The 57,671-nt window shown below is 55.0% G+C and carries 47 protein-coding genes and 3 tRNA genes (2 of these 50 running past the window's edge); 22 read left to right on the forward strand and 28 right to left on the reverse strand.

Annotated elements, in window-relative coordinates:
- The 5 genes from ONV78_RS17930 to ONV78_RS17950 all read right to left on the reverse strand — a co-directional run.
- Positions 1-1,155, reverse strand: the 5' end (the start) of a protein-coding gene (locus ONV78_RS17930; RefSeq protein WP_279505196.1) for an ATP-binding protein. 2,457 nt of this gene lie to the left of the window's left edge; only the first 1,155 of its 3,612 coding nucleotides appear in the window; it begins with the start codon at positions 1,153-1,155; the stop codon falls past the left edge of the window.
- An 829-nt stretch (positions 1,156-1,984) separates the two neighbouring features.
- Positions 1,985-2,392, reverse strand: coding sequence for a hypothetical protein (locus tag ONV78_RS17935; protein WP_279505199.1), 408 nt, complete (start codon positions 2,390-2,392; stop codon positions 1,985-1,987).
- Positions 2,393-2,678: 286 nt separating this feature from the next.
- Positions 2,679-2,753, reverse strand: a tRNA-Glu gene (locus tag ONV78_RS17940).
- Positions 2,754-2,778: 25 nt separating this feature from the next.
- Positions 2,779-2,853, reverse strand: a tRNA-Cys gene (locus ONV78_RS17945).
- 6 nt (positions 2,854-2,859) lie between these two features.
- A tRNA-Met gene (locus ONV78_RS17950) sits at positions 2,860-2,936 on the reverse strand.
- A gap of 248 nt (positions 2,937-3,184) precedes the next feature.
- On the opposite strand from ONV78_RS17950, the gene rtcR reads away from it, so the two are divergent.
- Positions 3,185-4,819 (forward strand): RNA repair transcriptional activator RtcR, encoded by a 1,635-nt coding sequence (gene rtcR / locus ONV78_RS17955; RefSeq protein ID WP_279505201.1) that lies wholly within the window; start codon positions 3,185-3,187, stop codon positions 4,817-4,819.
- 16 nt (positions 4,820-4,835) lie between these two features.
- On the opposite strand, the gene ONV78_RS17960 is transcribed toward rtcR, so the two are convergent.
- Entirely contained in the window at positions 4,836-6,341 is a 1,506-nt protein-coding gene (locus ONV78_RS17960) for a S8 family serine peptidase (protein ID WP_279505203.1), read from the reverse strand.
- Positions 6,342-6,903: 562 nt separating this feature from the next.
- Between ONV78_RS17960 and ONV78_RS17965 the strand changes: the two genes are divergently transcribed.
- On the forward strand, positions 6,904-8,223 hold the full coding sequence (locus tag ONV78_RS17965) for a Na+/H+ antiporter NhaC family protein (protein ID WP_216739618.1): 1,320 nt from the start codon (positions 6,904-6,906) through the stop codon (positions 8,221-8,223).
- Between the two features lie 52 nt (positions 8,224-8,275).
- Here ONV78_RS17965 and ONV78_RS17970 read toward each other — a convergent pair whose 3' ends face one another.
- Positions 8,276-8,545 carry a hypothetical protein gene (locus tag ONV78_RS17970; protein WP_279505205.1) on the reverse strand — a complete coding sequence of 90 codons (270 nt, stop codon included), beginning with the start codon at positions 8,543-8,545 and terminating at the stop codon, positions 8,276-8,278.
- A gap of 275 nt (positions 8,546-8,820) precedes the next feature.
- Between ONV78_RS17970 and ONV78_RS17975 the strand changes: the two genes are divergently transcribed.
- Complete coding sequence (locus ONV78_RS17975; RefSeq protein ID WP_279505207.1) at positions 8,821-10,620, forward strand: acyl-CoA dehydrogenase C-terminal domain-containing protein; 1,800 nt, start codon at positions 8,821-8,823, stop codon at positions 10,618-10,620.
- Positions 10,621-10,655: 35 nt separating this feature from the next.
- Here the strand turns inward: ONV78_RS17975 and ONV78_RS17980 are convergent, their stop codons facing one another.
- The gene (locus ONV78_RS17980; protein ID WP_279505208.1) at positions 10,656-11,741 is read right to left on the reverse strand and encodes an AI-2E family transporter; all 1,086 of its coding nucleotides are present in this window, start codon (positions 11,739-11,741) and stop codon (positions 10,656-10,658) included.
- Between the two features lie 196 nt (positions 11,742-11,937).
- Between ONV78_RS17980 and ONV78_RS17985 the strand changes: the two genes are divergently transcribed.
- The gene (locus ONV78_RS17985) at positions 11,938-12,129 is read left to right on the forward strand and encodes a hypothetical protein (RefSeq protein ID WP_216739727.1); all 192 of its coding nucleotides are present in this window, start codon (positions 11,938-11,940) and stop codon (positions 12,127-12,129) included.
- 44 nt (positions 12,130-12,173) lie between these two features.
- On the opposite strand, the gene ONV78_RS17990 is transcribed toward ONV78_RS17985, so the two are convergent.
- Complete coding sequence (locus ONV78_RS17990; RefSeq protein WP_279505210.1) at positions 12,174-12,731, reverse strand: MaoC/PaaZ C-terminal domain-containing protein; 558 nt, start codon at positions 12,729-12,731, stop codon at positions 12,174-12,176.
- 312 nt (positions 12,732-13,043) lie between these two features.
- Here ONV78_RS17990 and ONV78_RS17995 point away from each other — a divergent pair, with 312 nt between their 5' ends.
- The 7 genes from ONV78_RS17995 (at position 13,044) to ONV78_RS18025 (ending at position 20,814) form a co-directional block, all read left to right on the forward strand.
- Positions 13,044-14,162 carry an alpha-hydroxy acid oxidase gene (locus ONV78_RS17995; RefSeq protein WP_279505211.1) on the forward strand — a complete coding sequence of 373 codons (1,119 nt, stop codon included), beginning with the start codon at positions 13,044-13,046 and terminating at the stop codon, positions 14,160-14,162.
- The gene (locus tag ONV78_RS18000; protein WP_279505214.1) at positions 14,159-14,671 is read left to right on the forward strand and encodes a VOC family protein; all 513 of its coding nucleotides are present in this window, start codon (positions 14,159-14,161) and stop codon (positions 14,669-14,671) included. The genes ONV78_RS17995 and ONV78_RS18000 overlap by 4 nt, the downstream gene beginning before the upstream one ends.
- 59 nt (positions 14,672-14,730) lie before the next feature.
- Positions 14,731-15,651, forward strand: a complete 921-nt coding sequence (locus ONV78_RS18005; RefSeq protein WP_279505215.1) for a phytanoyl-CoA dioxygenase family protein — start codon at positions 14,731-14,733, stop codon at positions 15,649-15,651.
- Between the two features lie 3 nt (positions 15,652-15,654).
- On the forward strand, positions 15,655-16,971 hold the full coding sequence (locus ONV78_RS18010; RefSeq protein WP_279505217.1) for a PLP-dependent aminotransferase family protein: 1,317 nt from the start codon (positions 15,655-15,657) through the stop codon (positions 16,969-16,971).
- Positions 16,972-16,992: 21 nt separating this feature from the next.
- Entirely contained in the window at positions 16,993-17,895 is a 903-nt protein-coding gene (locus ONV78_RS18015) for a DMT family transporter (RefSeq protein WP_279505218.1), read from the forward strand.
- 40 nt (positions 17,896-17,935) lie between these two features.
- Positions 17,936-18,139 carry a 4-oxalocrotonate tautomerase family protein gene (locus tag ONV78_RS18020; RefSeq protein WP_216739733.1) on the forward strand — a complete coding sequence of 68 codons (204 nt, stop codon included), beginning with the start codon at positions 17,936-17,938 and terminating at the stop codon, positions 18,137-18,139.
- A gap of 290 nt (positions 18,140-18,429) precedes the next feature.
- Positions 18,430-20,814 carry a glycosyl hydrolase family 18 protein gene (locus ONV78_RS18025; RefSeq protein WP_279505220.1) on the forward strand — a complete coding sequence of 795 codons (2,385 nt, stop codon included), beginning with the start codon at positions 18,430-18,432 and terminating at the stop codon, positions 20,812-20,814.
- An 80-nt stretch (positions 20,815-20,894) separates the two neighbouring features.
- Here ONV78_RS18025 and ONV78_RS18030 read toward each other — a convergent pair whose 3' ends face one another.
- Both ONV78_RS18030 and ONV78_RS18035 read right to left on the reverse strand, forming a co-directional pair.
- A complete protein-coding gene (locus tag ONV78_RS18030; protein WP_279505221.1) occupies positions 20,895-21,557 on the reverse strand; it encodes a hypothetical protein in 663 nt (220 codons plus the stop codon).
- A 103-nt stretch (positions 21,558-21,660) separates the two neighbouring features.
- Positions 21,661-22,044: a hypothetical protein gene (locus tag ONV78_RS18035; RefSeq protein WP_279505222.1), complete on the reverse strand. Its 384-nt coding sequence runs from the start codon at positions 22,042-22,044 to the stop codon at positions 21,661-21,663.
- Between the two features lie 372 nt (positions 22,045-22,416).
- Here ONV78_RS18035 and ONV78_RS18040 point away from each other — a divergent pair, with 372 nt between their 5' ends.
- The 3 genes from ONV78_RS18040 (at position 22,417) to ONV78_RS18050 (ending at position 25,918) form a co-directional block, all read left to right on the forward strand.
- A complete protein-coding gene (locus tag ONV78_RS18040) occupies positions 22,417-23,301 on the forward strand; it encodes an immunoglobulin domain-containing protein (RefSeq protein ID WP_279505224.1) in 885 nt (294 codons plus the stop codon).
- Positions 23,302-23,563: 262 nt separating this feature from the next.
- Positions 23,564-24,226 (forward strand): hypothetical protein, encoded by a 663-nt coding sequence (locus ONV78_RS18045; RefSeq protein ID WP_279505225.1) that lies wholly within the window; start codon positions 23,564-23,566, stop codon positions 24,224-24,226.
- 363 nt (positions 24,227-24,589) lie between these two features.
- Positions 24,590-25,918 (forward strand): glycerophosphodiester phosphodiesterase family protein, encoded by a 1,329-nt coding sequence (locus ONV78_RS18050; protein WP_279505226.1) that lies wholly within the window; start codon positions 24,590-24,592, stop codon positions 25,916-25,918.
- 48 nt (positions 25,919-25,966) lie between these two features.
- Here the strand turns inward: ONV78_RS18050 and ONV78_RS18055 are convergent, their stop codons facing one another.
- From ONV78_RS18055 to ONV78_RS18090, 8 genes are all read right to left on the reverse strand, one after another.
- Positions 25,967-26,779: a crotonase/enoyl-CoA hydratase family protein gene (locus tag ONV78_RS18055; protein WP_127972841.1), complete on the reverse strand. Its 813-nt coding sequence runs from the start codon at positions 26,777-26,779 to the stop codon at positions 25,967-25,969.
- Positions 26,780-26,802: 23 nt separating this feature from the next.
- Positions 26,803-27,546 carry a 4'-phosphopantetheinyl transferase superfamily protein gene (locus ONV78_RS18060; RefSeq protein WP_279505228.1) on the reverse strand — a complete coding sequence of 248 codons (744 nt, stop codon included), beginning with the start codon at positions 27,544-27,546 and terminating at the stop codon, positions 26,803-26,805.
- A 296-nt stretch (positions 27,547-27,842) separates the two neighbouring features.
- A complete protein-coding gene (locus ONV78_RS18065) occupies positions 27,843-28,007 on the reverse strand; it encodes a hypothetical protein (RefSeq protein ID WP_279505234.1) in 165 nt (54 codons plus the stop codon).
- 168 nt (positions 28,008-28,175) lie between these two features.
- Positions 28,176-29,522, reverse strand: coding sequence for an AarF/ABC1/UbiB kinase family protein (locus tag ONV78_RS18070; RefSeq protein ID WP_216739743.1), 1,347 nt, complete (start codon positions 29,520-29,522; stop codon positions 28,176-28,178).
- 171 nt (positions 29,523-29,693) lie between these two features.
- Positions 29,694-30,092 carry a hypothetical protein gene (locus ONV78_RS18075; protein ID WP_253938668.1) on the reverse strand — a complete coding sequence of 133 codons (399 nt, stop codon included), beginning with the start codon at positions 30,090-30,092 and terminating at the stop codon, positions 29,694-29,696.
- Between the two features lie 185 nt (positions 30,093-30,277).
- The gene (locus ONV78_RS18080; protein WP_279505235.1) at positions 30,278-31,237 is read right to left on the reverse strand and encodes a diguanylate cyclase; all 960 of its coding nucleotides are present in this window, start codon (positions 31,235-31,237) and stop codon (positions 30,278-30,280) included.
- Positions 31,238-31,292: 55 nt separating this feature from the next.
- Complete coding sequence (locus ONV78_RS18085; RefSeq protein ID WP_279505237.1) at positions 31,293-32,309, reverse strand: response regulator; 1,017 nt, start codon at positions 32,307-32,309, stop codon at positions 31,293-31,295.
- A gap of 135 nt (positions 32,310-32,444) precedes the next feature.
- Positions 32,445-32,633: a hypothetical protein gene (locus ONV78_RS18090; RefSeq protein WP_279505239.1), complete on the reverse strand. Its 189-nt coding sequence runs from the start codon at positions 32,631-32,633 to the stop codon at positions 32,445-32,447.
- 27 nt (positions 32,634-32,660) lie between these two features.
- Between ONV78_RS18090 and tcdA the strand changes: the two genes are divergently transcribed.
- Complete coding sequence (gene tcdA / locus ONV78_RS18095; protein WP_279505241.1) at positions 32,661-33,452, forward strand: tRNA cyclic N6-threonylcarbamoyladenosine(37) synthase TcdA; 792 nt, start codon at positions 32,661-32,663, stop codon at positions 33,450-33,452.
- 187 nt (positions 33,453-33,639) lie between these two features.
- Positions 33,640-34,407 carry a transporter substrate-binding domain-containing protein gene (locus ONV78_RS18100; protein WP_279505244.1) on the forward strand — a complete coding sequence of 256 codons (768 nt, stop codon included), beginning with the start codon at positions 33,640-33,642 and terminating at the stop codon, positions 34,405-34,407.
- A 3-nt stretch (positions 34,408-34,410) separates the two neighbouring features.
- On the opposite strand, the gene ONV78_RS18105 is transcribed toward ONV78_RS18100, so the two are convergent.
- The 3 genes from ONV78_RS18105 to ONV78_RS18115 all read right to left on the reverse strand — a co-directional run bounded on the left by ONV78_RS18105 (position 34,411) and on the right by ONV78_RS18115 (position 39,257).
- A complete protein-coding gene (locus ONV78_RS18105; protein WP_279505246.1) occupies positions 34,411-35,628 on the reverse strand; it encodes an osmoprotectant NAGGN system M42 family peptidase in 1,218 nt (405 codons plus the stop codon).
- A gap of 10 nt (positions 35,629-35,638) precedes the next feature.
- Positions 35,639-37,399, reverse strand: a complete 1,761-nt coding sequence (ngg, locus tag ONV78_RS18110) for an N-acetylglutaminylglutamine synthetase (RefSeq protein WP_279505248.1) — start codon at positions 37,397-37,399, stop codon at positions 35,639-35,641.
- 85 nt (positions 37,400-37,484) lie between these two features.
- Positions 37,485-39,257, reverse strand: a complete 1,773-nt coding sequence (locus tag ONV78_RS18115) for an N-acetylglutaminylglutamine amidotransferase (protein WP_279505249.1) — start codon at positions 39,255-39,257, stop codon at positions 37,485-37,487.
- Positions 39,258-39,471: 214 nt separating this feature from the next.
- Here ONV78_RS18115 and ONV78_RS18120 point away from each other — a divergent pair, with 214 nt between their 5' ends.
- Positions 39,472-39,939, forward strand: coding sequence for a MarR family transcriptional regulator (locus ONV78_RS18120; RefSeq protein ID WP_279505250.1), 468 nt, complete (start codon positions 39,472-39,474; stop codon positions 39,937-39,939).
- 92 nt (positions 39,940-40,031) lie between these two features.
- Here ONV78_RS18120 and ONV78_RS18125 read toward each other — a convergent pair whose 3' ends face one another.
- Both ONV78_RS18125 and ONV78_RS18130 read right to left on the reverse strand, forming a co-directional pair.
- Positions 40,032-42,206 (reverse strand): malate synthase G, encoded by a 2,175-nt coding sequence (locus ONV78_RS18125; protein WP_279505251.1) that lies wholly within the window; start codon positions 42,204-42,206, stop codon positions 40,032-40,034.
- A 441-nt stretch (positions 42,207-42,647) separates the two neighbouring features.
- Positions 42,648-43,115 carry a carboxymuconolactone decarboxylase family protein gene (locus ONV78_RS18130; RefSeq protein ID WP_279505252.1) on the reverse strand — a complete coding sequence of 156 codons (468 nt, stop codon included), beginning with the start codon at positions 43,113-43,115 and terminating at the stop codon, positions 42,648-42,650.
- Between the two features lie 143 nt (positions 43,116-43,258).
- Between ONV78_RS18130 and ONV78_RS18135 the strand changes: the two genes are divergently transcribed.
- Positions 43,259-44,152, forward strand: coding sequence for a LysR family transcriptional regulator (locus ONV78_RS18135; protein ID WP_279505253.1), 894 nt, complete (start codon positions 43,259-43,261; stop codon positions 44,150-44,152).
- A gap of 288 nt (positions 44,153-44,440) precedes the next feature.
- Positions 44,441-45,283, forward strand: a complete 843-nt coding sequence (locus ONV78_RS18140; RefSeq protein WP_279505254.1) for an immunoglobulin domain-containing protein — start codon at positions 44,441-44,443, stop codon at positions 45,281-45,283.
- A gap of 90 nt (positions 45,284-45,373) precedes the next feature.
- On the opposite strand, the gene ONV78_RS18145 is transcribed toward ONV78_RS18140, so the two are convergent.
- The 3 genes from ONV78_RS18145 to ONV78_RS18155 form a co-directional block, all read right to left on the reverse strand.
- Positions 45,374-47,119 carry a methyl-accepting chemotaxis protein gene (locus ONV78_RS18145; protein ID WP_279505255.1) on the reverse strand — a complete coding sequence of 582 codons (1,746 nt, stop codon included), beginning with the start codon at positions 47,117-47,119 and terminating at the stop codon, positions 45,374-45,376.
- Between the two features lie 214 nt (positions 47,120-47,333).
- Positions 47,334-47,987 carry a fumarylacetoacetate hydrolase family protein gene (locus ONV78_RS18150; protein WP_279505257.1) on the reverse strand — a complete coding sequence of 218 codons (654 nt, stop codon included), beginning with the start codon at positions 47,985-47,987 and terminating at the stop codon, positions 47,334-47,336.
- 22 nt (positions 47,988-48,009) lie between these two features.
- Positions 48,010-49,413 (reverse strand): FAD-binding oxidoreductase, encoded by a 1,404-nt coding sequence (locus ONV78_RS18155; RefSeq protein WP_279505261.1) that lies wholly within the window; start codon positions 49,411-49,413, stop codon positions 48,010-48,012.
- 368 nt (positions 49,414-49,781) lie between these two features.
- Here ONV78_RS18155 and serA point away from each other — a divergent pair, with 368 nt between their 5' ends.
- Both serA and ONV78_RS18165 read left to right on the forward strand, forming a co-directional pair.
- Entirely contained in the window at positions 49,782-51,011 is a 1,230-nt protein-coding gene (serA, locus tag ONV78_RS18160) for a phosphoglycerate dehydrogenase (protein ID WP_127972858.1), read from the forward strand.
- A 315-nt stretch (positions 51,012-51,326) separates the two neighbouring features.
- Positions 51,327-51,998 carry a response regulator transcription factor gene (locus tag ONV78_RS18165; RefSeq protein ID WP_216739759.1) on the forward strand — a complete coding sequence of 224 codons (672 nt, stop codon included), beginning with the start codon at positions 51,327-51,329 and terminating at the stop codon, positions 51,996-51,998.
- Between the two features lie 27 nt (positions 51,999-52,025).
- On the opposite strand, the gene ONV78_RS18170 is transcribed toward ONV78_RS18165, so the two are convergent.
- Positions 52,026-53,825 carry a hybrid sensor histidine kinase/response regulator gene (locus tag ONV78_RS18170; RefSeq protein WP_279505265.1) on the reverse strand — a complete coding sequence of 600 codons (1,800 nt, stop codon included), beginning with the start codon at positions 53,823-53,825 and terminating at the stop codon, positions 52,026-52,028.
- Positions 53,826-54,298: 473 nt separating this feature from the next.
- Here ONV78_RS18170 and ONV78_RS18175 point away from each other — a divergent pair, with 473 nt between their 5' ends.
- Positions 54,299-57,671 carry the 5' portion of an alpha/beta fold hydrolase gene (locus tag ONV78_RS18175; RefSeq protein ID WP_279505266.1) on the forward strand. Its footprint extends 2,522 nt past the window's final position, so 3,373 of the gene's 5,895 nt are visible here — the first part of the coding sequence; the start codon lies at positions 54,299-54,301; its stop codon lies beyond the right edge, outside the window.

Genomic DNA, 57,671 nt, shown 5'->3' on the forward strand with positions numbered 1-57,671 from the left:
CTTGTTAGCATCAAGTAGATTCTCTCCATCAGTTTCCAAATTAGCCTCATAAATGGCGTATTCATTAAAGATATTTTGAATCAACCTCAAGTCGTTCAGGTATCGTGAGACCTCTCTCAGAAACTGCTGATCAAGGCGCTCGTCGAGCTCTAGTCTCCTTCCCTGTTCCAATACCATATCGATCGAATTCGATATGTTGATGATCGGAATGACGGGAATGATAAATTCAAAGAACTTGGTTCGGTCGGTGTTGACAAACATGTCGTCGCGCAGGGCGTAGAGAAATCGGATGGTCCGTTTCACTCCTGCGTTCTCGTTCACAAGTCTATTAATTTCGCGCAGCGTGACGAAAATATCTGCATTGTTAAATCGATCTAGGTCCTCAATGACCACAAGATCGTACTTGGTTGATTGGAAGAAGTAGACTATTTCGTCCAAGTGACGGTTAAGTATGGACGCCTCGTCATCCTGTGCAGGCTTGATCTCAACATCTTTCAACGAGATGCCTTTGAGTGAAAGGCCAAAGCTCGCGACATAAAAGTAATTCGCCACATCCCAGAGAAAAACTGCCGAAAGCATGATGGCGCCCAGATTGAGCCAACTGCTGAACACAAGAGGACCAAAAAAAGTACCGCTGATGATGTCTTCTCGCTGTTGAGACACGTACCAAAGCGCAAGTAGTCCAAGCAGGATGTAAAGAGATTTAAAGATCGACCCAAAACCGGGGGACTGAATTCTTTTAAATCGCGATAGCGGAAGCTTGTTCGCGTCAGCACCATACAACATCTGCTGCAGGATACTTCTCTCAATCTCTTGACGACCCACCTCCACATTCCCCGTATCAGCTTCGGGGACAAACGCAGCAAGGGAGATATGAAGCGCAGGCCGCCGATACTTCTTCAAGAAAGATTGGATGATACTGCTCTTTCCTGATCCATAGGGACCCGTTAGGGCAATGTTAGAGACCTTGTCATTGTTCGTTGCAAACAGAATCGCTTCGGAATATACGCCAGTCTTGTCTGCTTCGTCAGTTGGAGCGAGGTCCACGAACTTTGATTGCATTTCGGCGGAGCGGTCTTTGCTTTCCAGCCAATACACGAAGTTATTGAGGCTGTTGGAAAACCAGCGTATTAGAGAGATGATGGCCTTTATCATACGATGCTGAACTAACGTAGCCCTCAGGAAACGAAAATGCACGAAAGGCTGAGGTAACCTAGCCACTTTTAACTGGATACTCTGGCTTATTTAAATTCTATGTTTGGATTCGAACGCCCGATTGAATCTAAGGTTTCAGACTGAACCATCCAAATCGCTGACGCTAGCGACCGTCGAATCGCAGCTTCCATGACTAGCATTACAGGAAGCGCCCCATATCTGTCAGAAGCGGCCCTCATCACCTGAAATTGACCAAAAAAATATAGCACAACCCCAATGTCCGTTTCGGGTCGAAAGCAGTCTTTATGCGGGTAGTAGTCAACAAAGTGCAGTTTTATGGTTCAGAGAAAGTGCAGTTTTATGGTTCAAATAACACGAAGAGTTGAAGTTCAACTCTGACAAATAAGCGCCTAAGGCGCTTTTTTTGTTTCTGCTCCCAGCCCCCCCCCCTCTTTCGACCATAGATAGCAACCATCCAAAACACCTCAAGAAGCTGGTTAGCACTGACAAACTTCAATCATCATCCGCCACCCCACACCCGCCAACCTCGGACTCAAACCCTAACAGGCTTACCAACAGCAGAGTTATTTCGCAGGGAAGGGTTTGAGCTTTACAATAGGAACCGAAGAGCACTCGCGCTTTCTTAAAGTTTTTAGTAAAGCTTTTGAGAGATTTTTTGTTACGAGAATTCTTAAATCGAATTACCCCAACTTGTATATTGATCAGAAATAGAGTGTTTAGCCCCCATATCTATCAATCCTTCAGAATACGAAATTACTTGCTCAATACCTCCCTCCACTTTAATACCCTATTTTCCACGCCCTTGTAATTATCTAAACTCAGCCTTCCCTGCCAAAAACTTTGGATTGCCCAAAAAGCTAACGGCGCCATCTGTAACCGATGAGTAGCATTGAGCAAAAATATATAGTTTCCCACTTTCTCCAACCTCCACAATTATGGCGTCTTTTTTTTCTCCACTTATGGTTAGCTTTGCATCATATGCTATTGCGTAGGAATCAACATGCCCCTTTATCTTTTCAGCGGCTTCTTTTGCTTTGGCGACGGCTTCCTCCAACGTCTCACTTTCGAAAGCAATTATCTTTCCTCCTCCATTTTTATCTACGACCATGAATGGACTAAGCGGCCCACCATCAGTTATTAACTTTTTCGCCAAATCAATAACATCAATAGCAATTTTCTTTGCGCTATCAGTAATAATTATACTTTCTTGATTCATAACCATACCCTCCTAAAAAACAACAATTATATTTTAAAACTTTCAATTAACATGAAATACATAACACCAATGCAGCCATTCAGGAAAAATAGTGCACAGCAATGCCAAGCAGTCTGCACTAGACACGCATTTTTCTGTTTCAATATTCCAAAGATATACTCTCCAGCCCACTACCTCCAGCGCACAAAGCCCTCCTCCCGAAATCCAAGCGATATTGCTCACAAAAAACTAGGCACACATATATCCTAGAATACTAAGAGGCTTATTCAGCAATGAGTGGAAGTTTTGGTGCGCCAGGACGGAGTCGAACCGACATTACAAGGTTGAAAACCTTGCGTCCTCACCATTAGACGACTGGCGCAATGGGAAAGTGGATATTTATGCATTGGAGAGGTCGGCGGGATTTGAACCCGCGATCGTCAGTTTTGCAGACTGATGCATTACCGCTCTGCCACGACCTCTATTTTTGGCGCCGCCTGTCGGACTCGAACCGACAACCTATGGCTTATGAAGCCAGTGCTCTAACCGATTAAGCTAAGGCGGCGTAAAGTGGCTCTCTTTCGCAGACGAGCCGGATTCTGAAGGTATGGCTGCCAGCCAGAATCTGTAGCTGTTATAGCGAGCGGCGTGCCAACTTATTTTCACTCCGCCAAATCGAATCATAAACAATTGTTTTATAAAAACTTATAAAATTAACGAGTAGAAAATACAGTATTGGACGTAGCTTGTACGCGCCGCAATTAATATCATGCTGGATATCAAAATATTGCCTTGGATACGCTCCGAATTTCGATGAACAGCAAAAATATCGTCCTATCCATTCTCGGCACGACTTTGGATGTCGTGTCCAAGCGTCGCGGTAAGTTTGAGAAGCGCTGGGAGCGCTGGCGACCGAATGTCTCCATCACTCAACGCGCCGAGGTCTTCCCGGTGGATGAGTTGCATTTGCTCAGCGCTGCTAAAGACATGGCGCTTGCCGAAGAAGTCTCTGCGGATATCAATGTCGTCAGCCCGGAAACGCATGTCGCCATCCACGATGTCAGCTTTACCTCCCCATGGGAACTGGAGGTCACCTATCTACAGTTGCGAGACTTTCTTTCCGACTTCAGGCTTGACCCCAGCGCCAATTATTTTTTCCACATCACGACCGGCTCGCATATTCAGCAGATCGTTATCTTCCTATTGCACGAATCGCGACTTTTTCCCGGCAAGCTGTTGCAAACAGCGCCACCGAAAGAGGGTTCGACTGAACCGCGCCACCAGATCATCGACCTGGATCTTTCCAGATACGACGCAATTGCGGAGCGGTTTCGCAAAGACCATCTTGAAGGCGAAGATTTTCTGAAATCCGGCATTCAGACCCGCAACCCGGCGTTCAACCGGATGATTCAGCAAATCGAGCTGGTCGCACAGCGTTCTATCGCACCTATGTTGATCACCGGTCCGACCGGCGCCGGTAAGTCCCATATCGCACGCCGTATCTACGAGCTGAAGAAGAAACGCAATCTGGTGAGCGGCGATTTTGTGGAGACCAACTGCGCCACGCTGGTGGGCGACAACGCTATGTCCACCTTGTTCGGCCATAAAAAAGGCGCATTCACCGGGGCAGTGGATAAGCGGGACGGCTTACTGAAACGTGCGGATAAAGGCATGGTGTTTCTTGATGAAGTCGGCGAGCTGGGTTTGGATGAACAGGCCATGCTGTTACGCGCCATCGAAGACAAATGCTTTCTGCCCATGGGCGCGGACCTGGAGGAGAAAAGCGACTTTCAGCTGATCGCTGGCGCCAATAAAGATCTTCGCAAAGAAGTGAAAGAAGGTCGCTTCAGAGAGGACCTCTTTGCGCGTATCAATTTATGGACTTACCGCCTCCCCGGACTGGCAGAAAGGAAACAGGACGTCGAACCCAACATCGAGTACGAACTGGATCGATTTGAGCGTAACCATGGCGAGAGAGTGACGTTCAACAAAGAGGCTCGCGCCCGCTATCTTGAGTTCGCATTGTCTCCCGAGGCGCTTTGGCCCGCCAATTTCCGCGACCTTAACGCCAGCATCGTGCGCATGGCGACCCTGGCGGACAAAGGACGGATTAAAACGGATCATGTGGACGAGGAGCTACAGCGGTTACGTTATCTGTGGTCGCACGCGGAATCGCCAGCGATGGCGAGCAGCTTATCTCTGGATGACTTTCTGGCCCAATATCTCGACCTCGAACAGCTTGAGCACGTTGATTATATTGAGAAAGTGCAACTGAAAGCCGTCATCGAAGTGTGTAGAAACTGCCGGGATGGCGCAGAGGCGGGACGCACTATTTACAATGCATCCCGGCTTCGCAAAAAACAGACAAACGACTCCCATCGATTGCGTCAATATCTGGCCAAGTACGGCCTTCACTTTGACAGCATCAGGCAAGTCAATTCAGTCTGAAAGGGATAAGCGCCAGCTAGGGTTTGCGCCAGCTGGCGGTAACGCTGACGCCGCGATAACTGTGACGTCCGCGCAACCCGATAAACCACACGCCGGGTTCGGGATTGGGAAACACACATTGCTCTTCATTGCCGTCTATAAACGGGCGGCAATCATATTTATTCGGCGTGGGGCGCACATCGTCGGCGACATAGAGGTCCACATCCCCCGTCCCACCAAAGCTCCTGACCACCATTTCGATAGCGCCGCGCGGCACTTCAAAGCGATAGTAGTCCCATGCGTTTTCCTCCCCTCGCAGATTCTCCAACCTTAACACGCCCCGCGCCGGCAACGGCAGGTCGCCATTCAGCGCCGCCAGCGCCCGCGCTGCGTCAGCGATGCCTGCGCCGCATCCACCATCACAATCCCCCGGCAAGGGCCTCGCTCCCAGTTTTATAGCGCTTTCGATCCGTCCCGGCGTCGCTCCTGGGTCAGCTTCATACAGGAGAGCCGCTATCCCCGCCACATGGGGTGTCGCCATACTGGTGCCTTGATAGAACTGATAGGACTCCTCCCCCGGCACAGTCAGGCCTGTATTCCATATAGACAACACGCCATTACTGAGCACGTCAGTTTCGCCACCCGGCGCAGAGACGTCGACTTTGCGACCGAAATTGGAGTACCAGGCGCGTGCGCCCGCCTTGTTATTTGCAGCAACCGCTATAACGCCTTTGCAGTTGGCCGGCAGAAAGTGGCGAACATCCGCATTAGCGTTACCAGCGGCGACAACCACCGTGACATTGCGCTGACGCGCCATGTTGATGGCTGACTGCATGGTCCCGCCACAACGCCCTTCCCCTGTCAGGCTCATATTGATGACCTTGGCTGGGTGCAGGTTTTCAGGCGCGCCATCCACCGGCACGCCCGCCGCCCAGACCAGAGCGTCCGCAATATCTGACAGATAACCTCCGCATTTGCCCAGCACACGGACTGGCAAAATACGCGCGTTAAACGCCACGCCAGCAACTCCGATATGGTTATTGGTGACGGCGGCGATTGTCCCAGCCACATGCGACCCATGCCAACTGGAGTCTTCCGCCTCCGCTCCGTCGTAACATTCGTTTTGCGCCACCCAATCCCCGGGATCACTGGCGTCAGCGTCACGCCCATCGCCATCATTTGCGACAACTGGGTCGCTGATAAAGTCATATCCGGTGACGACATTGGCGTCCATATCCGAGTGGGCGACGATTCCCGTATCCAACACCGCCGCCACGACGCCTGAGCCGGTCGCCACGCTCCATGCAGCGGGCGCATTGATGCCCGCGACTTCGTCAAAATATCCCCATTGCTCAACATAACGCGGATCATTAGGCGCAAGCGTCTTATGCAGCAATATGTCTTCTTCCACATCAAGAACGCTGGCGTCACTGAGTAAATCTTGCTTCAACTGCGCCAGCTCAGTCTGCGTCAGCCACCGTTTAGCCTGATACAAACGGCGAGAGCCAACCGCGAGAGGGCGTAGATAATCGATGCTTTGCAAAGCGCTACGCGCAGCGGGAGAAATTAGAGAGAAGGAAAAGGAAGAAGAGGATGGGGATGTCGAAACGTCGCCTGCATAATGAATAATAAGTCGCTGAGGCCGAAGAGCAACATCTTGCGCTAAAGCGCGCGCCCCATGAAGTCCTGTCAATACTACTGCCGTCATCAACAACAAAGCTAATCTCATAACAATCATTCCTTGACTGAAGTTGCATAAAGTACTGCAGTGAGCAGCCAGCGCTTCCCTACTTCCAAGGATGTACAGAAAACCCGACGCCCGGAAAAGCTGACAGTTCGTTGACTCTACGAAAAACTTATGACGCGCTCAAGGCGACGTCTGAACGCTTGGCCAGGACAGAAAGTATAAGGATCTGTTTTTGCGTCAAATATTTCTTTATGACCTTAAAACGACGTGACTTATAACCGAAACAAAGCTCCCGATCACGATAAATTATTAGAGATTAATTTTCCGTTACCTATAATCTTTCGCCTTTTTATAGTCCGCGCCCTGTATCTGCACCGAACGGGGTGGCTCTTAATCATTCGTGGAATACAGAAGTAATATGTCCCAAGCATCTCCCTTAGCTTTGCTTCCGCTGGCGCTGTTTCTGGCGCTGTTTGTCGGCAGCGGCCTCTGGTATCAGTCAGAGGGCGTTGAGTACGCCTTTTATCAAATCTCCGCGCCAGTCGCGATCCTGCCCGCTATTCTATTAGCGGTAATGATGGCGCGCGGAACCTTGAATGAGCGCATAGAAACCTTTATCAAGGGCGTCGGCGACAACACAATCATCACCATGGTTCTGATTTATCTGCTGGCGGGCGGTTTCGCCAGCGTCGCCAAAGCCGTGGGCGGCGTGGATGCTACCGTTAATTTCGGACTCAGCGTGATACCGCCTTCTCTGGTATTGCCAGGACTGTTCATCATCACCGCTTTCGTCGCTACCGCCATGGGCACTTCCATGGGCACCATCGCCGCTATCGCCCCTATCGCGGTGGGCGTCGCTGACGCAACGGAACTCCCCATGCTGCTGACCATCGGCACCGTAGTGGGGGGCGCTATGTTCGGCGACAACCTGTCTATTATTTCCGACACCACCATCGCCGCCACTCGCACCCAAGGCTGCGAAATGCGCGACAAGTTCAAACTGAACTTCATGATCGCAGCGCCTGCAGCGGTGTTGACTTTAATCTGGTTGTACTTCCAGAGCAGTAACGCCGTGGTGGAGGCGCCTAAGGATTATGAATTGATCCGCATCCTGCCCTATGTCGCCGTGTTGGCGCTGGCGGTATTGGGCGTCAACGTCATGCTGGTGCTGTTCAGCGGGATCGTACTGGCGGGAGGAATTGGTTTGTTCATGCAGCCTGACTACAGCGTAGCGTCCTGGTCCAAGGACATCTATGCCGGCTACACAGGCATGCAGGAAATTCTGATCCTATCGCTGCTTATCGGCGGCCTGGGAGCCATGATGAAGTCTCAAGGCGGCCTGGACTGGCTGGCGAAAACCATCGACCGCATCAGCAGACTGGGCGGAGCCAAACAACACACCAGCCGCGCCGGCGAACTGAGCATCAGCGCCACCGTCGCCCTGACCAACGTCTGCACCGCCAATAACACCGTCGCGATTCTACTATCCGGCAGCCTGGCGAAAGATATCGCCGACCGCTATCAGGTCGACCCACGCCGCAGCGCCAGCCTGATGGACATTTTCTCCTGTGTCGTCCAAGGCGTTATCCCCTACGGCGCACAAGCTCTGTTGGCCTCGTCCCTGGCCAAAGTCTCTCCAGTAGAACTGATCGGCAACATCCAATATTGCTGGCTACTGGGACTCATGGCGCTGATATCAATTGTCATCGGACTGCCGAAAGGCAAAGTCCAAAGTTAATGACTTGAATTGGAAGCCCGCTGTTGCGGGCTTTTTTGATTAGGCCATCGCTTTACTCAACCCAGGACTCTGGAGGCAAACCTAGAATAACCACATCAGAATAGTAAGATACCACCTTGTTTAGAGGCATAATTCCTTTCAGCTTGAAACGTATAAACGATATAGTAATCACCCCTCCCACTTTTTTGTGCAACTCTCTAAACTCCTTCACATCTGCTTCAGTAAATTCAGAAAGTTTGATTACACTCCCTTTTTCTGATGCAGACGCCTCCCTACCAAGAGCTCTTCCTATCTGCTTTATGAGGCTGGAGTCGATATTCATTCCTATCCTTATCAAATAATGCATCTAGATGATGCCAATTTGCGCTTTAGGTCCTCTTCACTTACTCATGACCGTTACACCATGTCAGGCAGAGACTCAGGCTTCAGTCGCCCATCATTATTTCTAATCGAGCATTTATTTTGCCACCCCTTCCGTCCAATCCCGCATCATTTTTGTCAAAAACCACCAACGGCTTAACCTGCCTCTGCGGGTAAACTGGGTTTATTGGTTGAGTATATTTGGCTGTTGGTTATTGATTAAGACGAGGTAGGCATATGTTGAACTACAAAGCTCCGCAGCGTGATGTGGCGTTTGTGATGGATGAACTGCTGGGTTTCTTCGAGCATTACGAAAAGCTGGGGTTCGCGGATGCGACGCCAGATATGGTGCAGGCGATCCTGCAGGAGGGCGGTAAATTTGCGGAGAATATCCTGGCGCCGCTGAATGCGGTGGGCGATACAGAGGGCTGTTCCTGGAATGACGGCGTCGTGACAACGCCCACAGGGTTTAAAGAAGCTTATCAACAGTATGTCGAGGGCGGCTGGCCCGCCATGTCGCAGCCATTAGAGTATGATGGCCAAGGCTTACCCTATTCGCTGTCAAGCATTCTGTCCGAGTGGTTCTCTGGCGCCAATCACGCCTGGGCCATGTACCCCGGACTGAGTCAGGGCTGCATTGAAACCATCCTCGCCCACGGTTCGGATTCACAGAAGCAGCGCTTTTTACCTCACCTGATTGCAGGCCGCTGGACCGGCACCATGTGTCTGACTGAACCCCACTGTGGATCAGATTTAGGGCTGCTCAAAACCAAAGCTGAGCCGCAACCTGACGGCGCTTACGCCATATCCGGGACCAAGATTTTCATCTCCGCTGGCGACCATGACCTTTCCGACAACATCGTTCATGTCGTCCTGGCCCGCCTGCCGGACGCCCCCGCGGGCACCAAAGGGATATCCCTGTTTATCGTACCCAAGTTCAATGTGTCCGAAAGCGGCGATATCACGACGCCCAACACGTTATCCTGCGGCTCCCTTGAACATAAGATGGGCATCAAAGGCAGCGCTACCTGCGTCATGAATTTCGACGGCGCGCGCGGTTATCTGATCGGCGAACCCAATCGCGGTCTCAACTGCATGTTCACCTTTATGAATGCCGCTCGCGTCGGCGTGGGACTGGAAGGTCTGGCGGCTACGGAAGCGGCGTTTCAAGGCGCCATCAGCTACGCTCGCGATCGCCTGCAAATGCGCTCGCTCAAAGGCCCCGTCAACAAGGACAAACCCGCTGATCCAATCATCGTGCATCCTGACGTACGGCGCATGCTGCTGACGCAGAAGGCGATTCGGGAGGGCGGACGCGCCCTGGCGATGTACTGCACCCAGCAAATCGACCTGACCCTATACAGCGAAGACGCTGACATCAAAGCCGCCGCAGAGGCGAAACTGGCGCTGCTGACGCCAATCGTCAAAGCCTTTTTGACGGAAACAGCGCAGGAGTGCACAAGCTACGGCATGCAGGTTTACGGCGGCCACGGCTTTATCAAGGAATGGGGAATGGAGCAGCTGGCCAGAGATACCCGCATCTGCACCATGTATGAGGGCACCACCGGCATCCAGGCCATAGACTTGCTGGCTCGCAAAATCATCGGCAGCCAGGGAGAGCTGCTGCGCCAGTTCGTCAATGAGATACGCGCGTTTTGCGAAAGTCAGAACGCCGCCCGCCGCTTTAGTGTCTGGACGGACGCGCTGCTGCAGCACTTGGATGAGTGGCGGCAACTGGCTCAGGGCGTTGCAGAAAAAGCGCAGACCAACCCGGATGAAATCGGCGCGGCGTCAGTCGAATTTCTGATGTATTCCGGTTACGTTTGCCTGGCCTATTTCTGGTTGCGCATAGCGGTGACCGCCAAAGACAAACTGGAAGCGCAAAGCGGCGACAGTGACTTCTATCAGGCCAAATTACACACAGCGGAGTTCTACTTTGAGCGTCTATTGCCCCGCACTCGCTCACTCGCCGCCAGCGTCAAAGCCGGCGCGGACAGCTTGATGGCGTTGCCAGAAGAGCTGTTCCACCTCGACTGATAAGCTCATCCGGGCGCAATACGCGCCCGGTTTTATCAGCCCCCGGACGCCTCGTCTTCATCGACGAAGGTCTCTTCTTCGCCGTTATTGAACTCTTCCATAAAGATCTGCCAGAACGCCAGGAACAACGCGGTCAATACTGGCCCCAGCACGAACCCATTCAAGCCGAATAACGACAAACCGCCCAAGGTCGACAATAGCACGAGATAGTCAGGCATTTTGGTGTCGCGTCCCACCAGCACCGGGCGTAACACGTTGTCCACCAACCCGATGACAAAGAAGCCGAACAGCACCAGCACAACACCTTTGAAAACATCGCCGCTGAAAAACAGATATGCCGCCGCCGGGCCCCATACCAAGGCGGACCCCACTGCCGGCAACAAAGACAGCACCACCATCACTACGCCCCACAACAGCGCGCCTTTGATGCCAAGCGCCCAAAAGATCAAACCTCCTAGAGAGCCCTGCACCATAGCCACCACCAGGTTCCCCTTCACCGTCGCCCGGGACACTTCCGCAAACTTTTGAAAGAGATGAATTTCCCGGGTGTCGCCCAACGGCAGAGCGCGAATCAACAGCTGTATCAAACTGCGGCCGTCTCTTAAAAAGAAAAAAGTCAGATAAAGCATCAACACAAAGCTGACGGTGAACTGCAGGTATTCCTGTCCAAAATTGAACGCCTGGGTGGCAAAAAACTTACTGCCCGTCAACGCAGCCTGCGACAGCATTTGCTTGACGTTGCCCAAGTCAATCTCGAAACGTTCAGCCAGCTCCTGAATCACCGGCATGGCGGCTCTGGCTTTGTCCACCAGCACCTGCAACTGTATCTCGCCGGAGCTTACCTGCTGATAGACTCTGGCCCCCTCCTTCGCCAACATCGTCATCATCACCGCCAGCGGAATCACCACGATCAATACGCTGGCCAGCAATGTCAACAGCGCGCTGACGTTGTCCCTGCCGGGAAACCGGCGAATCAGCCAGCGGTGCAATGGCGCAAATAGAATGGCCAGCATCGCCGCCCAGAAAATAGCGTAAAAGAACGGCAGGATCAGCAATCCAAACCCAAAGGTTACAGCCAGCAACAGCAGCAAAAAGGATCGGTCTTCTAGATTTCGTTGCATCTAAGGGGATCTCTTACAGGGTATTTCGAAAGATGGGCGGAGATAATCTCATGTTTTTATTGGCTGCGCATCCAACGGAGCCATGAGGCGCACCGCCCTCCCGATAAAAATATGACATTTTTTTACTTTTTTGACGGGAACCGCCGGAGAAGGTCGCTACTGAATGTAAGCAACAATAATTACGGGATACGACATCATGTTCAGCAAACTTCTTAGAGCCCTTACCCAAAAAGACGATTCCGTGACCACGCTGCCTTTCGACAGCCTGCGCAAAGTCGCGGCAGCCCAGGTAAAAGTGATCAGCGACCAACAAAAGCAAGCTCCTCTAAGCTTTTGCACCGTCAGCGCAGGCGAAGTTAAAGATCTCGCCAGCCTGCAAGGTTTCTAAACCATCTCAAGATAGCGCTGAAGCCAATCACTCCGCAGTACGCTCTATGGCTTCAGCTCAGCACACAACACCAATAATGCGGCCACCAGGGCAGGCTTTTCACGATGATTGATGCGCGCCGCGCAATTTATTCGATATAACGTTCCACTCGTTTTTTGCTGAATACTCTCCAGCGTCGCCTCTAAGCGAATTTCATCGCCGCTCCGTACCGCCTCAAGAAAGCGCACTTGCTCCAGCCCATAATTAATCAGCGCATAACCGTCCTCGGGCGGAGGAATCAACTCATATAACAGCCCCGGCAGCAGCGACAACGCTAGAAATCCATGAGCGATGGGCTGGCCATAAGGGCTCTCCTTCCGGCAGCGCTCCTCATCCACATGAATCCACTGCCTGTCACGAGTGCAATCGGCAAACTGATCAATCAGCGCCTGATCAACTCTCACCCATCGACTTTCGCCCAAATTTTCACCTACCTGAAGATCCCGCATCGATTTAGCCATGGTCTGAACTCCTTTCATCCACTCATGAAAATGGTCATGTAAACATAGTCTAGCTGCGACGCCGGGATTGCATAGAAAAGTGAAAAACTTTCTTTTTCTCATTCTCACCACCTCACAGACGCCAACGGCAAGATGGATTTTTGATTCATAACGCCCGTTATGAGCAATGCATTCCCAATGTTCCCAACCTTCGTCATTATTCGAAATTTCATCAAATTTTCGTTGACAGAGAATTAATGAGGCCAATAGAGTAAAAAATACGTACAAATTAGAAAATTTACGAAAATATTCAATCAGAGACGAATCTGAATATTTTCCGTTATGTCCGACTGCAGGAGCCCTTCGGATATCGTCACAGGGCGTACTCCTTCGCATTGAACGGACAGGGAAACCATCACACCAAAGGGAGCCAGCATGGAGCCGGTTTGTATTGAGGATTGGGAAGAGCTTGCCAAACGCCGCTTAGCGCCGGAAATCTACGACTTTATCGCCGGCGGCGCGGGGCTTGAGCGGTCTTTGCAGGAAAACATCCGCGCCCTGGAGCGGGTAAAACTGATTTCCCGAGTGCTGCGCGGCGTTAGCGATGTCGATACGAGCGCGCCGCGTTTATCGCCACTCCAGAGCGCCCGCACGCCCGCCACCCCGATGATCATCGCTCCCAGCGCGCACCATCAACTCGCTCACCCTGACGGCGAGCGGGCGACCCTGGCGGCCGCCAACCAGTGTGGCGCGCCACTCATTGTCAGCACCATGTCAGACACGCCGCTGGAGACCCTCTGCAAAAACTCCGCAGAGCCGGTCATGTTTCAGCTTTACCTGTACAAAGATCGCGGACGCAATCGAGACATCATTCAGCAGGCGCAGGACGCCGGCTGCAGCGCCCTGGTGCTGACCGTTGACGTGCCACGTATGGGCGCGCGGCTGCGGGATCGTCGCAATAGCTTCGACGTTAAACGCTATCAAAAACGCACAGACCAGTTTGACGAGCCACTATCCAGTGACCCCCCTGTACCCGGTCAGTCCGGCGTCGCCGCCTTCGTCGCAGAACAGCTGGAGCCGGCGCTTTCCTGGGCCGATGTGGACTGGGTGAAAAATCAGACCCGCATGCCGCTGATATTGAAAGGCGTGCTGCATCCGCAGGATGCGGAAATCGCGCTGAAGCACGACGTCGACGCCTTGTATCTATCGAATCACGGCGGTCGCCAACTTGATCACCATGTTTCCGCCATCGACATGCTGCCCTGCATACGTCAACGCGTAGGCGAGTCCATGCCGCTCATTGTCGATGGCGGCGTACGCAGCGGCGCAGACATTCTCAAAGCTCTGGCCCTGGGCGCCGACGCGGTGGGCGTTGGCCGCCCGGTCTTATGGGGACTCGCCGCCGCAGGCGCCCAAGGCGTCGCCGCGGTGTTAAGACAACTCATCGATGATCTGACGCTCAGCATGCACCTTTGCGGTTGCGCGTCGCTTGCGGACATCAGCCAGGAAATTATTTGGACCGAACACCCCTCATATCAAGGAGAAACCCTATGACGACAGGTTGGGAAAGCATGTCTAAGTTAATGCTCAGGCATAAGGCGAAAAAAATCGATCACGTGGCGATCGCTGTACTGGATCTGGAGCAGGCCATCGGCTATTTCAGCATGATGGGATTCACCCTCTCCGACCGCATGACCACCAACGGCGCGCGCAGCGCCATGCATTCCGCCGTCATGGAAGCGGGTCCAATCAAGTTCGTTTTATTGGAAGGCGTCAACGAAGCCTCTCAGATCACCCGCTTTATCAATGAATACGGCCCAGGGCCACAGCACATCGCCATAGAGGTGGACGACGTGGAAAGTCTGTGCAAAGAGCTGGAAAAACAAGGGCTGGACTTCAGCACCAAAACCATCAAAGGCCCGGACCTCATCCAGCGCTTCACTGTGCGCTGCCCTAATTCAGGCGTCATGATCGAGTTCATAGAAAGAAACGAGGAAGAAGGCTTTTCGGAGCAGAACGTGGAAGACCTGTTCCGCCAACTGGAAGCCAGCGACGCCTACTGATAAACGCCGGCCTCCCCACGGCGACTCTCTCCGACATCAAACATAGAAAGGAATACTACGTGTATATAGCGGAATACCCACTGAGCGAGCAAGAACATGCTCTGTTGCCCAGCGATGAGGACGTGCGTTTTTACCAGGAGCACGGCTGGTTCATGACCGGCAAGGTGTTCACCGACGAGGAGCTGGACGCCTTCGCTAGGGAAAGTCGCGATTATTATGCAGGCAAACGCGACAGACGCTTGCCGATCATGCCTTCCACATTAGCCTACTGGACCCCGGAAGATGGCGACGTCGCCCGCAACAATGACTACGTGCATTATGAAAGCGACACGTTTCGGCGTCTGCTGACCAAGCCAATCATTGGCGCTATCGCCGCCCGGCTGACGCAGACAGACGAAATACGCGTATGGAACAGCGCGCTGATCACCAAGCCCGCCCGAGGCGACTTTGCGGCGGAAGGCATGTTTCGCCCCGTCGTCCCCTGGCATAAAGACGCCCATTACTGGTCAACCTGCACGTCCAGCAAACTGCTGACCGCCTTTATCAACTTTTATGACTGCTTCGAAGGCATGGGAGCCCTGGAAATGATCGACGGCAGCCATCGCTGGCGGGAAATCGACGCCAACGACAGCGTCACCCGCCACTTCGGACGGCGCAGCATCGATGAGCTGCAAACCATGCTGGAGGAAACCGCCCAGCTTAATGGCGACACCGTCAGAAAAATACCCATGACCAGCAAACGCGGTCATATCAGCTTTCATAACTGCCACACCTTTCATGGCAGCTCTCCCAACTACAGCCAAGTGGACCGCGTCTCGATTTCTCTTCACCTGCAGGACGGCGGCAACACCTACAAGCGCCACACGATGGCGGACGGCTCCGCGTTGAAATACAACAACGACTATTTCTGCCGCCAAAACGGCAACGGCGACCCGGACTACACCGATCCGGATTTCTGCCCGCAAATCTGGAAGGAGTAATTCATGAACGCAATGCAACTTCAGGATGAACGCGAGGAGCTGCCGCTGCATGCATCCCTGGCGGACCCATGCCTTAACTCTATGACGTTTCTCAACGACATCGCCGGGCAATATCCCGACGCGATATCGTTCGCGCCCGGACGCCCGATCGAAACGGACTTTCGAATCGATGATATCGGCCATTATCTGCATCGCTATGTCGAGCATCTCACCCAGCAGAAGCGCCGGCCTGAAAGCGCCGTTATCACTCAGCTGTTTCAATACGGCCCGTCGGAAGGGCATATTCGCGGGCTCATCGCCGAGATGCTGGAGAAAACCGACGGCGTCATCTGTCGCCCCGAAGATATTGTGGTCACCTCCGGCGCCCAGGAAGGAATGATTCTGACTCTGCGCGCCCTGTTCGCCGATCCTCGGGATGTCCTGCTGGTTCCACAGCCGGTGTACGTCGGCATTATCGGCGCCGCCAGACTGCTGGATATCCGGGTTGAAACCTTCGACGTCCACGATCAGGGCGTGGAGATCAGCGAAATCGAAAGCAAAATCCAGACGCTGGAGGCGGCAGGCGACAAGGTCAAAGCGCTGTATATCAACGCCGACTTCTGCAACCCCACGGGCGTTTCTCTGCCTCTCAGTCAGCGCATGGATCTGGTCTGGCTTTCCCACACTTACAACTTCACCGTACTGGAAGACAATCCTTACGGCATTTTCGGCGCGGCGAGCGCCATCAAACCGACGCTGGCTTCTCTGGACAGAAACGGCCGCTCCGTGGCGTACCTGGGCTCGTTCTCCAAAACGCTGTTTCCAGGCGTACGCATGGGGTTTGTTGTATCCCGGCGACTGGCGGAAGCGCTTACCAAAATCAAAAGCATGCTGACGCTCAATACATCGCCGATCTGTCAGGCCGTGGTCGGCGGCGTGTTGCTGGAATGCAAGGGTGACCTGCGATTGCATTGCGAGAGCAGAATCCATTTTTATCAGAACAACCTCAAGCATTTGCTGCATCAGCTTGAGGTCGCCTTTCCCAAAGGCTCGCCCCTGCGTTCGCAAATCACCTGGAACAGACCAGATGGCGGCTTTTTTCTCGTGCTCACGCTGCCGTTCACTGTTAACCTGAAACAGCTTAAAGCCTCAGCGGAACAATACAGCGTACTTTGGACGCCGATGGAAATGTTCTATTCGCCGCCGCGGGAGTCCAATGAAATCCGGCTCTCGTTCAGCTACCTGACGCCGGAGCAGATCAGCGAAGGGGTTTCCCGCCTGCGCAACTTTATCAAGGAATGTGTGGCCGTACATGCGCCTGAGACGGCGGCCGCCAGCTAGAGCAAAGGAGACAAGCTCGTTATGACCGCTTTTTTATATATCGCCTGTATTCTGGTGTGGGGCACGTCATGGTTCGCGATCCACATGCAGTTGGGCGAAGTTCCCATTCTAACGTCCATTTTCTATCGCTTCGCCATCGCCGCATTACTGCTGCTGCCCGCTCTGTTTCTGCTAAAAAAAATCCAGAAGACCCAGCCTGTCGACCACCTGTGGTTCGCCGGGCAGGGGCTGTGCTTTTTTTCCCTGAATTTTCTGTGCTTCTATCACGCCACCCAATACATCCCCAGCGGCATCGTCGCGATCATTTTCTCCACCGTGTTGCTGTTCAACAGCGTCAATCGCTGGCTTTTCCTGCGTCAAAGCACGTCGCAAAGCGAGTTCATCGGCATCGCCTTCGGCATTGCCGGCATTGTGCTTCTGTTCTGGCGGGAACTGACGCAACAACACTTTGGCGCGGACTTTTTTACCGGAATGCTGTTCGCACTACTGGGCACACTCGTATTTTCACTGGGTAATATGATCTCCGTGCGTAATGGAGCCAAGGGCATCACGCCACTCACCGGCAATGGCTATTCAATGGCTTACGGCGCCATGGTGCTGTTAATCGCCGTCTTCGCCACCAACACGCCGCTCAAGTTCAGCTTCACTTCCCAATATATTTTCAGCCTGCTGTATCTGGCGATTTTCGCGTCAGTGCTCGGATTTACGATCTATCTGACTCTGGTGAACAAGATCGGCATCAACAAAGCCGCGTACTGTATGGTGGCGTTCCCTATCGTCGCGATCCTGATCTCCACGCTGTTAGAAGACTATCGGTGGGACGCCACCACATTTTCAGGCGTTGGCGTCATCATCTTCGGTAATTTCTTGATGGTCTCCAAACTCTGGTGGCGACCCGCTTCGCTGGCCAGACAGCAAAGCTGATGCAGCTATCCTTCCATTCATATATTTGCAGGAGTCAATTATGCCCGTCGTCACCATCGCGCAATCCCCCGGCCGGACCTTGGAGCAGAAACGGGATTTGGTGAAAAAGATTACCGACGCCTTTGTGACCAGCTACGGGGTAAAGCCGGAGTCGGTCACGATATTTTTACAGGACTACGACGACAGCAATTGGGGAAAAGCCGGTTTGTTGCACGTTGACGCCAAAGCCGGCAAAGACGGGTAAAGGCTTCCCTGGCAAAGTCGCATAACCCTCTATTTTAGCGGCTGTTTTCTTCCCCCGACCGGCCTATTGCCAATAACGGACAAAAAGGTTAAAAACTCACCAACTATTATAAAGAACTTCTGCAGTACCGGGCCGGATTCATCGCTCCCCGCGGCGAATCCAGCCCACAAAAACTGACCGTGCGCCGGTCCAGCACGGGTGCGCTCGGCCACCGCTTGGCGAAGCCATTTTGGTGGTATGACAGTTGGCTGACCCAGGATTGTTAACCAACCACACGAGAGAAATGGACCATGAAGAAGCTATTGGCCACGCTCTTAATTGGCGGCGCTTGGACCATCGCCGCCAATAGCTACGCTTATGACTGCACAGGCGTAGCCCCTTTTGAAACCGGCGCTATCGGCGCCAACGCCATTCGTCAACATCACGACAACGCTTATCGCTGCAACGTCAGCGGCTGGTGCGGATTGGGCGGAGCCTATGAACCCGGCGTGGGCTGGGCCTGGGAGCAGGCCTGGAACGGGCTCGGCGCCTGCGACGGCGATTCCCCTCCCGATGATGGCGGCCCCGGTGACGACCCCGGCGCCTGCGACGCTCCGCAGTATTCCGCCGGAACCAGCTACAGCGCGGGACAAATCGTGCAGAACATTGGCAATGACTATCGCTGCGATGTCTCCGGCTGGTGCTCGTCCGCAGCCGCCTGGGCGTATGAGCCTGGCGTCGGCAGTAGTTGGAGTTCCGCCTGGACCTTAATTGGGCCTTGCGGCACAGACGACCCCGACAACCCTGATGATCCCGGTCCAGGGCCGGATACGCCATTCTGCGCCAGCGCCTGGAACGCGAGCAAAGTCTATCGCACCGGAGCCGTGGCGGCTTATCAGGGCGGCGTTTACCAGGCCCAGGTGGATGTCTGGGGCATTCCCCCTAACGACCCTACTTATCCCGATCGCTGGAAACTGGTGGGCGTCCCCGATGACAGCTTGTGCCCAGTGCCTATTCCCAACGACATTGACTACGGCGATCCGCAGCCTGTCGACGGCAACCCCAACGCCGGCGTCAGCTTTCCTGGCGACGCCATCGGCGCAGCGCGCATCTCCAATACGCCGTCCACCGGTACGCCGCGCTCTTCGGTTCCGTCCACCGATCCAGGCGGGGATCATCCCGGCTTCGACGCCGATAACGGAGCCCGGGTTTCCAAACTGCCTCCCGGAACCGTGCCGTTGCAGCACAATACTTATTCCCTACGCGCAGGAACGGAAATTGTCACTTACATCGGCGACTGGGCGATCTACGGTCGGCGCTATGACTTCACCAAGCTTCCCGTGAAAAACCTGCATCGCATCGTCTACGGTTTCTCCGGTATCTGTTATCCCGATGCGTCCAGCACTCAGGACCCTGGCTTCCCCACGTCCGCTCCCGCGGCGGTGAATCGCACCTGCAATCAGAGCAATCTGCCTGACGGCGCCATGGCCATCGCCGATTTTGAAGCGGCCTTCGTGCGCAATGTCGGCGTTCCCGGCAGCGTAACGGGAACGGAGAGCATGTATGAGCTGGAGCCAGCCAGTGTTGGCGGCGTATTCGGCGTACTCTATAAACTGAGAAAAGAAAATCCGCACTTGAAACTGGATCTCTCCGTCGGCGGCTGGACCCTGTCTGAAGGCTTTGGCTGGATGTCGCGGGATGACGCCAGACGCAAAGCCTTCGTCGACTCCTTGATCCATTTCTTACAACGCTTTGACTTCGACGGTATCGACATAGACTGGGAATACCCCGCCTCCGACGGCGCCGTTCCTGACGCGGACAGACCGGAAGACGCCGCTAACTATGTGCGTCTGCTGAAGGAAATTCGCGCGGGCATGGACTGGCTGGGACAGAAAACCGGCAAGCATTATCGCCTGTCTTCCGCGATCCCCGCAGGAACCGGTCGTCTCGACCTGATTGACTGGCCCGCCGTGCATCCATATATGGATCGCCTGTATGTGATGACCTATGATCTCACCGGCGCCTGGGAGCGCGAGCTGAGCAATCACACGCCCATGCAGGTCAACCCAAGCGCGCAGGGTTCATCCGCCAATACTTCCGTCACTACGGCGATGTCTTATCTGCAGGGCAAGGGCGTCCCCAATAACAAATTGATGGTCGGCGTGGCGAACTACCATCGCGCCAAGCGCCTCAATAGCTCAGCGGATATAACCGAGTACAGCAACGGAGTCGCCGGTGCGACCACCCACCAGCCCAATCAGGCGCCGGGAACCACTGACTTCATACTCGCCATCGCCGGATACGGCAGCTGGGAAGCCGGTGTTCTGGAAGGCTATGAGATGTATCAAAGCTTCCTTGATCCATCCTTACGGCCTTACAACGGGTACAAGCTGTACACCGACAAAGCCTCCAATGCCGACTATCTCGTACAGCCCGCCATCGGCTCCTTCATCACCATAGAATCACCGCGAACCGCCGCGCTTAAAGCACAGTACGCCAAAGACAACGGCTTCGCCGGCGTCTTCTTCTGGATGGCGGAACAGGATAACGGCTACAACCTCAACGCCGTCAACCATGTTCTCGGCAATACCCTGGTGAACGACGTCGCTAACGGCAAACCGCAAAACCAAATCCCGGTGTGCGGTGAAAATATCAGCGCCAGCGAATGTGAAAACCTAATCAAAAGCCTGCGCTGATTACGCTGAGTAAAACGCAAAAGGCCCTCTGATGAGGGCCTCTTTCTTTATGCTTTGGGGATGCTTGAAACGATACAGGTTTATTGAATACCGTCTTCTTTCGCTGCAACAGCGTAATGCAGCAACAACTTATCCACTTCCGAGGAGGCTTTCTTAACGCCTCGGTCAATATACTGCTGAATGATCTGCCTGGCTTTGGGGTAGTATGGCGTCATATGACCCAGCCCATGTAACGCGCTTTCAATACACGCGGGGTTGCTCAATCCAAGCGCAAACTCCATTACTTCCGCCAGGGCGGAATATAGAGCCTCCTTATCGGGGTTGCCTTCACAATAAGATAGAGGCGTGACATCCCAAAGCATATAACAGCAACAATTCAGCTCGCTCGCTGTCTCGGACTTATGTCCCAAAGCCGCTTCACATCGTATAGCAAAGCAATCTGAGTACATGAGCTTTATCGACTGGATAGCGGCAATTCGCGCGTCCAACGGAGCAGGAGCGTCTCGTAAGTCAAACGCGAAATCAGAGAAGGAGTAGTTATAGAGATACTCAATTCCAGTCCCCAATTGCCAATCGTCGTACCTGTTTAACAGCTCACTCCAGCGATGGTTCAATAGAACGATAAAATCCGGGGCCAAGCTGGGGTCGATATTTATGGGTTCGACCTCCCAACGCCAATCGCCCATTGCCGGGTCATGATCAAACAGAGACAGCAACCACTTTTCGAATAGTTCGTTCGCCATAATTTCCATTAAAAAGATAAAACCAGGGTAGAGTCAGCGCACAATTGGTTCATGTCTATCCTAGAGCCCAAGCTGCCTCGAAAGATCGCCACACAAATCTCCCTTAAAACAGCATCCAAATAAACCGGATCACTCTGATCAGAATCGCGAGGGGAAGGATCAGCATCAATAGTTGGAGGTGGATCATGAATGCGATCCCGCCCTCATTTACATGAGAGGTGCTGATAAAAAAGAGCGCCGTGTAGATCGCCATAAAGATCAGCCCCGGCTGCACAAAATCAGCGCCCCAAACGGCCATTACAGGTAGTAGGAATTGCAGTAATAGAAGCAGGACAAAGTTTGCAGTAGACAAATAATCATACGCCCTTGTCCGCCGCCAGAACATCTCAAACATCCCAAACATAACCGTGTAGACGCCACAGGCCAGCAGCGCCCAATCGGTCCAGTCCGTTAGCCAGGGCGCAAGATATTGTTCATAGAGGTTCATGGAGGCGCTCATCCCTAAGTAAAGTAAAGGTAAAAATAACGACAATGCTCATCTGAGCCGCTCGCCATGTTAGCGATTGCGAGGGCCGGCCACTTTACTCGATAGCTATCAGAACGTACATCCGCGCATTGGACTATTCGATCCTCGCACTTCTTTCTCTCTCTTCTTCCTCGCTCTTTTTCCTTTCTCGGACTCTTTCCGGCTCTCACAAACTGAGAGGAACCGCACACTTTGCATACAAAGTTCAAGATTCAGCCTGTTTCGTCATTTTTTTGACGATTTACGTTAGCTGCGTGTGACGTTTTACAGTCTTTTTCATTTATAGCCATCTACTATTGATCATAAGTTGACATATAACGAAGGAAGTGACCGATGGCTGCTCAAACCACCCAAACCAGATTACTGTCCACCGCGATTTTAGCCGCGACGCTGGCGTTACATGGCTGCGGCGGCGGAGCGGCGGGTGAAAGCTCCGACAACGGCTCTGTCTCCATTCAAGGAGCCACTTCTTCACAGGTGGAAAGCACAAGTTCAGCGTCTGAGGCCAACACGCAAACCGCCACCCAGACGGAGACTTCCACGACTAACGCATCCACCACCAATGACACTGTCGCGGACAGCAGCCAGACCAATTCAGGCTCTTCCACTCAAACCCAGCAGGACACACAACAGACAGAGCAGCAGGACCAAGTCCAGAACGACTCTCAGGATTCCAGCCAGGAAAGCGACGTCGCCCTGGATATCGTCATCAGCCTGCAGCCCGCCTCGCAAAGCGCCGGCAAAGGGGAAAACGTTACTCTGAACGTCAGCGCGTCAGGCAGCGGAGCTTTGAACTATCAGTGGCGTAAAAATGGCGTCGTCATCGCTGACGCCGTGCAGTCTTACCTGAGCCTGTCAAACCTGGACGACAGCGACGCAGGCGTTTATGACGTTATCATCAGCAACGCCACCGGCTCCGTCACCAGCAGCGGCGCAACTTTGTCCCTGACGGTCAACCAAAGCGTGCGTCTGGTCTGGAACACGCCGAATACTCGCGAAGACGGCAGCGCATTGGCCCAACAGGAAATCTCAGCCTACCGCATCTATCACACCACTGAAGACGGCTCCTGGGGCGCCAGCGTGGAAGCGCAGGCGGATGCGACAGACTACACCTTCGGCGGCCTGGGCAGCGGCGTTCACTACTTCGCCGTCACCGTGGTGGACACCTCAGGCATTGAAAGCGACTTCTCCAACATCATGAGCAAGCAGATTTTCTAAGCCCTCCCGGGCTCGTCTTACCGGCTTTTCCCAACGATGTCATTCGGGGCCTTTGGCCCCATTTTTTGTTCTCTCCCCTTCCGTAAAACCGTGTCCGTTTTTTACAAGTCAGCGTCTTCCCGCCGATTTATTCTAGCGCCACATAACTCCTCAACGCCTAAGCCAGTCTCGGCTTCGCGATGAGTTATTGCATGGAAAGCGCCCGGAAACGCGATCCAGCTCTATGGTCAATCTCTTGTGAAGTTTTCAAGGAATACGATTTATGAAGAAGAATCTGATACTTATGGCTGCGGCCGCAACAATGCTTTCCACTCAGGTCAGCGCCGCCGAAACCCTGTTTGAGTATTACAGAAGCACGGCTCAGGCCGGTGTTGGCGGCGAAACCCAGAGAGAATACGAGAGCAAGACACTGCACAGCGCAGAACCTGTGCGCCAACATTACGACCTCAGCGTCAATGGAAGCAGCGCGTCCGCCTCTCTGGATTACAATCTGGAAGTCTCCCACTTCGATAACGGAGCCACACTGAGCTACCGCATTGACGCAGATATCGTCCGCAGCGAGGGAGACCGGAGCGGCGTTACGGTCAGCCACGGCGGCAACTTCCAGCACAGTATCCGCGCTACCGAAGACGGCGTATTGCGCATCAACTTCAGTGTTGAGCAAATGGACCGCAACTGCCCGGAGAGAGGCTCCTGCCTGCCCCTGACCAGCAATGTATCAGCCGGAGGAAATGGCTATAGAGGAAGCATCATTTATGATCCGAAAAACGGATTCAAAGATGGTGTGAGCTATATCGAGATTCCCACTGAAAAAGGCCGCACATACAAAGTCGAGTTCAATTCAGGCGGCAGCATATCCGGCAGCCCGCAATCACAAGGCGTCTCCGCTTCCTATTCCGTCACCTGGGAAATGGACCACCTCTGACAGCCCTCTTCAGTATGCTGGAAGTAAAACTTCCAGCATACTTCCTCTCCCTCAGTCTGATCGTTCTTTCCTATTTTTGCGGGTCTAAGTGCTTGTCTTTGTGCTTGCCCTTGCTCTTCAGAAAGGCGCATTAAATTTCTGTAAAGAGCGCCCAAAACAACTGTGGGTAATCGCCACGGAGGCCTCTGAGAGCCTTTAAAGAGCGTCTGTAAACCCCTGCAAATCCTGGTTTTCATGACCAAATTGAAACTTGCTGACGATGGCTTTAAGCGGCTAAAAATAGCGTGACCTTAAACTGTCATTTTCTTCTATTAGTTTGTACTCTACTGATTGTGAATGAGAAATCTAATTAGGGATATAACGATGAAACAGTATTTCACTTGGCCGAAGTGTCTCCCCTGGATCGCCGCGGCCGCGCTCAGCGCAGGAGTTACCGCAGCGCAGGCCAAGCAACCGGCGGTCGCCACCGCAGCCGCCGACCACCCTATCGTCATCGGCCATCGGGGCGCTCCCGGATACCGTCCTGAGCACACGCTCGCCAGCTACTGGCTGGCCATTCGCCAGGGCGCGGATTTTATCGAACCCGACCTCGTGCCAACCAAAGACGGACACCTGATCGCCCGCCATGAAAACGAGCTGGGCGGCTCCACTGACGTAGCGGATCACCCTGAATTCGCCGACCGCAAAACCACCAAAATGATCGACGGCGTCGCCATGACCGGCTGGTTTAGTGAAGACTTCACCCTGGCGGAAATCAAAACCTTGCGCGCCAAAGAGCGCATTCCGGAGGTACGTCCTCGCAACACGCGCTTTGACGGCAAGTTCGCCATTCCCACGCTGGAAGAAATTATCGGCATGGTGCGCCTGATCGAACATAACACTGGTAAAAAAGTCGGCCTCTATCCAGAAACCAAGCACCCCACTTACTTCGCGAAAGAAGGCGAGTTTCTGGAAGGCGGCAAAATCAATATGTCCATCGGCCGCAAGTTGATTGAAACCCTGGTCAGCGAAAACTTCACCGATCCCACGCGGGTTTACATTCAATCCTTCGAGGTTGAAAACCTGATGGAATTGCAGAAGGACATCATGCCCAGCAACAACGTGGATCTGCCGCTGGTGCAGTTGTATGGCGACTTTGACGATGTCTACGTACAACCGGACAGCAACTTCTCTCGCCCCTACGACATGTACTACAACGCGAAACACGGCGCGGACATGGCGATGATCTATGGCGAGCTGAATGACCTGATCGAGGGCGGCGTCACCGATACAACCGGGTACGGCAAACTGGTCAGCCCGGAAACCGTCAAGTTTATTGCGGACAACTACGCGGAAGGCGTCGGACCCTGGAAAAACAGCTTCCTGCTGCGCGCCAGCCTTGACGAGAAAGAAGACACCAACGGCGATGGCAAAGCTGAAGTTGGCAGCAAGCTGACCGGCGGCGTGCACCCCTTCCTGCAGGAAGCCCTGGCTAACGGACTGGAGATTCACCCTTACACGTTACGCGTGGAAGAACAGTTCCTGACCCTGCATCCGAACAACGAACCACAGACGCTGACTGGCGAAGCCATTCAAATGCTTGGTCTTGGGGTAAGCGGGTTCTTCACGGATAACCCTGACCTGGGCGTCAGAGCGCGAGACATGTTCCTGAAAATCAACGAAGAAAGACCAAGACATAGGAACAAAAAGTAAGACTTAACATTTCAGGGGAGGACCCGCCTCCCCTTTCTTCACAGCTGGCTAGTCCCTGAACTTGGGCTCACGCTTCTGCATCTGCGCCATCATGGCTTCCTGAATATCTTCGCTGATCAACATCGCCGCATTCCAGGTAGCGACGTAATTCAGACTGTCCGCGACGCTATGATCACGTGTGTATTTGATCATCTCTTTCGTGCCGCGAATCGCTAAAGGCGACTTGCTGGCGATCACCTGAGCGGTTTCCATGACGCCCGCCATCAAGGCTTCCGGCGACTCATACACACGATTAACCAGACCAATGGCCCGCGCCTCTTCCGCGTCGACTTTACGACCGGTATACGCCAGCTCCCGCATGACGCCATCGCCAATGATATGCGGCAGTCTTTGCAACGTGCCCACATCCGCCGTCATGCCGATATCGATTTCCTTGATCTGCAGATAGCCTTCCGCAGAGATGTAGCGCATATCGCAACTCGCCACCATATCCACGCCGCCGCCGATACAACCGCCATGCAAGGCGGCAAGCACGGGTTTACGGCAGTCTTCAATGGCGGAGAGACAGCCTTGCAGCTTGAGAATCAGACGGCGCAGCTCTTCGCGACGACGACCGTCGCACTTTTCCTTGCCGGTCATCACAGAAGCGAAGTCCATCAGGTCGATACCTGAGCAGAAGTGCTTACCCGCGCCGCGCAGCACCACTACCCGCACGGTGCTTTCCTGATCCGCCCGGCGAAACGCCAGACCGATTTCTTCCCACATCGCCATGTTCAGCGCATTGGCTTTGTCGGGACGATTCAATTCAATGACGGCGACGCCGCCTTCCTGTGTAACGCTAAGTGTTGAGTATTCTGACATTATTAGTATCCACTCTCTTTCTATTATTGATGTCGCCAGTTTTCCGAACCAGCCAGAAGACTTGGCGAAACCTGGACGTAGCCCTGTCCCGGCAAGCCTTCAAAAAAGCGCATCGGGCGCGGCTCGCTCAGGGCCACTCCCAACAACTGCTCTTCACGCCATTGAAACAGCCCATAGCCACAGGCCGCACCTTCAGCAAATTCCGCCACCGCCAAGTCGCCATGCAGACGAAACGGCGCCCCGGACAGCAGTTCCGACATGGTCGAACCACGCCGCTTCACTTCCGCCTCTTTCAGCGTCCAAATGCGAAAGAAGCATTGCGCCTGACTTTCTTCAGGTTGCCCGCACACCCACTGATATTCCTGCTCCGTATAAAATCGACGCGCCAACGCCTTGACGTTGCGCCGCTCCGCGCGCTCAAGATCGAGCCCTACAGGCGTCTTCGCGATCGCCACCGCCACCCAGGCGCCGGCATGGGCGATGCTGAAACACCAGGCCGCATCCTTATCGCTCAGAAATGGCTTGCCCTTGTCGCTGATGGCAATCGCGACCTCCGCCGGCTCGCAGTGCAGCCTTTCCGCCAGTTGAGTCCGAGCCAATGCCCGCCCCAGCAAAAAGCTTAAACGCCCCTCGGGAAAACGAAACGAGGAAAGCCGTTCGTCTTCTCCGGGACCCAGCATGGCGCAGTAACGGCCATCAAGGCCCGGGTCGATCTGGCGAATATCAGCAAGATAGATGGCGCATTCAGGATGCTCGGAGGTAGACACGTTCACTAATCCGGGAGAATAAAGGCCTGTTATATAACAGATTTAAAGGCAGGTGTAAGGGCTTGCGGGCAAACTTTCCAACATTTCACCCGCATCGCGCCAGAGTTTGCGGCGATAAGTCACAGAAGAAGGGCCCCTGCGTGTATAGGGGCCGCCGGCTTAACACCGGTCTTTGAGTATGATTGAGGTTGGTTTCAGAGGGGCTAAAAAAACAGGGACCATCCAGGTCCCTATTCACACAAAAGAAAGCGTTCAGCTACATCTTTTGGCGTTATGTTGTTTTGTTCAGCGGGCTATTACACCCGGCGAGTCACAGTAGAAACGCGCAGTGCTTCAAGTGCGCTCATTTCAAATTCCACCGGAGGAGCTTTGACTTCCGCCTTTTTCTCCTCAACTTGCTTACTGGAACGCTTATCGCCGACGATTCGTCCCATCAGTGTTTCACGAAGACTTTTCAACATGGACTTACTAGCTCACTACCGTATCAATACAACAACGCTTAGCTTTTCGCGAACGTCTATATTGCCACTGAGTTAGCTCGTTTTCCGTGAGAGATACGGCGTTACAAACCCAAACTACGTCACACTTCCGCCCGAAAAGGGCAGAAAGTGACCATTTTGGGCGCCTTATCAGGCTGCGGAGGAAAGATCGAGATAGTCTTCCAGCTCCTTACGGAAAGCCGCCTGCACCCCTAATCGCATCATCATCCAGTAGTGACCGGCGATCATCCTGTCGATAAACAGGCTCTCCACGGGCGGCTGGAAAAAGTCCATGTACTTGAAAACGGTGGTAGCCTTGGACGCCACCTGCTTATGCAGATTAGAGCTGGCGAAGTCGAATTCCTCATCCTTGCTGCGGAACGGACGTATGAAGATATCCCGCCACATGGCGTAGTAGTCCTGCTCCACCGCCGGCTTTCCGCTCACTCTGACGCCCAGGTCCACCAGATAATTGTCCAGCGCGTCATAATCCGCATTGAGCCCCGCCGTCAAAGCCTGACTGTAGGCGTGCACTATCTCCGGCTTCAGGCGTTTTACGCAGCCGAAGTCATACATGATGATGGAGCCGTCAGGGCGAAACGCGAAGTTGCCCGCGTGAGGGTCGCCATGAATCGCGTGAAACTTGAATAGCTGATCCGCCATGATGCGGAACAGGCGTCGACCGATCAGGTTAATGACGTCTTGCCCGTATGCCTCTGCGCTGACCGCGCTGATGTGATCCCCTTCCACGCACTCCATGGTCAACACCCGCTTACTGGATAGCTGACGCACGACGCTGGGAATGATCAAACCTTCGTCCTTGGCGTGAAAGCGCTGGAAATCCGCAATGTTGCGGGCTTCATTCTCATAATCCAGCTCTTCATTAAGACGCTCGCGAATTTCCTCGAACAGCTGATCAACGCTTTCTTTTGGCAGCTTGAGCAATCCCCCCAGCTTCAGCGTCAACTTAAGCTGCTTGAGGTCAGAGTCCACGGACCGATCCACGCCTGGATACTGCACTTTGACGATAACCTCTTTACCATCCAGCGTCATCGCCTTGTGAACCTGGCCTATGGATGCCGCTGCGTAGGGTTCCTCGCTGAATTCTTTGAACAGTTCTTCCGGCGCCGCGCCCAGCTCTCTCTCGACCTGCTTGGCGATCACCTCATAGTCCATGGGCGGCGCTTCTTTCTGCAAGCGCTGCAATGCCTGAGAAAACTCTTTAGGTAAAAAATCCTGGGTCTGGGAGGCGATCTGCCCCACTTTCATCACCGCGCCTTTTAATTCGCCAAGGGTGTCGGCGATTTGATTGGCCATCTTGTCGTAGGCCTTGGCTTGACGCTCCTCCTTGTCCTCTTCATTGAAGGCGCGTCGTACCCGCTCCGCCGCATAACTGCCCGCCACGGACGCCGTCATGCCGGCCAGCTTCAGAAACCGCTTGGTCCTGGTAGCCGGCGCTGTTTTTTGCTTGCTGTCGTCCTTTGTCCGCTTAGCCAAAATTTACCTCCACGGCGATTAAACTCTCTGGCGGAACTAGCATACTCCATACGTTAACCAGGGTTAACATGGTTTGCTTTACAAGTTTTTCAGACAACAGCGGAAGTCGCCAGTTTTGACGTGAGATTGCGTAAATATGTGGGGGTCGCGCCGATAGGGGGAGAGAAAAGATCAGCCGGGATTGTTGCTGGAAAGCGGGCCGTTACGGATTTTGTTGATCAGAGAGTCGTAGCGGGAAAGAAGGGATTCAATCTGTTTGAGGTCTTTGCGAATCCTGTCGCTCTGCAACATGCTGCCGCCCAAATTGAATTCGACCTCGTAGTCAAAACAGCTACACACCTTCTGGCGGTCTTTGACATTGATTTCAACTTTTTTGATGGCGATGTCGCCGAAGTCCATGGGCAGCTTGAGAGAAATGACCGCTTTGCCCCCGACCTGAAGGTTTTCATCCGTGCGCAACAGCATACCTTCCGCGGAAAATTGCAGAATCTGCACCTTTACCCACTCCCGCGACAACAGTCCTCGCTTGATTTTTAATTCAGCATGCAGGTGGGTAGCTGGATTTTTCAACCGACTCCTTGGGGACGCCTTCATTTCTGGTTCTCGCGACAAACGACCGCCGAAACTCTAACCAAACGACCGTTTAAAAGCAAAAAAATGTTGATAGCGCCCACTTTCCCCCTAGCGGTGACTTTTTATCACATCACAACTCCTTTCCAAGCCTTTGGGGACGCGCACTTCACTGAATTCGCTCGTTATTTTTCATAGGTCGTGGCGCGGTTGCGTCCGCCTTGTTTGGAAGCGTACAAGGCGTTGTCCGCGCGCTCGATCCATTCTTTATGATCTTTAATCTTTTTATCCAGTTCAGCCAGCCCCAGGCTGATAGTGAAACGGATATCTTGCCCCTCGTGAGTGACTTCCAGATTCTCAATGCGGGAGCGCAGGCGCTCAGCGAAGTTCATGGCGTTTTTGCAGTCGGTATTCACCAAAATGACGCCGAATTCTTCACCGCCATAGCGGCCGGCGATATCCGTACTGCGCATGGTTTCCCGCAACGTGGCGGCCACCAGGCGAATCACTTCATCCCCGGCGGGGTGACCATAGGTGTCGTTGACCTTCTTGAAGTGATCAATATCGAACATGATCAGCGTGCTCGCCTCATTGGTGCGCTTCAGCCGCTGGTACTCTTTCACCAATTGCTCTTCCCAATAGCCGCGGTTATTGAGCTGAGTCAGCCGGTCGATGCGGCTGAGCTTCTCCAGTTTGGAGTTGGCGGCTTCCAACTGGCGGCGGTTACTGGCGATATCGGTGACGTCGTATATGATCAGACAGATGTTCTGCACTTCGCCGTTAGGCGACACCAAAGGGGTAATGGTGATGTTTTGGTACATGAACTCTTCCGTCCCGGTGATAGGACGGTAGTTTTTGAAGCGAAACAGAAATGGACGCTGCTCCCAGGTGGTGAAGGTGCGGTTCTTGAGCAGGAATACGGATTGGGTTTTGTGCTTGAACCACTCCTCAGGGATTTCCTTGAAGACATCGAACAGCACCTGATCCTTCACCACATGCGGCCTCAGCCCGCTATGGTTCTCCATGAAGCTGTTCCAGACGTTGATGCGGTATTCCGAGTCCAGCACCACCAATCCGACATCGATGGTCTGGAGCATATCCATTACCCAGTGGAATTCAGTAATGTCGAAGTGATTCTCAGCCATGGATTTATCGTTTTCCTTTTATTTTTTATTACATACGCCTGACATTACGTACGCCCTATATTAGATACGCCACTTTATCGCGAAATACCGGCAGCGAGTCTTCCGTAAAAAGCAGCAGCAGATCGCAATTGATGTTGTAGTTCTCAATGCTGTAGCAAATCTCGATGGCCAGGGTTTTGGTCCAGCGCCAGTTGTTGTTGCTCAACAGATCGCCGACGTTCACATGCTGCCCCAGCACCACCGGATGCCCCTGGCTGAAGGCGATGTCCAACTGTTCGGCGATGCCTTTGATGCAGGCGCCGATCAGCACTGAGGACACATCCATCAGCAGCTCCAGTTCAACCAGTTCATTCAGTTTGCCGTCATAACGCATCAGCTTCGCCATGTCCTTGAAGCTGGAGTCATGGAACAGCAGGAAGGCTTCGCCGGCGATGCCGGAGCCGATAAACCCCTGACACACGCCAGAATACGTATCGTTGTCCTCCGTCGCCTGCAGCGCCATTTGCAGTTCAGATATTTCCAGCAGATTCACCCGTGGTATCGGCAGCAACACAAACACGTCCAGTAAACGCGCCAGCAGGTCGGCCGCCTGCCCCATGGCGACGTTGGCCACCTCCTGAAAGGCGTCGAACATGGAAATAGCGCCCTGATGGCTGACGGTGCGGTCCACCGCCGGGGCGGACTTCTTGGCCGGCGCATCGGACTCGGTGTAAAGACCGGTCTTCTGCAGAATCGCCGTCAACTCGTCGCCGTTGATCGGCTTTTTAATGAAATCGAAAGCGCCCAGCCCAATTACGCGTTTTCTGGCGTCGGGCTGAATATCGCCGGATACGACAATGACGATCGTCGGCAACTCTTCCTTGCTGATCACCTCAAGCGTCTGATAGCCGTCCATAACCGGCATATTGAGGTCGAGAAATAACACATCCCCCAGCCCCTGATGAATCAGGTCAATCGCTTCCTGGCCGTTGGCGGCGAAACTGACCTCAACATCCCAGCCCGCAGGCAGCGACTTGGCCATCTGCTTGCGCGCCACGCCTGAGTCATCGCAAATAAGAATGGGAATGGTCATGTATAAGTCCAGTTATAGTTGTCTGCATGTACGATAGCGGTTGTTTGAATATGACTACTGAATCAAGCGAACGGTCTCCACCTGAGTTTCGCCAGTAGCCAATTTGCAGGCGGTCAAAATCTCCCTCTGGTTGGCTTATGAAGTCGAAATTTTAGGCGCGCTCTTGCCGATATCCTGTAGATAAGTAAAGATCATCTTGCCCTTATTGGCAAAAAAGAGCCGTCCATGACTGCTTGGAAAATTTAGAAAAATTGCCCGATGGCGCTTATAATCCGCGCGTTGCTTGCGCCGCGCCAAGGTTCCCGCGCGCTCAGCCGGATTCATTCAGCATTAGTCCCGGATCAGACCGCCATGACAGATTCAGATTACAGTTTTCGCTTCGGGGGCATCGCCCGCCTGTACGGCCAACGCGCGCTGGAGCGCTTTCGCAACGCCCACGTCTGTGTGATCGGCATTGGCGGCGTCGGCTCCTGGGCGGCGGAAGCCCTGGCCCGCTCAGGAGTGGGGACCATCACCCTGATCGATATGGACGACATCTGCGTGTCCAACACCAACCGGCAGATTCACGCTCTGCAAAACACGGTTGGACGCAATAAAATTGAAGTGATGGCGGAACGCATCAAGGCGATCAACCCGGAATGCGACGTGCGCACCGAGTTCAAATTCGTCACCGAGAAAAATGTGGCGGAACTATTGGATCGCGGCTACGACTTCATCATCGACGCTATCGACAGCGTACGCCATAAATGCGCCATCATCGCCTACTGCCGACGCAACAAGATCAAGATCGTCACCGTCGGCGGCGCGGGCGGCCAGACCGACCCCACCCGGATCGAAGCCTGCGATCTGAGCCGCACCTATCACGACCCGCTGCTGGCGAAAACCCGCAAACGCCTGCGTCAGGAATACAACTTCCCAGACAATCCGCAACGCCGTTTCGGCATTGAAGCGGTATTCTCCACTGAGCAGCAGGTCTATCCCGATGCCGGGGGTGAAGTCTGCCAGAGCAAACCGGGCAATATGGAGAGTACGCGTCTGGACTGCGCTTCCGGCTTTGGCGCCGCTACAGCGGTCACCGCCACTTTCGGATTTATCGCGGTGTCGCGGGTGCTGAAAAAGCTGCAGGAAAGCGCAGCCAAATAATCCCGCTCACGCCCTGTTTTTGCCCAACGAACAGCCCCAGTCCGCAGCGACGCCGAAACGTCGACAGTCCCTAGCGGTTTCCCGACGATGGCCTATGCTTAGACTATAGCGACCCTTCGACTTCCCGCAGCGGCCGGGCGCAGTCTTCCGAGTCGCGCCATAACCTCGGCGTACTGGGTTGAATGTTATGAACAGACGTGTAACGACTTTTCTGGGCTGCATCATCATGACGCTCGCCGCGACTTTCTGCAGCGCGGCGGAAACCATCACTATCAGCACCGGCGACTACTCCCCCTGGACCGTCGAAAAGTCCACCTATGGCGGCTACGTCAACCGTCTGGTGCGAGAAGCCTTCAAGCGCAAAAACATTCAAGTGGAGTTTGTTTATCTGCCCTGGAAAAGGGCTTACGAGGAAGTACGCAACTTGCGCGTCCACGCCAGCTCATTCTGGTTTTTCAATGAGGAGCGTAACGCGGAGTTTTATCAGGTGGGGCCCGTGTCCTGGCATAACGAGGTGTTCTTTCACCTCAAATCCAATCCGATCCCCAATTGGAACAAGCTCTCCGACCTGAAGCCCTATCGCGTTGGCGCCACCATCGGCTACACCTACTCCGACGAGTTCTGGAACGCCGCGCGCAGTAATGTGTTCGGGCTGGAGGAGACCGCCCGCGACGACATTAACTTCCGCAAGCTGCTGCGCCGTCGCATTGACCTCTTCCCCATCGACGAAATGACCGGCTGGCGCATTGTGCGGGAGCAGTTCGACTCTGGCATGGCGGACCTGCTGACCACCCTGGCCAAGCCGCTGACCACCACGCAGGGCTTCATTCTATTTTCCCGCGCCCACCCGGACAGCGAGCGCCTTTCCTCCCTGCTGACAACCAGCCTGGAGGAAATGGATAAAAACGGCCTCTTCGACAGCTACATGGACGATATGCTCAAAGGCAATTTTTAGCGCCTATTTCACGATCTGCTTTTTACTGCGGCCGCCTTTCTCACGCTCGCCCAGTACTTCGTTCACCGTCGGCACGGCAGTGCCGCCAAACTGCATTTCGTCCCAGGTGATCTGATCCTGGAAATCCTCCTTGGGAATATTCGCCTGGGCGTCATGAGGACGCACCGGCTCGCTTTGCGCATAGCGCACAACCAGATCGGAAATCGCAGTCAACGCATCAATATGGGTGCGCTCGTAGCCATGGGTGGCGTCAGTGCCGAAGGTTACCAGCGCATGGCGGATATCATGGCCTGCCTGCACCGCCGACACCGCGTCGCTGTAGTAGTAGCGGAATACATCGCGCTGATGGGGAATATGATGATCCTGACACAGATGAATCAGGTGCCGGGTCAAATGCCAGTCGAATGGCCCCGAGGAGTCTTTCATGGCGATGGTGACGCCATGCTCTTTCGCGTTCTGGCCTTCCGCTACCGGGCCGATATCAATGCCGACAAATTCGGTGACATCCGCTTCAATCGCGTGCCCGACGCCGGAGCCGATTTCTTCCGTCAGGGTAAAGATTGGCAGACAATCCATGGCCAGCGGCAGATCGTTCTCCACAATGGCTTTCAGCCCCGTCAACAATGCGGCGGTTCCCGCTTTGTTGTCCAGATGGCGTGAGACCACGAAGCCATTGGGCAGAAATTCCGGATTGGGATCAAAAGCCACGAAGTCGCCCACGCAGATACCAATTCTGAGGGCGTCATCTTTGGTGTAAATACATTCATCCACCCGGATTTCCACGTGATCCCAGGTCACCGGAAGGCGATCCACCTCCTCGTTGTAACGGTGTCCCGCCGCATATAAAGGCAATACCGATCCTCTGAAACAGCCGCTGTCGCTGAAGATAGTCACACGCGAGCCTTCCGCGAAGCGGCTCGACCAATGCCCCACCGGAGTCAGACACAAACGGCCGTTGGGCTTGATTTCACGCACCATGGCGCCGATGGTGTCCAGGTGCGTCACCACCGCCCGCTGCGGCGCATTCAGTTTGCCCCGCAATCGCCCTTTGATAGTGCCGCGCCGGGTCAGCTCATAATCAATGCCCAGCTCGCTCAAACGCTCGCACACGTATACAACCGCCCCATCCGTGAAGCCGGTGGGACAAGGAATGGCCAGCAATTCGAGCAATACTTTGGTGAGGTACTCAGAGTCCAGGGTATAGCCTTTCTCTTCTATCATAACTTCGCCTCTAAGATGCATGTCGTACGCTCCGCGTCAGCGGGAACAGCAAATCGATAAAACGTTGCGCCGTCGGCTGGGGCGCGTGATTCTCCAGCCCTGGGCGTTCATTAGCTTCAATAATGACGTAATCCGGCGAGGTGTGGTCCTTGACGATGAAGTCCATGCCCACCACCGGAATTTGCAGCGCTCTGGCGGCCTCTTCCGCCGCCGTGCGCAGTTCGGGATGCAGATCGTCGGTGACGTCAATCAGCGTACCGCCGGTATGTAGATTAGCGGTGCGCCGCACAAACAGGTGCGCTTCCACGGGCAACACGCTGTCCCAGTCATAGCCCGCCTCGCGAATACAGCGTTCGGTTTCCGCATCTATGGGGATCTGGCTCTCTCCCCCCGTCGCCGCGGCGCGCCGACGGCTTTGCTTTTCCACCAAAGTGCGGATGGAGTCGCGTCCGTTGCCGTAGATCTCCGCCGGGCGACGAATCGCCGCCGCCACCGTGTCGAAGTCGATCACCACCACCCGCAGGTCGAATCCGGGATGATAAGTCTCCAGCAACACCGAGGAGGAAACACCCTCTGCTTTGCTGATCGCGGCATGCAGGTCGTCCACATTGCGGATATCCACGGAGATGCCTTTGCCCTGCTCACTATCCAAGGGCTTCACCACCACCGCTCCGTGATCGGCAAGAAACTCTTCCGCTTGCTCCCGCGAGTGATACAGTTGATAAATCGGCGTGCGCAAACCGGCGCGGGCGCAGGTGCGATGCGTCAGCATCTTGTTCTGACACAGGGACATGGTCAGCGCCGACGTCATGTCGGTGAGAGACTCATGGCAACGTATGCGACGACCGCCAAAGCTCAAGGTAAACAGGTTGTTGGCTTCATCGTCGATCACCACCTCGATGCCTCTGCGCATGGCCTCGTTAACGATGATTTTGGCGTAAGGGTTCAGCTTCGCGGATGGCTCCGGTCCCACGAACAACTTCTCATTGATGGCGTTTTTCTTTTTCAGCGCAAAGGTGCGTATCGCCTGAAACCCAAGCTTTTCATAGAGCGCTTTGGCTTCGTAATTGTCATGCAGCACGCTGAGGTCCATGTATTGGCATTCCCGCGTTTGAAAGTATTCCGCCAGATAGCGCACCAGCGCTTCGCCGACGCCCGGCGTCTTACTGTCCGGGGACACCGCCAGACACCACAGGCTGGAGCCTTTGCTGGGGTCGCCAAAGGCCTTGATGTGGTTCACGCCCATCACGGTGCCGATGATCTTGCCGCTGCCCAACGCCTCCGCCACCAGATAGACGACATCTTTGGAATGACGATGCGCGAGCACATGATCCACTGGTGCGCAGACCATTTTTCTCTGGGTGAAAATCGCATTCAGCGCTTCCACATCCGCCGTGCTGCTGGCCCGTCTGACCGTGACGCCCGGCAGAGCGCGCGTACGCGGACGATACTGACTCATCCACAAGCGCATGGTGTCGGAGGGGTCCAGAAACAGCGACTGCGGCGCATGACTCAGCACCACATGCGGGTCCGCGACGTAGAGCGCGATATCGCGATCGCCGGTGGATTCTTCCGCCAGACTCTTCGCCAGCTCTTTCGGGCTTTCGAATGTATTCGCCAGCAGCAGTCGCCCCCAGCCGCAGTGAACGCTCACATTCCTGGGAGCGTCCACGTCCGCGTCGGCGCGTATATGTTCCGCCTGCATGGATTCGTATGACGGCATTTGTTTGCGCAACATCCTTTCATGATGATGGCGGGGTGTAATAGCCATATTGATGTAACCTTTTCGTGCCTGAGGTTGCTTAGCGCAGCGCCGGTGAGACGCTGCGGGCTTCACGGCTGAATAATGCTTACCGTTATAAATTGTGGCGCTGCAGCCAAAGCTCCAGCAGGCCAAGCTGCCAGAGTTTGGAGCCGCGCAACGGCGTAATGTGCATATCGGGCGACAACAACAGGTTGTCCACATAAGCCTGATCAAACAGGCCGCGCTCCCGTGCGCATTGCGTGGACAGGGCTTCCTTCACCCATTCCAGAATAGTACCGCGCAGATACTTCAGCGCAGGCACTGGAAAATAGCCTTTGGGGCGGTCGATCACTTGAGAAGGAATCACGCGGCGCGCGGCTTCCTTCAAAATCCATTTGCCTTCATCCCTCACCTTCAATGGCGATGGGATACGCGCGGCCAACTCAACCAGTTCGTGATCAAGGAACGGCACCCGCGCCTCCAAGCCGGCGGACATTGTCATGTTATCCACCCGCTTCACCGGGTCGTCCACCAACATGACGCTCATATCCAGACGCAACGCCTTGTCCACCGGGTCATTGGCGCCGGGACGCAGGAAGTGCTGCTTGACGAACTCGCCAGCGTAATCCGGCGCTATCCAGCGAGGCTGCACTGTCTGCTTGTATTCCTCGTAACTGCGGTCAAAAAACGCTTCGCGATAACAGGCGTAGGGGTCTTGCGCGCCCACCAGAGGCGGATACCAGTGATAGCCGCCGAACACTTCATCGGCGCCCTGCCCGCTCTGCACCACGCGACAGTACTTGCTGACTTCCTGGGACAACAGATAAAACGCCACGCAGTCGTGGCTGACCATCGGTTCCGACATCGCATCGATCGCTTTTGGCAAGGCCGAAAACATGCGGTCCGAGGCGATCTGAATCTTGTGATGACGCGTACTGAAATGATTGGCGATGATATCGGAATAGTGGAACTCGTCCCCTTCTTCCCCGCCAACCGCTTCAAAGCCGATGGAGAAAGTCTGAAATCCGTCCGGAACCACTTCCGCCAGCAATCCGACCAGCAGACTGCTGTCGACGCCGCCGGAGAGCAGCACGCCGACCTCAACCGCCGCGTTATTGCGACGGCGCACGGACGCGAATAAAGCCTCCAGCAGACGATCGCGCCAATCATCCGCAGTCAGCGTCTCGTCGCCGGGCTGCATGCCGAAAGCAAGACTCCAGTAGCTGCCCGTGTTGATGTTTCCGGTTTTATCCAGCTCCATCCAGGTTCCCGGCTGCACTTTGTAGATGCCCTCAAAAATCGTATCAGGCGCCGGTGTGACGGAGTGGAAGTTGAGATACATATTCAACGCTTTGGGGTTGATCCGCGCGTTGAAGTCCGACGCTTTCGCCAGCGCCGGCATAAATGAGGAGAAACGCAGCGCTTTGGCGTCATGTTGAAAATACAGCGGCTTGATGCCGAGACGGTCGCGGGCCAGCATCGTTTTACCGCTGTCGCGCTCCCAAACAGCCAGCGCAAACATGCCGTTGAACCGGGTCAGGCAATCCTTGCCCCATGCATGATAGGCCTTCAACACCACTTCCGTATCGCCGTCAGAATAAAATGTATAGCCCCGACCTTCCAATTCAGTGCGCAATTCCCGGTGATTGTAGATAGCGCCATTGAACACCAGCGCCAACCCTAACGCAGGGTCGTACAGCGGCTGCTGGGATGCGTCGGAAAGGTCCATGATTTTCAGGCGCCGATGGCCGAATGCGATATTGTTCTGCACGAAGACGCCTTCGGCGTCCGGGCCGCGGGGGGTTTGAATGTCGTTGGCGTGACGGATGAAATTTAAATCGGGCGAGTGGTTGTCGAAGCGGATCTCTCCGCATATGCCACACATAAGAACTCCTTGGTTTGTTCATACATATAGCTGATCAATATTAGCACACATTTACTTTGACAACAAAGTAAACACATGACGAAAAACCTCCTATACTTCTGTTTTTAGGCTATTTTAAAATTTTGTCATGTAATATTTATGTCACAAATTAAAAGGTGGATAGCCCAACAAGTATGAAGGATAATATGAGTTTTTCCATTGATGTAATTTACCCATGACTCGACACGATGAAGTATTGGTCCTGATACGAAGGATTATTCGTGCAGCGGACCTCCGCTCCAAGCAATTGGGCAAAGAAACCGGACTCACCGCGCCGCAGTTACTAATTCTTCGCTCTATCGACGACTCCCGAAACACAACGATGAGCCAGGTCGCGCAGAACATCAGTCTGAGCCAGGCGACGGTCACCAGTATCGTTGACCGCCTGGAAAAGAAAAATCTGGTGGCGCGTATTCGCGACTCGGTAGACAAGCGTCGCATTTATCTGGTGCTGACGGATGAAGGCAAAGAAGTACTGGCGGGCGCGCCTCGGCCGCTGCAGGAGCTGTTCACCTCCCGCTTCGACAACCTGCCGGAGTGGGAGCAATATCTGATCCTGGCCAGCCTCGCCAAAGTCGCGGACATGATGGACGCCACCGATATCGACGCATCGCCGTTGCTGGCGGTGGGCTCCGTCACCTAAGGCTGGTCGCAAGAGGCGCTTAGCCGGCCTTTTGGCCTGAAAACGAAAACGCCCGGCTTTAGGCCGGGCGTTTTGCATTCAGCGTTACGGGATCAACCGCCGAACTTGGCTTTCGCCTTGCGACGATAGGCATGCAGCAACGGCTCGGTGTAACCGTTGGGCTGCTCGCATCCTTTCAGCACCAGGTCGCAGGCGGCTTGAAACGCCACGCTGTCGTCAAAGTTCGGCGCCATATTGCGGTAACTGGGGTCGCCTGCATTCTGACGGTCTACAATCGCCGCCATGCGCTGCATGGTTTCCAGCACCTGCTCTTTTGAGCAAACGCCATGACGCAGCCAGTTGGCGATATGCTGACTGGAAATCCGCAACGTGGCGCGGTCTTCCATCAGACCCACATCATTGATGTCAGGCACTTTCGAACATCCCACGCCCTGATCGACCCAGCGCACCACATAGCCCAAAATGCCCTGCGCATTGTTATCCAGCTCCTGCTGAATATCCTGCGCGGACAAAGTCTGGTCGCCCAGCAATGGAATGGTCAGGATATCGTCCAGAGACGCACGCGTACGGGAAGCAAGCTCCTCCTGACGCGCCGCCACGTTCACCTTATGGTAATGCAGCGCATGCAAGGTCGCCGCCGTGGGTGACGGCACCCAGGCGCAGTTGGCGCCCGCCTGCGGATGACCAATCTTGGCTTGAAGCATTTGCGCCATTTCATCGGGAATCGGCCACATGCCTTTGCCGATCTGCGCCTTGCCTTTCAGACCTACCGCCAGACCGGTATCCACGTTCCAGTCTTCATAGGCGTTGATCCAGGGCTGCTGTTTCATCGCCGCCTTACGCACGACTGGACCCGCTTCCATACTGGTGTGGATTTCATCGCCCGTGCGATCCAGGAATCCGGTATTGATGAACACCACGCGGTTCGCCGCCGCTTTGATGCACGCCTTCAGATTGATAGTAGTGCGACGCTCTTCGTCCATGATGCCGACTTTCAGAGTGAAGCGCGGCAGTCCCAGCGCATCTTCGATGCGAGCGAACAGATCATTGGTGAACGTCACCTCTTCCGGGCCATGCATCTTCGGTTTTACGATATAGACGCTGCCGGTCTTGCTGTTGCGTAAAGGACCTTCGCCTTTCAGATCGTGAATGGCGATCAGCGACGTCATCATGCCGTCCAGGATGCCTTCCGGAATTTCTTCGCCATTGCTGTCGAGCACGGCGTCGATCGTCATCAAATGACCGACGTTGCGCACGAACAACAGGCTGCGCCCGGGCAGGCTGAAACGCTCGCCATTCGGGGCGATGTATTCGCGGTCAACGTGCAACGTACGAGTAACGGGTTTGCCGCCCTTGTCGAAGGTTTCCGCCAGGTCGCCTTTCATCAGGCCCAGCCAGTTGCCGTACGCCACCACTTTGTCTTCCGCGTCCACCGCGGCCACAGAATCTTCACAGTCCTGAATGGTGGTCAACGCAGCTTCCATCAAGACATCTTTAACGCCAGCGGGATCGGTTTTGCCGATAGGGCTGCTTGCATCAATCTGAATCTCGAAGCGCAATCCATTGTTTTGCAGCAGAAGGCCTTTAGGCGCGGAGGGTTCGCCGACGTAGCCGGCCAACTTGCTTTCATCCAGCAGACCGACGCTGGAGCCGGACTGCAGTTTCACCGCCAGACGTCCGTTCTCCACGCTGTAGCCGATGGCGTCTTTGTGACTGCCGGAGGCCAAAGGAGCGGCTTCGTCAAGAAACTTACGGGCGAACTCGATGACCATGGCGCCGCGCACCGGATTATAGCCTTTGCCCTTTTCCGCGCCGTTTTCTTCGGAGATGACATCGGTGCCATACAACGCATCGTACAGGCTGCCCCAGCGCGCATTGGCGGCATTCAGAGCGAAGCGGGCGTTCATCACCGGCACAACCAACTGCGGACCGGCCATGGTGGCGATTTCCGGGTCCACATTGGCGGTGGCGATCTGGAAGTCTTCCGCTTCCGGCGCCAGATAACCGATGTCTTGTAGAAATGTTTTATAGGCCGACAGATCGACCTTACCTGGGTTCTCGCGGTGCCAGGCGTCGATCTGCGCCTGCAGCTCATCGCGTTTTTTCAATAACGCCTTGTTTCTGGGAGCCATTTCATTGATGACGGCTTCCAGCTCGGACCAGAACTTATCCGCAGAAACGCCAGTTCCGGGGATCGCTTTTTCATTCACGAAGTCGTACAGAACCTTAGCGACCTGTAAGCCGCCTACTTGTACTCTATCTGTCATAGTAAGCCTCAACACACTCTCTTGTGGTTTCCTGAATCCCTTCGCGCATCGACAGACCTGTGCGACATGATGCCGCAAAAGCCGCCGCAGACGCTTCATTACGGGTCCCCATCCGTTCCGAAGCAGGCGAAGAGCGCGTCATTTTACGTGAAAATACGTAGATAATCATGTGCAAAAGATTACTAGCAAAATTACGGCCCAGGTAATCGGGCGTAAGGATTAAACTGCCGCCGCAGAAAGGTCAGGTGCAAGTCTGCGTATCACCGATGCAATACCTATATAGAAACCTATATAGAAACCTATATAGATACATATATAGATACATATATAGATAGAAGGAGCGCTGGCAGTGAATCGAGATAGAGAGCTGGAGGAGAAAGCCGCGGAAGGAGCCAACGCCCCCGCCGCGCAGGCCTGGATAAGGCCAGTGTCGCAGGACGCTTAAGAGTACTGACCTACCTGATAGTCACCGGGAGTATACGCAAAAGTCTTCGCCAGGCGGTTCCAACTGTTGATCTGCGCGATAGCCAGAGCAAGGTTCGCCGCCTGCGCATGCCCAAACAGGCCGATCACTTTTTCCATCAAGGCGTCCTCGACTTTCTGCTCCGCTACCAGAGTCAGTGTCTCTGTCAGCGCCAGCGCCGCCCGCTCCTTGTCATCAAAGCAAGCCATTTCCCGCCACACTGCGACAGCGTTCAATTTCAACGGGTCAACGCCTGCCGCCACCGCATCCTTATAGTGCATGTCGACACAGTAAGCGCAGCCGTTAATCTGCGACGCCCGCAGGCGCACCAGTTCCAGCAACTCTTCTGCGAGACCGGTTCCGCGTACGTAGCTTTCCACCGCCATCATCGCGGCGTACAGGGGTTTGGGGATTTCAGCCAGGGCGATACGAGTGCTCATCATCATGTTCCTTCTATTAGTTAACGATATCGACTATAGCCATGGGCATTATCAATCTATGCAAAAAACTTAGGAATAAGGCCTATAATCAAATCTGTTTTGCATAAATTGCAAAGCCGATCATTTTCCGTCAACGTTAAAATACACCTATGCTCGACGAACTCAAAACCTTCATCAAATGCTGTGAATGCGGCAGCTTCTCCGCCGCCGGCAAGGCGCTGGTGTTATCTCCCTCATCCGTCTCCCGGCAAATCGACAATCTGGAGGCCAAGCTGCAGACCAAGCTTTTCCAGCGCACAACGAGACAGCTTATTCTCAGTGATGAAGGCCACTTTCTCCTCAAGCGCGCGGAAGACATTCTCGCGCTGGTCGACGACACCATTGCATCCTTACGCCAACAGCACAGCGAACCAGAGGGCCGCTTGCGCATTTCAGTGTTCGATAGCTACGGCAGATTACGCATCGCCCCCCTGCTGCCGCAATTCCTCGCGCTTTATCCCAAAGTCAGCATCGACATTGAGCTGGAAAATCAGATTGTGGATCTGTATCGGGACGCCGTGGACATCGCCATACGCATCGGCCCGCCGGAAGACTCACGGCTTAAAGCCAAGAAATTGACTGACGGCCGCACACTGTTATGCGCCAGCCCGGACTACGTGCAAAGGTTTGGCTCACCACAAACACCCGACGAACTGGCGCAACATAACTGTCTACTGATCAGTCGCGGACGCCGTCAGGCCTGGTGGCACTTTCGCAAGGGCCAGGAGTATCGTCGCGTGCAGGTGCAAGGCTCCATCCGCTCCGCCGGCGGCACGCCGCTACTGGAATGCGCGCTACAAGGCGCGGGTGTCACGCTGCTCACACAATGGTCGATGCAGCCCTATATAGATGAAGGACGTTTACTGCAGTTGCTGCCGCAATGGGACGCCTCGCTCTATGCGGAAAAAAGCGCCGAGATTTATGCGGTCTACATTGATAACCACTACATGCGGCCGGCTATTCGGGCTTTTTTGGACTTTCTTGGCGCTCAAATCCCTCAATAGAACCCTTCACGGAAAGATAAAAAACCGCCGGCAAGCGACTTTCATCGAATAATACCCTCAATTTTTTCCGTTCCTTCCTCTTCGCGTTCTTTGTCCCCGTGAACTAATCGGCGCCTTTGTCCCAATTAGTTCACATATCCCAAATGGACTATTTCTCAGTTCAAAAAATAGCCAATTTTTTGACGCATTTTTGTACATTTTATGTGCGTTTTACAACTTTTGACTAAAAATTAATCCGTAGAATGGCCCCATCAGTTACGAATCACCATTCATCTGGGGAATAACAACATGACTACTACTACCAAATTTACAGCAAAAGTTTTCAGCGTCATTCTGGCTAGCGGCCTGTTGGCTCAACTGGCTCCCATGGCGGAAGCCGCTTCCTGGAAGCGCTCTAACGACACACAAGTCAGCACTAAGGGTTCCTGGAAAAAGACCACAGACGTCACTACTACTGATACCTCTACTACAAGTAGCTCTACTACTGACACGTCTACGACTAGCACTTCCAGCACTGACAGCTCTACTGCTACGGACACTTCCACAACCACCACTGTTGCGGATACCTCCACCAGCAGTACGACCGCCACGGAAGAGCAAACTGTAGCGGTAGACATCAAAATTACTTTCCAGCCGGTGTCTCAGTACGTGTCAGTCAACAACCTGACCACATTGAACGTCTCCGCCACTGGCAGTGGAACCCTGGCTTACCAATGGCGTAAGGACGGCGTGGCTATCCCGGACGCGGTTAAGTCTTACTACGACATCAGCGCCGCCGCCATGGACGACGAGGGGACCTATGACGTCATCGTCTCCAACAGCACTGGCTCCGTGGTCAGCAACAGCGCGCAAGTCACTGTGTTCGTAGACAGAACCGCCAACATGTTCTGGCAGCCGCCCACTACTCGCGAAGACGGCAGCGCGCTGGCTCTGGAAGACATCTCAGGCTACCGCATCTACGTCACTAACGACGCAGGTTCCCTGGAAGCGACTTATGACGTGCCCGCTGGCCAGTACTATCACTACTTCGACAACCTGGAAACCGGCACGCACTACTTCACCATTACCGCCATCGACACCAGCGGTACGGAAAGCGACTTCTCTGACCTGATGAGCAAAACAATCTTCTAAGCCAACGCTGAGCAAGTTCAGAAAACAAAAAAGCGCAGGCGGGAAATTACCCGCCTGCGCTTTTTTCTGTCGAGCTGTCGAGCCGAAGATTTAAAACTTGAAGAGTCCAACCGCCGTGCGGATATCGCTACTGACCTCGTTTAACCTTGATGACATATCCGTGGTGGCTTCCGCCAATCCGTTGATCTCATTGGTTTGACCGCTCAGGTTATCAATGCTGCGGTCAATGCTCTGCACCGCTTCGCACTGCTCCGCCGTAGCCTGGGCGACTTGATGATTCAGCTCATGCATACGCGCCACCGCGTCGGAGATAGCCTCCAAGGCTTTGCGACAGTCGTCGATCTTCGCCACGCTGAGCTTGCTTTCGTTCAGGCTGACGCCGATCTCACCTACCGCGCTCTCCGCATCCCGTTGAAGGTTTTGCACCACTTCCTGTATTTCCGTGGTCGATTCATTGGTGCGCTTGGCCAGACTCCGCACCTCATCCGCCACCACCGCGAAACCACGCCCCAGCTCTCCCGCCCGGGCCGCTTCAATCGCCGCGTTCAACGCCAGCAAGTTAGTTTGCTCGGAAATGCCGCGAATCACATCCAGCACGCCGCCGATGGACTCGGTGCGCTGCGCCAGTTTGCCAATGACATCACTGGCGCTCTGAATGCGGTTGGCAAGGTCTTCGATTGAGCGCACCGACGCCGCCATCGCACTGCGGCCGGCTTCAGTGAGATCGGTCACCTCTTCCGCAATATGCGCGGCGCTGTCCGTCGTCTCCTGAATGCCTTTAGCCGTCGCGGTCATCTCGTTGGTCGCCGCCGCCACCATGGAGGTTTCCGCCTGTTGCTGATTGACTTGGTCCGCCAGTTTCAAACTGCCGTCAGCCCCTTCCGCCGCCACACCCTGCAGCACTTCGGTCGCCTTGCCGACATCGCTGATCAGGCTGCGGAATTTGAGCAGCATACGGTCCAGGGCCTCAGTGATATCCTGCAATTCATCTGAGTTGTCATAATCGATGGTGCGGGTCAGATCATTCTGCGCTTCGATGTCGGAAATCACCCGAGTCACTTTGCGCACCGGGCGCACGACCGACCAGATGAAGAAAGCGCCCAATAACAGACAGGAGATCACCATAAAACCAAGCCCCACCAGGCTCGCCCGGCGCGCATCGTCTACGGCGCCGCCAATCGACAAAGCGCCCTCCTGCACCAGGCTGCCCTGATGCGCGACCTTATCGGCCGCCGCCGCCACGCCTTCCGCCGAGGTTTTCTGCGCCATCTCGTACTCGCCGCGAATCTGGTTCAGCATAGTGATGAACTTAATGGCCTCTCCCCGCGCCCGTTCGCTCATGGACTTACCCATGCTCATGGAGCGCTCCTCGTAGAACCCGAACATTCTCACTGCGAAGCCCTGATACCGGTCCAACGCATCCTGAATCTTTTTGAAACGCTCCTCTCGCTCGGGATCATTCGCCGCCAGATCCGCCAGCATTTTTTTAACCCGACCGTAGGTGGTTTCGCCCAAGCTCAATGAATTGCGGTCCGCAGCCAGAGAGGCGTGGAAAAACCAGTACTGCAACTCGCTCAACAACAACTGCGCCTGGGTAATCGCCGCCACCCTGTCATAGATTTTCTGCTGCTCCCCCATCAACTGGTTCTGCTCACGCACCAACTCGTTCTGCGCGTCAATGCTTTGCAACTGCACAGAGACCGTGTCGGATATTTCGCTGATGCGGAGATTCAAAAAATAGGATGACGTCGCCGAGATAAGAATAAAGACCAGGAACAACAGGATAACGCGCGCCTTAATGGTCATTAACAAGCGCAATGACGTAGGTAACTTCATGACCAACCTCTACAAATTTATTTTTTTTGGTGCGTAACCAACTAAGTATAGACGGCGCATGAAGGCTTAACCGGCGCAACTGTAATATGTTGTTGCAGGCCCGCCGACACTGTGAGCGGAGTCAAGCTACGCCGGGGTTCTGGCGTAAAAGAGGAGTCAGTTTGGGGAGAGCGAAGAGAACGGAAAAGGAACGGGCGCAGCGCGCCCTTTCCTATCAAGCGACAGTAGTGGCGACATCCAGACCAAGGGACAAAGACAGCTCCACGCGGTCGCCGGATTGCAGACGACCGACGCCGGCCGGCGTGCCGGTAAGCGCCACATCGCCAGGCATCAGTGTGAAATGCGAGGACATATAGGCCAGGAGAGGCGCTATTGCGGTGATCATGTCCGACGCTTTGCCGTCCTGACGTAGCTCGCCGTTCAGATACATGCTGAAATTCAGGTCGGCGAGGTCGTCCTCCGCCGTCACGGAAACGAAGTCCGACAACGGGCAGGCGCCGTCAAAGCTCTTGGCGATTTCCCAGGGAAGGCCTTTTTCCTTCAGAGCGGATTGCAGGTCGCGCCGGGTCAGATCCAGGGCCAGGCCGACGCCGATGACGGCGCTGCGCGCCTCCTGTGGGGTCGCGTTTTTCAACGATTTGCCGATAAGCAGGGCGATTTCCGTTTCATAGTGCACATCCCCCTCCGGAATAACCAGGGGACCCCGCATCTCCACCACCGCAGTACTCGGCTTAATGAACAGAATGGGCGTGGTCGGCACCGGGTTGTTTAACTCCCGGGCGTGCTCAGCGTAATTACGTCCTACGCACACCACTTTACCGATCTGACTCTCAAAATCGCCGCCGCCAATAAAACGCGCCTTGACCATAGCAAACGCTCCGTTTTCCCGTTTAGATATCCAGCACTTTGCCGGGGTTCATCACATTGTTGGGATCAAACGCTACCTTGATCGCCTTCAGGTAAGCGATTTCCTCCGGAGCGCGGGTGTATTGCAGATAGTCCTTTTTCAGCAAGCCCACGCCATGCTCGGCGGAAACGCTGCCTTGATGACGCTGCACCGTTTCAAACACCTGGGTGTTCACTTCTTCACACTTGGCGAAGAATTCTTCTTTAGCCAGACCTTCCGGCTTCAGAATATTCAAGTGCAGGTTGCCGTCGCCGATATGGCCGAACCAGATGATCTCGAAATCCGGGTAACGACTGGCGACGATGCCGTCGATCTCTGTCAGGAATTCAGGCACCTTGCTGGGAACGACCGAAATATCGTTCTTGTAAGGCGTGAACTTGGAAATAGTGTCGGAAATATCTTCACGCAGACGCCACAGATTCTTAGCCTGGGTTTCGCTCTGGCTGATGACGCCATCCACCACCCAGCCGTTTTCCATGCACTCCTCGAAAACGCCCATGGCTTCTTCCAGAGTTTCTTCCGTCAGCGATTCAAACTCCAGCAATGCGTAAAACGGCGCTTCGCCCTCGAAAGGCGCCGTCACATCGCCATTGGCCAGCACATGGCGCAACGCTTTGTCGGAGAAAAATTCGAATGCGGTCAGGTCGATGCGGCGGGAAAACGCCTGCAATACATCCATCACGTGATTGAAATGGCTCAGGCCGAGCACCAGCACCGTGAGGTTTTTAGGCTGACGGGTCAGCTTCATGGTGGCTTCGGTGATGAAGCCCAAAGTGCCCTCGGCGCCAATAAACAGGTGGCGCAGATCATAGCCGGTGTTGTTCTTGGCCAGACCTTTGTTGAGTTCGAGAATATCGCCCTTGCCGGTGACCACTTTCAGGCCGGCCACCCAATCGCGGCTCATGCCCCAGCGAATCACCTTGATGCCGCCGGCGTTGGTGGACAGGTTGCCGCCGATCTGGCTGGAGCCGGCGGAGGCGAAGTCCACCGGATAAAACAGTCCCTGCTCCTCGGCGAAGTTCTGCAGTTGCTCGGTAATGACTCCGGCCTGACAGACGACAGTGCGGTCGGCGGGATTGAAGTCGCTGACCTTGTTCATGGCGTCGAACGCCACCACCACTTCACCGGAGGCCGCCACCGCGCCGGCGCTCAGCCCCGTACGGCCGCCCGACGGCACCAGGGCGAAGCCCATTTCATTGGCCGCCAGCACTATCGCCTGCACTTCTTCCGTGGTTTTGGGTAACACGACAGCCACGGGATCGGGCTCGTATTTCTTGGTCCAGTCCTTGCCGTACGCCTGCAAGGAATCCGCATCCGTCAACACTTTGCCGGAGACGACAATGGCCTTAAGCCTCTCAACGATCTGTTCCGCCGCAACCTTACTCATAGGATTTCTCAACAACACCTTGTAATCAGCGTCCGGAAAACCGCGTCGCCACTGCGCGCGCAGCCTTTTCCCACATGCCGTGGAGAGACATCGGTCAACCGGCGATTTATATGAATATGCGAGTTCAAAAAGCGGCGATTATGGTATCATACGCGCCCTGCGCTGTAGATCCCTGATGCGATTTATGTCTGAATCCGGGGTTTGGTCACCAACAGCAGAGCCCAAAATGCTAAGCGCCAGTGGCGGAGTTTGTCGGCGCCGTTCCCAGCCTGAAAAATAGAATAACGATGGAGGCGGCCCGGGAAGCCTTTCTGTTTAAGAACTTAGCGGCGGAAATAAGTGCGATTACACAAAAGGTCCGAACCGATATGACACAGACGTCCTTAGACAAGAGCAAGATCAAGTTCCTTCTTCTCGAAGGTGTGCACCAGTCTGCGATAGACACCCTGCAAGCGGCTGGCTACACCAATATCGAGTATCACAAGGGCTCCCTGCCCGAACAGGAACTGAAAGAACGCATCGCTGACGCTCACTTCATCGGAATACGCTCCCGCACCCAGCTCACTGAAAGCGTGCTGGAAGAAGCGAAAAAGCTGATTGCGATCGGCTGTTTCTGTATCGGAACCAATCAGGTCGACCTTGACGCAGCGCTGGCGAAAGGCGTCGCCGTCTTCAACGCCCCCTACTCCAATACCCGCTCTGTCGCCGAACTGGTGCTGGCGGAAGCTATTCTGCTGCTGCGCGGCATTCCTGAGAAAAATGCGTCTGCGCATCGCGGCGGCTGGTTGAAGCATGCGAAGGACAGCTATGAAATTCGCGGCAAAAACCTGGGCATTGTCGGTTACGGCAGCATCGGCGCGCAGTTGAGCATCATGGCGGAAGCCATGGGGATGAAAGTCTACTTCTACGACGTTTCCACCAAACTGCCCCTGGGCAACGCCACACAGGTGGACAGCCTGAAAGAATTGCTGGCTATCAGCGACATCGTCACGCTGCACGTGCCGGAAACTCATAGCACCAAAGATATGATGGGCGCGGCGGAATTCGAGGCGATGAAGGACAAGAGCATCTTCATCAACGCCTCCCGCGGCACTGTCGTGGATATCGACGCCCTGGCGGACGCGTTGCGCGCCAAAAAGCTGCTCGGCGCCGCGATCGACGTATTCCCGGTGGAGCCTCGCTCCAATGACGAGGAGTTCGTCTCTCCCCTGCGCGAGTTCGACAACGTCATTCTGACGCCTCATGTTGGCGGCAGCACCATGGAAGCCCAGGAAAACATCGGTCGCGAAGTCGGCGAGAAGCTGGCCAAGTACAGCGACACCGGCGCCACCGTGACATCCGTCAACTTCCCGGAAGTGTCTCTGCCTTCGCACCCGCAGAACCATCGCTTGCTGCACATCCACGAAAACGTGCCGGGCGTGCTGTCCGAGATCAACAGCGTGTTCTCCGACAACGGCATCAACATCTGCGGTCAGTACCTGCAGACCAACGATAAAGTCGGTTATGTGGTCGTGGACGTGAACAAGGATTACAGCGATCTGGCGCTGCAAAAACTCAAGTCCGTCAAAGGCACCATTCGCTGCCGCGTGCTGTTCTAAGCAGCCCGTTCAGCGAGCTAGACGCCGCTCGCACTGGTCAAGAGATCATGTAATTGAAACGAGGGCGTCAAAAAAACGGGCGCGGTGGATAACCATCGCGCCCTAGCTTCTTCTCAGAGAGATGACTGTCAGTCCCCACCCGTCGTATCTCCTGTCTCAGCTTCAGTTATACGCCTCCCACTCCCCTCCGACTATCCACAGCCCCGCCTAAACCAAAGTTTAGGGCCAAAGAAATGTCGATTTTATTGTTGCGCTGGGCCAGCATTACTACACTGGAAATCAAGGCGTATACGCGATTTTGCCAAGGGGAAAAACATGGAAAGCACTCATTGCGCTGACGTTCGCGCCCTTCTGGTCGATGACCACCCGATAGTGATTGACGCACTCTCCACTTCGTTGCTGGCGTTGAAGCTGTGTAACTGGATCGACAAGGCCAACACATTGGCGGAAGCCAAGGAAAAGCTGGCTAACAATGTGGAATTCAGCCTGGTGTTGCTTGATCTGCACTTGTCCGACGCAGAGGGCATACACGCCATGATGACCTTGCGGGAAACCTATCCCGACGTTCCCATCATCATCTTCTCCGGCGATGACTCCACCGACACCATCGCCAAGGCGTTTGAGTACGGCGTACGCGGCTACGTGCCAAAGAACTCGCCTGTGGAAGTGGTGGTGAGCGCGGTCAAAGTCGTACTCGCCGGCAGTTGCTACATCCCGCCCCACGCGATCCGCATGCTGGGGTTTGAACCGGCGGCGGGAACCGTGGCCATCGGCAATACCGCCGTCGAGTCCCGCCCCTATTTCTCTCCCCGCCAGGAACAGGTGTTTCATTATTTGCTGGAAGGCATGCCCAACAAGGTGATCGCCGCGCGTCTGGATATGGCGGAAGGCACGGTGAAAACCCATATGAACACCATCTTCAGAGCATTGGGGGTGCGTAATCGGGCGCAGGCGATTCTGAAGGCGAGGCAGCTGGGCGTCATCTAAAGCGCTCAGTCGCCCTTGATGGGGCGCCTAATGGGGCGCGACGGACTCTATCCAGGTTTGCAGTTGATGTGAAGAGATGGGTTTGGTGAGAAAGCTGAACCCACTTTCCTGTAGCTCTCTGACTCGCTCAGGTTGCACATTGCCGGACACCAGCAGCATCTTTTCCTTCGGCATCTGTCGGGACAGACTGTCGGCGATATCCAGTCCGTCCTCGCCTTTGTCCAGCATGTCGTCGAGTATCAGCGCATCCGGCCAGCCCTGGCTGCGATGGCGCAGCGCCAGCAGTTCGTCCTTATTGGCGACGATTTCGTAGCGGCATCCCCAGGCGTCAAATTGAAAAGAGAGCGCCGACCTCACCAACGGATCGTCCTCCACCAGCCAGACATTGAGATCGATGAAGGCATTGTCCGGGGCCTCTAAGTCGCGAAGGCTGGGCGCAATACAGGCATATTCCGCCAGGGGCGCGTAAAAGGAAAAGCGCGAGCCCTTGCCCGGCGAAGACTGCACGGTCAGCCCCGCATCAAGAATTTCATTGATGCGGCGAACGATGGCCAACCCCATGCCGATGCCCTTGTCTCGATTGCGACTGGGATTATTGAGCTGCACAAAGTCTTCAAAGATGCGCACCTGGTCGTCACGCTCAATTCCCGGTCCCGTGTCGCTGATAGTGAACGTCACCCGACGTCCATCCACCGCCGCATCCACGCTGACTTCGCCTTTATGGGTGTAACGGATGGCGTTGGAAATCAGGTTATTGAGCAGTCGGCTCAGCAGCTCCAGATCGGAGTAAAGACTGACCCGCGTATAACTGCAGCGCCAGGCCAGACCTTTGGCCTGACACAATGGCTGAAATTCCGCCTCCAGAGGCCGCATGACTTCCTCCAGCGACAGCGCCTTCATATTGGGTTGAAACTTGCCGGCTTCGAAGCGCGACAGGTCCAGCAGGTTGTTGAACAGCGTGCGCAGCACTTCAATCGCCTGCCGCTGTTTGCTGACGATTTCCTGCGCCGTCTCCCCCAAAGGCTGATACGACAGCGTGTCCGTCAACAGTGACACCGCGTATAAGGGCTGGCGCAGATCGTGACTGGCTGCGGCCATGAAATAGGTTTTGGCTTTATTCGCTTCCTGCGCCGCCGCCAACGCCTCTTCGGCTTTTTTGCGCTCCGCCTCGACTTTGTTCAGCAACGCGCTCTTTTCAAAACGCATGGCGACGCTTTCCGCAAAAGTGCGGCTGCTGCGGCGCACCGAACTGATCATTAACAGCGTCAGGGTCGCCAAGGGCGCGGCGATGCGCAGTTCGTCCACCCCTTGCAGGGACCAGTACAGAATCGGCTGCCCCATCAACAGCGGAATAGATAACAGAAAGGAGCGGTAATCGGACGCCAGATTCACCATGGCCCCCACCCCGTACAGGCTGATGGCCAGGGTCATGAAAAACGCGACATTGTCCGTCTCCACCGCGCCAACGGTCCAAATGCCCGTGCCGACCAGCGCCTGATTGAAAAGGCTGCTGCGCAACAAGCGTCTGTCGCTGTGCAGCATCTCCTGAAAGGTCATGCTGTCCAGCTGGCGCATAATCTGACGACTGATCTGCAGGCGCAGAACTTGCGCCGCCGCGACAGGGCCCACCCACAGCAATATGCGCGACAGGGGCGCCTGATCCCATAACATGAATAGAAAAATCGCCATGATGAGAAACACGCCCTGCACTGCAGGAAGCGTCTGCTGGCATCGGATTTTGACGGATTCGATCAGATGGGCGCGCTCAAACTCCTCCGGCGCCGTCCCTAAGCGACTGGAATCCTTAGCTTTATGCTCTTGTCTCACCTTGCTCTCCGGGCTGGGTTGAGAACGCTTCTCATCGGTGGATGAGCGTCACGCCACGCTCTCTTTTAATCTTAGATGAGTTTGATTACCGCGCGGCGATTCAATTTCAGTTTAACAGCAGAATTTTCGACGCTTGCAAGTAAACCTAGGTTTAGGCCCCTCGTTTATTCCTTTCTGTGTATTCAACCTGTATTTTGTTCAAAAAATAACCAAACCGGATTTTCATTGCTATTCTGATTCAAGCAGTCCTCTAACAATAACGACCCGATCGACAGACAAGCCGAACGCCATCCCCTTGTCGGTCAACATGTTGTCGGTCAATACAATGCGTGCAACGCATTGGCGTAGCCCATCACCCTGGAACCAGAGCGGCGCAGTCCGACGCTCCCTTGCGCCCGGACATCGCAGTCAAAACGCCGCCGAACGGACATCAACCTCATAACAAGTCCTTTGCTAGGGAAGGAGTTCCGGCCATGCACTTTCATCTTTCCGAACCGTTCGAAAGCCTGATAAAAGATGCGCTCCCAGAAACGCGGGTCCACGATACCGATGTATTGATTATCGGCTCCGGCTATGGCGGCTCCATCGCCGCCATGCAACTGGCGGGGGGCAAGTCTTCCGGAGACAATGCCGGTGGCGCGACAGTGACAGTGTTGGAACGGGGCAAGGAATACCGTCCTGGGGATTTCCCGGAAGCCTTGGGGGATATTCCCGGCCATATGCAATTACTCAAATCCGGCTCCACCCGCCCGATTGGCTATGCCGACGCGCTCTATGATTTCCGCATTGGTAAAGAGGTGGATGTGCTGGTGGGCTGCGGGCTCGGCGGCGGGTCGCTGATCAACGCCAACGTGGCCCTGGAGCCAGAGGCGGATACATTGGCGCAGGCCGCCTGGCCGCGTGAGTTTCGGGAGCACCCTGGACTGCTGCAAGCGCACTTTAAAAGAGTGCGTCACTTGCTGGGAGTCCGCGATCAGGATCAAACCGCCCGCGACAGGCTATGCCGTCTCCCCAAGTTTCAGGCGCTGACCAGACTCGCCAACGCAATTGACGCGTCAGTGGAAACAGCGCCATTGACCGTCAGCCTACATCCTGGCGTCAACGCCGTCGGCGTTGAGCAGCCGGGCTGCAATCTCTGCGGCAACTGTGTTTCAGGATGCAATCAGGGCGCAAAGAATACCCTGGCCATGAACCTCATTCCGTTGGCTAAAGCCCGTGGGGCCAGATTTTACACGGGCGCCACGGTGCTCACTCTGGAGCCTATTGTCTCTTCTGCTACGGATAATACGACCGGGCCAAACGGGCGTCGTTGGCGGGTGCGGGTACGCCGCTCCGCTACGGAAAAGAACAGTCTGTCCGATGAGGTATTCTGGGTTGAAGCCGACACCGTCATTCTGGCGGCGGGGGCGCTGGGAAGCACGGAAATTCTGTTACGGTCGCAGAATTCCGGCCGTTTGCAGCTCTCCGACAGGCTGGGCAAGCGCTTTTCCACCAACGGCGACGGTTTCGCCATGAGCTATGGACAGGCGAACCCGGTCATGGCGATCGGCAAGTCTGACGAATCTCTGCAAGCCGGTGAGGAGTCCTGCGTCGGCCCAACCATTACCGCCGTATCTCGCCCGATCGCTCGTCACCCTAAAACCGGCGCCGAAGTGCGTTTGACCTTGGAGGACGGCTCTGCGCCCTATGGGGTGGCGCGCCTTTTTGGCGAAATCGCCACCACCGGCGCGCAACTGAACCGTCTCACCGACATGACCTTGCCCGCCTGGTTTCTCAACGCGAGTAAAAACGGCGTATTCAAAGATCCTCTCGCGCACCACAACGACGCCATGGACCGGTCGCAAATCCTCTTGATCATGGGGGACGACGGCGCCGCCGGCGGCCTTTCCCTGCGCGCCAGCGATAACCCCGCACAACAGGCTGACACAGACTACTCCCGCATTCGCGTCGATTGGCCCAAGGCGGCGGAGAACCCCTGCCTGACCGCGGCTGACGCCCTGCTGCGCAGCCAGGACAGAAAAGAGGGCTTCGACGGCGGCCAGTACGTCCCTAATCCTCTCTGGAAAACCCTGCCGGATGACGCCTCTACCGTTATGAGCGGCAAGCTTCCCGGCGGTCGCGTCATCACAGTGCACCCGCTGGGCGGCTGCGCCATGGGCGACGGTCCCGACACCGGGGTCGTCAATCATTACGGCCAGGTCTTCAAGGCCGACCCAGGCGCCCGAAATAAGGACGCACCCGCTTTGCACGAGGGGCTATATGTGCTGGATGGCTCCATCCTGCCAACCGCTCTGGGGGTCAATCCGTTCCTGACCATATCCGCGTTGTCTCTTCGGGCCGCAGAAGCGATTCAGGAACAGCATGACTGGCTTGCGCCAACGCAGGAACAGGTCAGTCCTGAGCTGGCGCAAGCCATCTCACCAGTTAAACAGACGGCGACCACCACAGCGGTCAAGCCCAGCCCCACAGTGACGCTGAGCATCAGCGAGCAGATGTTCGGCCGTTTGCAGGCCCAGGAAGTCAACGCTCGTCTGCCCGACTGGATAGAAAGCTGGATCAAACAGTGGGCCGAAGCGCTCCCCACTGAGGCCCAACCCGCCAGTGGCGTCGCTGCGCGTCTTTCCGGTGATCAGGGTCTGATCTTCAAGGTGGAAACACAGATAGAAGATCTGCATGACTGGTTGCAGAAACCCGGAGAGGAGCTGAAAGCGACGGCGAAGCTGTACCTGAATCCGCTCAGCGCGGAGCAAACCGCCAAAATGCACACCTACGGTTTGCCGCCAGAACTATTGCAAGGCGCAATTCCCATCGCTGTAGGCGAAGGCGTAGTGCGCCTGCTGCACTGCGATGAACCCGGGTCGCTGACCACCGCCTGGCGCGGCGCGCAGGCCCTCAACGCTTATCGCACCCGCCGCCAATCTTTGTCCGGCTTCGCCTTGCGTCAGCTCAAGCAGCGCCTGAGTCGCTGGGATTCAGACGCCTCGCTGAAGGAGCCGGCGCCAGGGCTGTTCAAACAAATCAAAGGCTTCTGGACTGTCGCCAAGCATCATGCGCAATACCGTCGCATGAGTTACAACTTCCAGTTCACCCCTAATACCAGCGGCTCGCGCACGCCTCGTTTCAAAAACATGCCTGGGGAGATCATTCACCTGCGCGGAGAAAAGCTATTGGCCTGGAAGAACGGCGTTCCCAGACTCTGGCGCGCCTTGACCAATCTTCCCATCGAGCTGTCCCACCAGCGCCATGGCGACGCTGTGTCGGGCTCCCTGTACGTGGACATGGAGTACATGTCGGAAAGGGGGCTGGCCCAGGTGGTCAAATCGCCCAATCTGCCGGAGTCCGCCATGGCGGCGGCGGGCCTGGGCATGCTGTTTCTGCGCTGCTTGCTGCAAACCCAGTTCTGGGATTTCGGCTCGCCCCATTATCCTGACAAGCCCATCGCTTCCAATCCGCATCCCCGGGCGTTACGCGTATCGGATAACCGGGTGATCAGCCCGCAGCGCGCCGAACTCAGCGTTCCCTTGAATGACGCTTCCTCGGAGCAGATCGGTATTGTTCTGACCCGCTATCCGCAAACCAACACGCAGCGGCCGGGACAACCGGTGCTGCTCATTCATGGACTCGCCCAGGGCAGTCTGATTTATTGCTCTGAGGCCATCCCCGAGAACATGGCGGTTTATCTGTGGCGCGCCGGTTTCGATGTGTGGCTGCTGGATTATCGACTCAGCAACGCCCTTCCCAAGCCGGCGCCCCTGCAGGGCTGGAGTATTGAAGAAATCGCCCGCTACGATATACCCGCCGCGGTGCGCCATATTCACCGGGTCAATCCGGGTAAGATCAACCTGT

Source organism: Hahella sp. CR1 (assembly GCF_029813005.1).
Taxonomy (GTDB): Bacteria; Pseudomonadota; Gammaproteobacteria; order Pseudomonadales; family Oleiphilaceae; genus Hahella.

Coding starts and splice junctions, on each gene's coding strand:
- ONV78_RS18045 (WP_279505225.1), top strand. CDS start 23,564: ATGAAGAAGAATCTGATACTTATGGCTGCGGCCGCAACAATGCTTTCC.
- serA (WP_127972858.1), top strand. CDS start 49,782: ATGACACAGACGTCCTTAGACAAGAGCAAGATCAAGTTCCTTCTTCTC.
- ONV78_RS18100 (WP_279505244.1), top strand. CDS start 33,640: ATGAACAGACGTGTAACGACTTTTCTGGGCTGCATCATCATGACGCTC.
- ONV78_RS18065 (WP_279505234.1), bottom strand. CDS start 28,007: ATGTTGAAAAGTCTTCGTGAAACACTGATGGGACGAATCGTCGGCGAT.
- ONV78_RS17935 (WP_279505199.1), bottom strand. CDS start 2,392: ATGAATCAAGAAAGTATAATTATTACTGATAGCGCAAAGAAAATTGCT.
- rtcR (WP_279505201.1), top strand. CDS start 3,185: ATGAACAGCAAAAATATCGTCCTATCCATTCTCGGCACGACTTTGGAT.
- ONV78_RS18145 (WP_279505255.1), bottom strand. CDS start 47,119: ATGAAGTTACCTACGTCATTGCGCTTGTTAATGACCATTAAGGCGCGC.
- ONV78_RS18115 (WP_279505249.1), bottom strand. CDS start 39,257: ATGTGTGGCATATGCGGAGAGATCCGCTTCGACAACCACTCGCCCGAT.
- ONV78_RS18020 (WP_216739733.1), top strand. CDS start 17,936: ATGCCCGTCGTCACCATCGCGCAATCCCCCGGCCGGACCTTGGAGCAG.
- ONV78_RS18090 (WP_279505239.1), bottom strand. CDS start 32,633: ATGAATCCGGCTGAGCGCGCGGGAACCTTGGCGCGGCGCAAGCAACGC.
- ONV78_RS18130 (WP_279505252.1), bottom strand. CDS start 43,115: ATGATGATGAGCACTCGTATCGCCCTGGCTGAAATCCCCAAACCCCTG.
- ONV78_RS18000 (WP_279505214.1), top strand. CDS start 14,159: ATGACGACAGGTTGGGAAAGCATGTCTAAGTTAATGCTCAGGCATAAG.
- ONV78_RS18080 (WP_279505235.1), bottom strand. CDS start 31,237: ATGGCTGAGAATCACTTCGACATTACTGAATTCCACTGGGTAATGGAT.
- ngg (WP_279505248.1), bottom strand. CDS start 37,399: ATGGCTATTACACCCCGCCATCATCATGAAAGGATGTTGCGCAAACAA.
- ONV78_RS18025 (WP_279505220.1), top strand. CDS start 18,430: ATGAAGAAGCTATTGGCCACGCTCTTAATTGGCGGCGCTTGGACCATC.
- ONV78_RS18125 (WP_279505251.1), bottom strand. CDS start 42,206: ATGACAGATAGAGTACAAGTAGGCGGCTTACAGGTCGCTAAGGTTCTG.
- ONV78_RS18040 (WP_279505224.1), top strand. CDS start 22,417: ATGGCTGCTCAAACCACCCAAACCAGATTACTGTCCACCGCGATTTTA.
- ONV78_RS18135 (WP_279505253.1), top strand. CDS start 43,259: ATGCTCGACGAACTCAAAACCTTCATCAAATGCTGTGAATGCGGCAGC.
- ONV78_RS17985 (WP_216739727.1), top strand. CDS start 11,938: ATGTTCAGCAAACTTCTTAGAGCCCTTACCCAAAAAGACGATTCCGTG.
- ONV78_RS18035 (WP_279505222.1), bottom strand. CDS start 22,044: ATGAACCTCTATGAACAATATCTTGCGCCCTGGCTAACGGACTGGACC.
- ONV78_RS18030 (WP_279505221.1), bottom strand. CDS start 21,557: ATGGCGAACGAACTATTCGAAAAGTGGTTGCTGTCTCTGTTTGATCAT.
- ONV78_RS18085 (WP_279505237.1), bottom strand. CDS start 32,309: ATGACCATTCCCATTCTTATTTGCGATGACTCAGGCGTGGCGCGCAAG.
- ONV78_RS17975 (WP_279505207.1), top strand. CDS start 8,821: ATGTTGAACTACAAAGCTCCGCAGCGTGATGTGGCGTTTGTGATGGAT.
- ONV78_RS17995 (WP_279505211.1), top strand. CDS start 13,044: ATGGAGCCGGTTTGTATTGAGGATTGGGAAGAGCTTGCCAAACGCCGC.
- ONV78_RS18140 (WP_279505254.1), top strand. CDS start 44,441: ATGACTACTACTACCAAATTTACAGCAAAAGTTTTCAGCGTCATTCTG.
- ONV78_RS18105 (WP_279505246.1), bottom strand. CDS start 35,628: ATGATAGAAGAGAAAGGCTATACCCTGGACTCTGAGTACCTCACCAAA.
- ONV78_RS18015 (WP_279505218.1), top strand. CDS start 16,993: ATGACCGCTTTTTTATATATCGCCTGTATTCTGGTGTGGGGCACGTCA.
- ONV78_RS18155 (WP_279505261.1), bottom strand. CDS start 49,413: ATGAGTAAGGTTGCGGCGGAACAGATCGTTGAGAGGCTTAAGGCCATT.
- ONV78_RS18120 (WP_279505250.1), top strand. CDS start 39,472: ATGACTCGACACGATGAAGTATTGGTCCTGATACGAAGGATTATTCGT.
- ONV78_RS18050 (WP_279505226.1), top strand. CDS start 24,590: ATGAAACAGTATTTCACTTGGCCGAAGTGTCTCCCCTGGATCGCCGCG.
- ONV78_RS17970 (WP_279505205.1), bottom strand. CDS start 8,545: ATGAATATCGACTCCAGCCTCATAAAGCAGATAGGAAGAGCTCTTGGT.
- ONV78_RS17965 (WP_216739618.1), top strand. CDS start 6,904: ATGTCCCAAGCATCTCCCTTAGCTTTGCTTCCGCTGGCGCTGTTTCTG.
- ONV78_RS18165 (WP_216739759.1), top strand. CDS start 51,327: ATGGAAAGCACTCATTGCGCTGACGTTCGCGCCCTTCTGGTCGATGAC.
- ONV78_RS17990 (WP_279505210.1), bottom strand. CDS start 12,731: ATGAGAAAAAGAAAGTTTTTCACTTTTCTATGCAATCCCGGCGTCGCA.
- ONV78_RS18150 (WP_279505257.1), bottom strand. CDS start 47,987: ATGGTCAAGGCGCGTTTTATTGGCGGCGGCGATTTTGAGAGTCAGATC.
- tcdA (WP_279505241.1), top strand. CDS start 32,661: ATGACAGATTCAGATTACAGTTTTCGCTTCGGGGGCATCGCCCGCCTG.
- ONV78_RS17980 (WP_279505208.1), bottom strand. CDS start 11,741: ATGCAACGAAATCTAGAAGACCGATCCTTTTTGCTGCTGTTGCTGGCT.
- ONV78_RS18010 (WP_279505217.1), top strand. CDS start 15,655: ATGAACGCAATGCAACTTCAGGATGAACGCGAGGAGCTGCCGCTGCAT.
- ONV78_RS18055 (WP_127972841.1), bottom strand. CDS start 26,779: ATGTCAGAATACTCAACACTTAGCGTTACACAGGAAGGCGGCGTCGCC.